At 32.8% G+C, this 57,671-nt stretch carries 59 protein-coding genes (2 of these 59 cut by a window edge); 42 read left to right on the top strand and 17 right to left on the bottom strand.

The features are described 5' to 3' along the window. The 3 genes from DMB65_RS03495 to gcvT all read right to left on the bottom strand — a co-directional run. Positions 1–261: the start of a YebC/PmpR family DNA-binding transcriptional regulator gene (locus DMB65_RS03495; protein WP_007811539.1), read on the bottom strand. Its footprint begins 453 nt before the window's first position; only the first 261 of its 714 coding nucleotides appear in the window; the start codon lies at positions 259–261; the stop codon falls past the left edge of the window. Between the two features lie 383 nt (positions 262–644). Beyond that, positions 645–2,675, bottom strand: coding sequence for a carboxy terminal-processing peptidase (locus DMB65_RS03485; RefSeq protein WP_110305275.1), 2,031 nt, complete (start codon positions 2,673–2,675; stop codon positions 645–647). Between the two features lie 150 nt (positions 2,676–2,825). Further along, complete coding sequence (gene gcvT, locus DMB65_RS03480; protein ID WP_110305274.1) at positions 2,826–3,908, bottom strand: glycine cleavage system aminomethyltransferase GcvT; 1,083 nt, start codon at positions 3,906–3,908, stop codon at positions 2,826–2,828. Positions 3,909–4,147: 239 nt separating this feature from the next. On the opposite strand from gcvT, the gene DMB65_RS03475 reads away from it, so the two are divergent. Beyond that, positions 4,148–4,996 carry an NAD(P)H-hydrate dehydratase gene (locus tag DMB65_RS03475; protein ID WP_110305273.1) on the top strand — a complete coding sequence of 283 codons (849 nt, stop codon included), beginning with the start codon at positions 4,148–4,150 and terminating at the stop codon, positions 4,994–4,996. Here the strand turns inward: DMB65_RS03475 and smpB are convergent. Then, on the bottom strand, positions 4,993–5,448 hold the full coding sequence (gene smpB / locus DMB65_RS03470) for an SsrA-binding protein SmpB (RefSeq protein WP_110305272.1): 456 nt from the start codon (positions 5,446–5,448) through the stop codon (positions 4,993–4,995). The two genes, DMB65_RS03475 and smpB, sit on opposite strands and share 4 nt — an antisense overlap. A 137-nt stretch (positions 5,449–5,585) precedes the next feature. Between smpB and DMB65_RS03465 the strand changes: the two genes are divergently transcribed. Together DMB65_RS03465 and DMB65_RS03460 are read left to right on the top strand one after the other, a co-directional pair. After that, on the top strand, positions 5,586–6,224 hold the full coding sequence (locus tag DMB65_RS03465; RefSeq protein ID WP_110305271.1) for an outer membrane beta-barrel protein: 639 nt from the start codon (positions 5,586–5,588) through the stop codon (positions 6,222–6,224). 96 nt (positions 6,225–6,320) lie between these two features. Next, positions 6,321–6,551: a VF530 family protein gene (locus DMB65_RS03460; protein WP_110305270.1), complete on the top strand. Its 231-nt coding sequence runs from the start codon at positions 6,321–6,323 to the stop codon at positions 6,549–6,551. 3 nt (positions 6,552–6,554) lie between these two features. Here the strand turns inward: DMB65_RS03460 and DMB65_RS03455 are convergent, their stop codons facing one another. From DMB65_RS03455 to DMB65_RS03445, 3 genes are all read right to left on the bottom strand, one after another. Further along, positions 6,555–7,103: a GNAT family N-acetyltransferase gene (locus DMB65_RS03455; protein ID WP_110305269.1), complete on the bottom strand. Its 549-nt coding sequence runs from the start codon at positions 7,101–7,103 to the stop codon at positions 6,555–6,557. A 37-nt stretch (positions 7,104–7,140) separates the two neighbouring features. Continuing rightward, positions 7,141–8,871, bottom strand: a complete 1,731-nt coding sequence (locus tag DMB65_RS03450; RefSeq protein WP_110305268.1) for a sodium:solute symporter — start codon at positions 8,869–8,871, stop codon at positions 7,141–7,143. A 121-nt stretch (positions 8,872–8,992) separates the two neighbouring features. Continuing rightward, on the bottom strand, positions 8,993–11,521 hold the full coding sequence (locus tag DMB65_RS03445) for a PIG-L family deacetylase (protein ID WP_110305267.1): 2,529 nt from the start codon (positions 11,519–11,521) through the stop codon (positions 8,993–8,995). A 243-nt stretch (positions 11,522–11,764) separates the two neighbouring features. Here DMB65_RS03445 and DMB65_RS03440 point away from each other — a divergent pair, with 243 nt between their 5' ends. The 35 genes from DMB65_RS03440 to DMB65_RS03270 all read left to right on the top strand — a co-directional run bounded on the left by DMB65_RS03440 (position 11,765) and on the right by DMB65_RS03270 (position 41,920). Further along, entirely contained in the window at positions 11,765–12,133 is a 369-nt protein-coding gene (locus DMB65_RS03440; RefSeq protein WP_110305266.1) for a transposase family protein, read from the top strand. Positions 12,134–12,281: 148 nt separating this feature from the next. Beyond that, complete coding sequence (locus DMB65_RS03435; RefSeq protein WP_110305265.1) at positions 12,282–12,881, top strand: hypothetical protein; 600 nt, start codon at positions 12,282–12,284, stop codon at positions 12,879–12,881. Positions 12,882–13,057: 176 nt separating this feature from the next. Further along, positions 13,058–13,426 (top strand): hypothetical protein, encoded by a 369-nt coding sequence (locus DMB65_RS03430; protein WP_110305264.1) that lies wholly within the window; start codon positions 13,058–13,060, stop codon positions 13,424–13,426. Positions 13,427–13,879: 453 nt separating this feature from the next. Then, positions 13,880–14,923: a serine hydrolase domain-containing protein gene (locus DMB65_RS03425; protein ID WP_110305263.1), complete on the top strand. Its 1,044-nt coding sequence runs from the start codon at positions 13,880–13,882 to the stop codon at positions 14,921–14,923. Between the two features lie 321 nt (positions 14,924–15,244). Next, a complete protein-coding gene (locus tag DMB65_RS03420) occupies positions 15,245–15,739 on the top strand; it encodes a hypothetical protein (protein ID WP_123955256.1) in 495 nt (164 codons plus the stop codon). A 169-nt stretch (positions 15,740–15,908) separates the two neighbouring features. Further along, positions 15,909–17,003 (top strand): hypothetical protein, encoded by a 1,095-nt coding sequence (locus DMB65_RS03415; RefSeq protein WP_110305261.1) that lies wholly within the window; start codon positions 15,909–15,911, stop codon positions 17,001–17,003. A gap of 317 nt (positions 17,004–17,320) precedes the next feature. After that, positions 17,321–17,620, top strand: coding sequence for a hypothetical protein (locus DMB65_RS03410; protein ID WP_123955254.1), 300 nt, complete (start codon positions 17,321–17,323; stop codon positions 17,618–17,620). Further along, entirely contained in the window at positions 17,595–18,305 is a 711-nt protein-coding gene (locus tag DMB65_RS03405) for a TauD/TfdA family dioxygenase (protein WP_110305259.1), read from the top strand. The genes DMB65_RS03410 and DMB65_RS03405 overlap by 26 nt, the downstream gene beginning before the upstream one ends. A 420-nt stretch (positions 18,306–18,725) precedes the next feature. After that, positions 18,726–19,445, top strand: coding sequence for a phosphodiester glycosidase family protein (locus DMB65_RS03400; RefSeq protein ID WP_230470590.1), 720 nt, complete (start codon positions 18,726–18,728; stop codon positions 19,443–19,445). Positions 19,446–19,595: 150 nt separating this feature from the next. Further along, positions 19,596–20,192 (top strand): hypothetical protein, encoded by a 597-nt coding sequence (locus tag DMB65_RS03395; RefSeq protein ID WP_110305258.1) that lies wholly within the window; start codon positions 19,596–19,598, stop codon positions 20,190–20,192. A gap of 320 nt (positions 20,193–20,512) precedes the next feature. Next, a complete protein-coding gene (locus DMB65_RS03390; RefSeq protein WP_110305257.1) occupies positions 20,513–21,025 on the top strand; it encodes a hypothetical protein in 513 nt (170 codons plus the stop codon). A 382-nt stretch (positions 21,026–21,407) separates the two neighbouring features. Beyond that, positions 21,408–22,331: an aspartyl protease family protein gene (locus DMB65_RS03385; RefSeq protein WP_110305256.1), complete on the top strand. Its 924-nt coding sequence runs from the start codon at positions 21,408–21,410 to the stop codon at positions 22,329–22,331. A gap of 169 nt (positions 22,332–22,500) precedes the next feature. After that, on the top strand, positions 22,501–22,971 hold the full coding sequence (locus DMB65_RS03380; protein ID WP_110305255.1) for a hypothetical protein: 471 nt from the start codon (positions 22,501–22,503) through the stop codon (positions 22,969–22,971). A 261-nt stretch (positions 22,972–23,232) separates the two neighbouring features. Continuing rightward, positions 23,233–23,706 carry a hypothetical protein gene (locus tag DMB65_RS03375; protein WP_110305254.1) on the top strand — a complete coding sequence of 158 codons (474 nt, stop codon included), beginning with the start codon at positions 23,233–23,235 and terminating at the stop codon, positions 23,704–23,706. A 359-nt stretch (positions 23,707–24,065) separates the two neighbouring features. Next, on the top strand, positions 24,066–24,650 hold the full coding sequence (locus DMB65_RS03370; protein ID WP_110305253.1) for a Crp/Fnr family transcriptional regulator: 585 nt from the start codon (positions 24,066–24,068) through the stop codon (positions 24,648–24,650). 114 nt (positions 24,651–24,764) lie between these two features. Beyond that, a complete protein-coding gene (locus DMB65_RS03365; RefSeq protein WP_110305252.1) occupies positions 24,765–25,172 on the top strand; it encodes a DoxX family protein in 408 nt (135 codons plus the stop codon). A gap of 50 nt (positions 25,173–25,222) precedes the next feature. Next, positions 25,223–26,149, top strand: coding sequence for a VOC family protein (locus DMB65_RS03360; RefSeq protein WP_165834847.1), 927 nt, complete (start codon positions 25,223–25,225; stop codon positions 26,147–26,149). Between the two features lie 3 nt (positions 26,150–26,152). Continuing rightward, positions 26,153–26,464, top strand: a complete 312-nt coding sequence (locus DMB65_RS03355) for a 4Fe-4S dicluster domain-containing protein (RefSeq protein ID WP_110305250.1) — start codon at positions 26,153–26,155, stop codon at positions 26,462–26,464. A 40-nt stretch (positions 26,465–26,504) separates the two neighbouring features. Next, positions 26,505–26,942 carry a MoaF-related domain-containing protein gene (locus tag DMB65_RS03350; RefSeq protein ID WP_230470589.1) on the top strand — a complete coding sequence of 146 codons (438 nt, stop codon included), beginning with the start codon at positions 26,505–26,507 and terminating at the stop codon, positions 26,940–26,942. A 356-nt stretch (positions 26,943–27,298) separates the two neighbouring features. Then, a complete protein-coding gene (locus tag DMB65_RS03345) occupies positions 27,299–28,000 on the top strand; it encodes a VIT1/CCC1 transporter family protein (RefSeq protein ID WP_110305414.1) in 702 nt (233 codons plus the stop codon). Positions 28,001–28,018: 18 nt separating this feature from the next. Continuing rightward, positions 28,019–28,471, top strand: a complete 453-nt coding sequence (locus DMB65_RS03340) for a hypothetical protein (RefSeq protein WP_110305249.1) — start codon at positions 28,019–28,021, stop codon at positions 28,469–28,471. Positions 28,472–28,747: 276 nt separating this feature from the next. Further along, positions 28,748–29,311, top strand: coding sequence for a Crp/Fnr family transcriptional regulator (locus DMB65_RS03335; protein WP_110305248.1), 564 nt, complete (start codon positions 28,748–28,750; stop codon positions 29,309–29,311). Between the two features lie 84 nt (positions 29,312–29,395). After that, positions 29,396–29,851, top strand: a complete 456-nt coding sequence (locus DMB65_RS03330; protein ID WP_110305247.1) for a hypothetical protein — start codon at positions 29,396–29,398, stop codon at positions 29,849–29,851. 6 nt (positions 29,852–29,857) lie between these two features. Next, positions 29,858–30,550, top strand: a complete 693-nt coding sequence (locus DMB65_RS03325) for a DUF4386 domain-containing protein (protein WP_110305246.1) — start codon at positions 29,858–29,860, stop codon at positions 30,548–30,550. Between the two features lie 245 nt (positions 30,551–30,795). After that, positions 30,796–31,140 (top strand): hypothetical protein, encoded by a 345-nt coding sequence (locus DMB65_RS03320; RefSeq protein WP_196239567.1) that lies wholly within the window; start codon positions 30,796–30,798, stop codon positions 31,138–31,140. After that, the gene (locus DMB65_RS03315) at positions 31,130–32,242 is read left to right on the top strand and encodes a YncE family protein (RefSeq protein WP_110305245.1); all 1,113 of its coding nucleotides are present in this window, start codon (positions 31,130–31,132) and stop codon (positions 32,240–32,242) included. Before DMB65_RS03320 ends, DMB65_RS03315 begins: the two co-directional genes overlap by 11 nt. Positions 32,243–32,490: 248 nt before the next feature. Further along, positions 32,491–34,179, top strand: a complete 1,689-nt coding sequence (locus DMB65_RS03310; protein ID WP_110305244.1) for a leucine-rich repeat domain-containing protein — start codon at positions 32,491–32,493, stop codon at positions 34,177–34,179. A 191-nt stretch (positions 34,180–34,370) separates the two neighbouring features. Next, positions 34,371–35,525 (top strand): hypothetical protein, encoded by a 1,155-nt coding sequence (locus tag DMB65_RS03305; protein WP_110305243.1) that lies wholly within the window; start codon positions 34,371–34,373, stop codon positions 35,523–35,525. Between the two features lie 32 nt (positions 35,526–35,557). Next, positions 35,558–36,478, top strand: coding sequence for a hypothetical protein (locus DMB65_RS03300; RefSeq protein ID WP_110305242.1), 921 nt, complete (start codon positions 35,558–35,560; stop codon positions 36,476–36,478). Positions 36,479–36,567: 89 nt separating this feature from the next. Continuing rightward, positions 36,568–37,509: a proline dehydrogenase family protein gene (locus DMB65_RS03295; RefSeq protein ID WP_110305241.1), complete on the top strand. Its 942-nt coding sequence runs from the start codon at positions 36,568–36,570 to the stop codon at positions 37,507–37,509. Positions 37,510–37,579: 70 nt separating this feature from the next. Next, positions 37,580–37,816 carry a DUF3303 domain-containing protein gene (locus DMB65_RS03290; protein WP_110305240.1) on the top strand — a complete coding sequence of 79 codons (237 nt, stop codon included), beginning with the start codon at positions 37,580–37,582 and terminating at the stop codon, positions 37,814–37,816. A 342-nt stretch (positions 37,817–38,158) separates the two neighbouring features. Next, positions 38,159–39,727, top strand: a complete 1,569-nt coding sequence (locus DMB65_RS03285; RefSeq protein ID WP_110305239.1) for an SIR2 family protein — start codon at positions 38,159–38,161, stop codon at positions 39,725–39,727. Positions 39,728–39,949: 222 nt separating this feature from the next. Next, on the top strand, positions 39,950–40,357 hold the full coding sequence (locus DMB65_RS03280) for a cupin domain-containing protein (protein ID WP_110305238.1): 408 nt from the start codon (positions 39,950–39,952) through the stop codon (positions 40,355–40,357). Between the two features lie 195 nt (positions 40,358–40,552). Then, complete coding sequence (locus DMB65_RS03275) at positions 40,553–41,047, top strand: DUF7000 family protein (RefSeq protein ID WP_110305237.1); 495 nt, start codon at positions 40,553–40,555, stop codon at positions 41,045–41,047. Positions 41,048–41,146: 99 nt separating this feature from the next. Next, positions 41,147–41,920 carry a response regulator transcription factor gene (locus tag DMB65_RS03270; protein WP_110305236.1) on the top strand — a complete coding sequence of 258 codons (774 nt, stop codon included), beginning with the start codon at positions 41,147–41,149 and terminating at the stop codon, positions 41,918–41,920. A gap of 295 nt (positions 41,921–42,215) precedes the next feature. Here the strand turns inward: DMB65_RS03270 and arsB are convergent, their stop codons facing one another. The 7 genes from arsB to DMB65_RS03235 all read right to left on the bottom strand — a co-directional run bounded on the left by arsB (position 42,216) and on the right by DMB65_RS03235 (position 46,965). Then, a complete protein-coding gene (gene arsB / locus DMB65_RS03265; protein WP_110305235.1) occupies positions 42,216–43,277 on the bottom strand; it encodes an ACR3 family arsenite efflux transporter in 1,062 nt (353 codons plus the stop codon). 1 nt (position 43,278) lies between these two features. Then, complete coding sequence (locus tag DMB65_RS03260) at positions 43,279–43,908, bottom strand: arsenate-mycothiol transferase ArsC (protein WP_110305234.1); 630 nt, start codon at positions 43,906–43,908, stop codon at positions 43,279–43,281. Positions 43,909–43,927: 19 nt separating this feature from the next. Beyond that, complete coding sequence (locus DMB65_RS03255; protein ID WP_110305233.1) at positions 43,928–44,401, bottom strand: DUF6428 family protein; 474 nt, start codon at positions 44,399–44,401, stop codon at positions 43,928–43,930. Positions 44,402–44,461: 60 nt separating this feature from the next. Beyond that, positions 44,462–45,031 carry a hypothetical protein gene (locus tag DMB65_RS03250; RefSeq protein ID WP_110305232.1) on the bottom strand — a complete coding sequence of 190 codons (570 nt, stop codon included), beginning with the start codon at positions 45,029–45,031 and terminating at the stop codon, positions 44,462–44,464. Position 45,032: 1 nt separating this feature from the next. After that, on the bottom strand, positions 45,033–45,359 hold the full coding sequence (locus DMB65_RS03245) for an ArsR/SmtB family transcription factor (protein WP_110305231.1): 327 nt from the start codon (positions 45,357–45,359) through the stop codon (positions 45,033–45,035). An 89-nt stretch (positions 45,360–45,448) separates the two neighbouring features. Continuing rightward, positions 45,449–46,099, bottom strand: a complete 651-nt coding sequence (locus DMB65_RS03240) for an endonuclease III domain-containing protein (RefSeq protein WP_110305230.1) — start codon at positions 46,097–46,099, stop codon at positions 45,449–45,451. 2 nt (positions 46,100–46,101) lie between these two features. Then, entirely contained in the window at positions 46,102–46,965 is an 864-nt protein-coding gene (locus tag DMB65_RS03235; protein ID WP_110305229.1) for an alpha/beta fold hydrolase, read from the bottom strand. A gap of 131 nt (positions 46,966–47,096) precedes the next feature. On the opposite strand from DMB65_RS03235, the gene DMB65_RS03230 reads away from it, so the two are divergent. From DMB65_RS03230 to DMB65_RS03215, 4 genes are all read left to right on the top strand, one after another. Continuing rightward, a complete protein-coding gene (locus DMB65_RS03230) occupies positions 47,097–48,506 on the top strand; it encodes a glycogen synthase (RefSeq protein ID WP_110305228.1) in 1,410 nt (469 codons plus the stop codon). A 9-nt stretch (positions 48,507–48,515) separates the two neighbouring features. After that, positions 48,516–49,796 (top strand): glucose-1-phosphate adenylyltransferase, encoded by a 1,281-nt coding sequence (locus DMB65_RS03225; RefSeq protein ID WP_110305227.1) that lies wholly within the window; start codon positions 48,516–48,518, stop codon positions 49,794–49,796. 240 nt (positions 49,797–50,036) lie between these two features. Beyond that, the gene (glgB, locus tag DMB65_RS03220; protein ID WP_110305226.1) at positions 50,037–51,941 is read left to right on the top strand and encodes a 1,4-alpha-glucan branching protein GlgB; all 1,905 of its coding nucleotides are present in this window, start codon (positions 50,037–50,039) and stop codon (positions 51,939–51,941) included. Between the two features lie 199 nt (positions 51,942–52,140). Further along, positions 52,141–54,540, top strand: coding sequence for a glycoside hydrolase family 31 protein (locus DMB65_RS03215; RefSeq protein WP_110305225.1), 2,400 nt, complete (start codon positions 52,141–52,143; stop codon positions 54,538–54,540). A gap of 61 nt (positions 54,541–54,601) precedes the next feature. On the opposite strand, the gene DMB65_RS03210 is transcribed toward DMB65_RS03215, so the two are convergent. The 3 genes in view from DMB65_RS03210 to DMB65_RS03200 are tightly spaced (at most 7 nt apart) and all read right to left on the bottom strand, a layout consistent with a single transcriptional unit that may run on beyond the window. Then, a complete protein-coding gene (locus DMB65_RS03210) occupies positions 54,602–56,383 on the bottom strand; it encodes a prolyl oligopeptidase family serine peptidase (RefSeq protein ID WP_110305224.1) in 1,782 nt (593 codons plus the stop codon). Beyond that, on the bottom strand, positions 56,383–57,507 hold the full coding sequence (locus DMB65_RS03205) for a glycoside hydrolase family 88/105 protein (RefSeq protein ID WP_110305223.1): 1,125 nt from the start codon (positions 57,505–57,507) through the stop codon (positions 56,383–56,385). The genes DMB65_RS03210 and DMB65_RS03205 overlap by 1 nt, the downstream gene beginning before the upstream one ends. Before the next feature lie 7 nt (positions 57,508–57,514). Beyond that, positions 57,515–57,671, bottom strand: partial view of a glycosyl hydrolase gene (locus tag DMB65_RS03200; RefSeq protein ID WP_110305222.1) — the end only. 2,657 nt of this gene lie beyond the right edge of the window; the window shows 157 of its 2,814 coding nt (coding positions 2,658–2,814); its start codon lies off the right edge, out of view; it ends in the stop codon at positions 57,515–57,517.

Below are 57,671 nucleotides of genomic sequence, written 5' to 3'. Positions count from 1 at the left end.
ATATCCTTCAAACAAAATTTCTTTATAGTTGGCAGTATCCTTATTGCTGGCATTTTTTATAGCGCGTTCCACATTATCCTTAGGCATGTTGGCCGCTTTTGCATTTTGTATAACCGCTCTTAATCTCGAATTGGCGTCTGGGTTTGGTCCGCCTTCTTTAACAGCCATAACGATATCTTTACCAATTCTGGTAAATGTTTTGGCCATTGCTGACCAACGTTTCATTTTTCTTCCTTTTCTAAATTCGAACGCTCTTCCCATTTCTAATTTTTAGTTTTGTGATGCAAAAATACAGTTATTCCTTATTTTTCCAAAATCAAATTATATTCTTTTTAAAATTATGTTTTTTTGTGTAAAGGAGAAAATAAAAAAAGTTTAAAAAAAATTGGGTCAATATTTTTCGAATGATAGCAAAAACTCAAAAATGACTCTTTTTAGCCACGATTGTAAAGAAAATCCTTGCAAGCCGGTGGTTCGGTTTTTAAGATCATTGGCTTATTTTTTTCATCGGAGTTGGGTAAACGTCGTTAAAAAGATAAAGCCAGAAGCAATGCAGATAAGAATGCCAAATGTTTCTGCTTCAAAAACAAATTTGCAGAACCAGATTTTGAGTTTTCTGTATGGATTTTGCCGTAATTCTGAATTTATTTTGCAGCATTAAATTCATTAATAATATTTACGGCTTCGTTTAAGTAAGGATTATTTTTGAGATTAGTAATTTGATACTGGTTTATTGTCTTTTCAGCGGGATATACGCCAAGTAAAAATTGATTTACAGTGGAGTTATAAACATCTAATGAATTGTTTTGATCACTAAAAGTATTAATTTCTTTCCATAATTTCTCCCTAATGGTTTTTTGTTCAAAAATTGAATTTAATGTAATTGCAACTTCAGATTTTGGAACATTAATCATGTCGTTTATCTTTGCATTGATTTCTTTTATTTGTTTAAAATAGAAATTGTTAGCCATTCTTGCTGTACTATTTTTGGCAATTTTGTCAATTAGGTTTCTTTTTACATATCGTCTGTATTTTAACAAGGGAGTAATACTGTCATTTTTGATTGCTGTTGGAAAATCACTTTCTTTTTGATAAATGTTCTCATAAAATTCAGGAAGAACAACATCAGGTCTAACACCAGTATTTTGATGGCTTTTTCCTGTAACCCTGTAAAATTTATTAATACTGATTTTTAAAAAATCGGTAGTTGTATTTTCATCAAGTGAGACTATAGTCTGCATGGTAGCCTTTCCTAAGGTATTGCTGCCTAATAACAAAGCACGGTTGTAATCTTGCAAAATAGATGCAAAAAATTCACTCGCAGAAGCCGTGTTGCTGTTTATTAAAATTACGACAGGACCTTTGTAGATCAGGCCTTTATACGGATCATTTATTACGGTTCTGTTTTGTTCTTTATCTATAACTACAGAAAGTGGTCCGTAATCAATAAACATGCCTGATAGTCTTATAGCTTCCTCCATAGAACCACCACCGTTATTAATCAGGTCGATTACAAGACCTTTGATGTTGTCTTTTTCCAGTTTTATCATTTCTCTGGCAACATCATCGGCACAGCCTTTACGGTTATTTTGGTCAAGGTCAGCATAAAAACTAGGGATTTTGATATAACCAATTTTACTTTCTTTGCTTATAATGAAACTGTAGACTGAATTATCTTCGTCCTTCATTATTTGCTTTTCGATATAGACTTCAAAGTTTTTACCGGAATTTCGTTTTAAGGTGAGTGTGATTTTTTTATTAGATTCCGATAAAATCATGGTCGAAACTGATTCTAACGAAGCACACGAAACATGTAAGGTCTCTTTCTGGTTTGAAATTGAAACAATCTGATCTCCTTTTTTAATCTGTCCGGACTGAAAGGCAGGGCCATTTGGATCTACTTCTTCAATAATAATTTCATTTTTTTCATTTAATTTTAAACTCACTCCTAAAGAAAAATGTTCTTTGGATAGTGACGCGACAAAACTGGATTTTGAGTCATCACTAAAATAAGCAGTATGCGGATCAAAATAGGTACAAAAAAAGTTGTAAAGATTTTCCTGTTGTGTGTCTTTTCGCTCTAAGAGCGTATTGATTCTGCAAATTTCATTTGATAAAACAACAGCCCTGGATTGTAATTCTATCGATTTAAAGTTTAATTCGATAGAATCCAGGTTGTTACCCGTTTCAGCAATATCATCTAAAATTTGATAGCGAAGTTTTTTAAGCCAGACTTTTTCTAAATTCTCCTTTTTTAAATAAAATGTAAATGCCTTTTTGTAGAATCGGATGGTGTCTTTTTTACTGTAATCAATTGGTCCGGACTGAATTTTTTCTAAAATAGTTTTAGTCCGCAAAAGGGCAGTTGTATATTTAGTAGTAATATCAGATAAAAAACTGCAATCCCCTTTAAGGATTAGATTATCTAAATTTAAGCGATAAAGTTTAGACATTTCTTCATACTCCGATTTGAAAAAAATGTTTCTCGAAGGATCTAATTCATCCATTAAATTGTCAAAAACGTACACAGATAAGCTGTCGTCTACCGGTTTTGGTTTAATGTGCTCATTTTGAATCAGGCGGTTTATTTTGGCGAGTATCATGCACGTCTGATCGCTATTTTGAGAAAATAGAAGGTTCGTAATTAACATAAATCCCAATAATACTCTTTTCATATTCAATAAATCTAAAAATAAATTTACGCTTATTTTTTTATTAATTGTTATTTCTTCTCTATAATATTCTTACATTTAGATCGTTTCTTTCGGGTATAAAAAAATGCATTACAATCAGGTAATGCATTTATAACTATTTTGTAAAATTTTTTATTTCTTGTAAAAAGGCAACTTAACTACTTTAGCAGGAACATCATTCTTTCTGATTCTGATGAAGATATCACTATCAATAGCACTATTATTTACGGTTACATATCCCAGACCAATACCCTTATTCATGGATGGTGACATCGTTCCGGATGTAACAATACCAATCACAGCTCCTGATGCGTTAACAATTTCGTAATCGTGTCTGGGTACCGCACGCTCCTGCATTTCAAAAGCAACTAATTTTTTAGAAATACCTTGTTCTTTTTGGTTTTTCAGGTTTTCAGAATTTGTAAACTCTTTATTGAATTTTGTAATCCATCCTAAACCAGCTTCAAGAGGAGAAGTGGTATCGTTAATATCGTTTCCGTACAAACAAAACCCCATTTCTAAACGCAGAGTATCACGAGCTGCAAGACCAATTGGTTTTATTCCGAAAGCTGTACCAGCTTCAAAAACTTTGTTCCAGATTTGCTCAACGTCACTGTTCTTGCAATAAATTTCAAATCCGCCAGAGCCTGTATAACCGGTAGCAGAAATAATTACGTGTTCAATTCCTGCAAAATCAGCTACTTCAAAATGATAGTAGGCTATTGCAGACAAATCTATCGAAGACAATGACTGCATAGCTTCAACCGCTTTTGGTCCCTGAATCGCCAATAAAGAATAATCATCAGAAAGGTTCTTCATTTCAACTCCCAAATCATTGTGCGATGAAATCCAGTTCCAGTCTTTCTCAATATTCGAAGCATTTACAACCAGTAAATATTGCTCTTCTTTCATTTTATAAACAATCAAGTCATCTACGATTCCGCCATCATTATTTGGAAGACAAGAATATTGTGCTCTTCCAATTGTCAAAGCCGAGGCATCATTTGAAGTCACTTTCTGAATCAATGCCAATGCATTAGGGCCTGTTAATAAAAATTCTCCCATATGCGAAACGTCAAAAACCCCCACACTGTTACGAACGGTCTCGTGTTCAGCATTTACTCCTTCATATGTAATTGGCATGTTATAACCTGCAAAAGGCAGCATTTTTGCTCCTAAACCTTCATGGATGTGCGTAAGCGCAGTATTTTTCATTGTATGGATTTATAAAATTGAGCCGCAAATTTATTCAAAAAATATCGAAAATAAGTATTCTAAATTATAAATTTCGCAATGATTAGGAGCTATTTCCTGTTATTCGCTATATCTTTTTGTCCCGTTAAAAAAACAGGACAAAAAGGATGCCGCTGCTACCAGGGCTATGGTAGTTGGTTTCAAAAGATGTATTAAGGTTTTTAATTTTTTATGTAACTTTAGTAGATAAAAGCATTCAGATGAAGACTCCATATTTAATCACAAAAGAAGAAGTTTTAAAGTTTTATAAACCTGTAAATCCATTATCACATAAAGGGCTTCAGGGACATGCCGTGATTATTGCCGGGAGTTACGGCAAAATAGGGGCAGCAGTTCTGGCATCAAAATCCTGTATCAAATCAGGTTGTGGGCTTGTAACGACTTTTATACCAAAATGCGGTTATCAAATCCTGCAGATTTCAATTCCGGAAGTTATGGTTTTTACTGATGACAATACAAATTTCTTAACCAACATTCATCTGCCGTTAATCCCACAAGCAATCGGCATTGGACCGGGAATAGGGAAGGAGCTGCTAACACAAAAGGCTTTATTTGAATTTTTGAAAATCAATAAAATACCTTTAGTTCTTGATGCTGATGCTTTAAATATTTTGTCGGAAAACAAATCCTGGCTGCAATTACTATCTGAAAAAACAATTCTGACACCACATCCAAAAGAACTGGAACGTTTAATAGGCAAATGGGATTCTGAAGTGCAAAAGTTTCAAAATGCAATTGCTTTCTCAGAACGATACCAAGTGATCATCATTATGAAAGGTGCCCCTACTTTTATCATTAATCAAACTGCAGTTTATCAAAATACAACCGGAAATGCTGCGTTGGCAACTGCAGGAAGCGGTGATGCACTTACGGGAATTATTACTAGTTTGCTGGCGCAGGGGTATGAACCTCTGCAAGCTGCACAATTAGGTGTTTTTATTCATGGACTAACAGCAGATATTGCATTACCACAAACCGGATATCAGTCTTTTATAGCATCAGATATTATTGAAAATCTCGGAAAAGCTTTTTTAAATCTTGAAACTTAATTATAAGCTTTTTTGATACGGTCTAAGTCACGTTTTGTGTCCTGTTCTTTTAGTGATTCCCGTTTGTCATAATTTTTCTTTCCTTTACAAAGACCAATTTGAAGTTTTGCTAAGCCCTTTTCATTGGTAAATAACTTTAGAGGAACTATCGTAAGTCCTTTTGCCTGAACACTTTTTTGAAGGTTTTTTAATTCCTTTCTGTTCAAAAGCAATTTTCTTTCACTTCTTGATTTGTGATTAAATTGATTGCCAAAGGAGTATTCTTCAATATAGGTGTTAATCGCAAAAAGCTCATTGTTACTGAATTCACAAAAACTTTCAGTAATATTTGCTTTACCTAATCGAATAGATTTTATCTCTGTTCCTGCCAAAACAATTCCGGCAGTGTAGGTATCAATTATTTCATAATCAAACCTGGCTCTTTTATTAAGTATATTGACTGTTTTTAACATGATGCAAAAATAAGTAAAATTGTAAAACTTTGACGTCGGTAAATATAATTAAAGATTTTTTTTAATATATGATTTTAATCATTCCCGTCACAAAAGCTTCCTCATAATTTTGCCATGTAATTAATAAATATAATAACATGAAAAAAATTGTAACATTAGCGGGTATTTTATTATTGGGTCTAACAGTTAAAGCTCAGGAAGCAAGTCAGGGACTAAAAGGGACATGGTTTGCAACTTCGCAATTTGGCTATCAGCAAACTAAAACTGCAGATGAAAAAAATACAAGTTTATCTGTACTGCCAATTGTGGGAACATTTGTAAGTCCATCGGTTGCTGTAGGTGCAGGAATTGGATATATCAATATTAAATCAGAGTCTGATGCAGGAACGGAAGCAAAAACGGATCTGATTGTTGTTCAGCCTTTAGTGAGAAAATATTGGAATATCGCCAGCTCATTGTATTTCTTCGGGCAGGCAGCTTTACCGGTTATCACAGGAAAGGAAAAAGAAAGCGATTTAAAAGTAAATCAGTTTGGTTTATCTGTATCAGGAGGTTTTGATTATTTTATAACCAAAAATTTCTCAGTTGAATTTTCTTATGACCTGGCAAATTTCACAACGACTACTATTGAACCTAAAAATGGAGAAAAAACAACCGTTACAAATTTTGGATTGGCTCACGTTGCAAACGTTGACCCATTTTACAATACTGCCCTTGCAGGAAGTAATCCAAATTTGACATCACCGCTTTCTTTCGGATTTAAGTTCTTATTCTAAAAATTAGTGAATTGTTTTAGGTCAATTCGTTAATTTTGCATAAAAGACCGTATTTTTTAAGATACGGTCTTTTTATTATTTATTTAAAATATAAAGATGGAAAACAAATCTAAAGATCCGCTACACGGAATTACACTTCAAAAAATTGTTGAAACCCTTGCTGATTATTATGGTTTTGATACTTTAGGGGAATTAATTCCCATTAAATGCTTTACTGATAATCCCAGTGTAAAATCCAGTCTTACTTTTTTAAGAAAAACAGCTTGGGCCAGAATAAAAGTAGAAGAATTGTATGTTAAGTCACGTTCTAAATTTTCTGAAAAATAAAAATTATCGGTTCAATAAGGAATAAATTACTTTATCCAGAAACTTACCTTCATAAAATCCGGACTCTTTTAAATGAGCTTCTTTGATAAAACCACATTTTTGTAGCACTTTTTCAGAAGCAAAATTTTCCGGATCAATAACAGCTTCAATTGAGTGTAGTTTCAAATCATTAAAACCATAAGCAATTAAATGTTTAACTGCCTCAGTAATAATTCCTTTTCCATTAAATTCAGGAAGTAGCATGTAGCCAATTTCTGCACGATAGTTTTCGGGTTGCATTCTGTAATATCCAATAATACCCAATAGTTTTGGATTTCCTTTTAAAGTAATTCCCCAATTGATTCCGGTATTTGTCACGATTTTGTCTTCAATCATGGCAATATGCCCGAGTGCATCTTCAGTAGTTTTAACTAACGGTCTTGGAATATATTTCATTGTTTCCGGATTAGACCGCAATTCAAAAACCTCATTTACATCATCGTCCGTAATTCGTCTTAAAAGCAAACGTTCCGTTTCAATAACCGGAAAAGGGGTAAAATTAAAATTCAGCATCTTTAATAACTATTGTTAAGATAAAATATAAATCAAACTATAATTCATTCAATTGCTCATTATTTCTTTTGAAAAAAGCAATTTGCATCAACAGTGATAATACGATAGTCAGGATGGCACCAATAAAATTCAGCCATAAGTACCCTAATTTTTCCTGACCACTCGGATAAATATAAATCATAAAGTAATAAATGATAAAAATGGTCAACTGACTAATAATCGCACTGTAAAACATTGGCTTAGCCTGAACTCTTCCGAGATAAAACCCTACCAGAAAAATCCCCAAAACGGTTCCGTAAAATATAGAACCAATAATGTTTACCAACTGAATTAAATTCTCAAATAAAGTTCCTACACAGGCAAAGAGTATGGCAACAATTCCCCAAAAAAGCGTGAAAAATTTGGTAGCGTTCAGATAGTGCTTTTCAGATTTCTCTTCTTTGATATTTCGTTTATAGATATCAATTGCCGTCGTTGATGCCAGCGCATTTAATCCCGAAGCTGTTGAGGACATGGCAGCCGAAATAATTACAGCCAGTAATAATCCAATAAGTCCTTTTGGTAAATAATGTAAAATAAAATGAAAGAACACATAATCCTTATCATTGGTTTCGCTATTGCTGTCAGCTTTAGAAATGATTTCTTTCGCCCGATCGCGCAAATCTTTTTCCTTATTGGATAAAGTGACTAACTCTTTTCGAAGAATAGGATTGTCATAATCCTCGTTCAATTGCTCGATATACAACAGATTGATTACCTTTTTATCTTCAGAAAGTTTATTCAGTTTAAGTTCTAAAGCATGATATTCATCTTTGTAAGCCGATTTTTCAATGACAATTTTATTATTCGGATTAAAATTTAAAGGAACGGGATTGAACTGAAAAAAAACAAAAACCATCACCCCGGTCAGCAGTATAAAAAACTGCATCGGGACTTTTAAAAGTCCGTTCATAATCAGTCCCATTTGACTCTCTTTAACGGATTTACCTGACAAATAGCGGCCCACTTGTGACTGATCTGTACCAAAATAGGCCAGCATGAGGAAAAAACCACCGGTAATTCCGCTCCAGAATGTATATTTTTCTTCAGGATCAAAAGAGAAATCCACAATATTCATTTTGTCATTGGCACCGGCAATGTGCATGGCACTTGAAAAAGTCATGTCCTGTGGCAAATAATGCAGAATCAGGAAAAAAGTAATAAACATTCCGGACATAATCACGAACATTTGCTGCTTTTGAGTGACATTCACTGCCTTTGTTCCTCCCGAAAAAGTGTAAATTATAACCAGCAGACCAATTATAATGTTCATTAAAGTTAAATTCCAGCCCAACAAAGCTGATAATATAATTGCCGGGGCATAAATCGTTAAACCAGTTCCTAATCCTCTTTGAACCAAAAACAGGATAGCGGCCAATGAACGTGTTTTTACATCAAATCGTTTTTCGAGAAACTCATAAGCTGTAAATACCTTATTTTTATGGTATAACGGGATAAAAGTCAGGCAAATGACAATCATGGCAATGGGCAATCCGAAGTAAAATTGCACAAAACCCATTCCGTCATGATAAGCCTGTCCCGGAGTAGACAGAAAAGTAATGGCGCTGGCCTGTGTTGCCATAACCGAAAGCCCTACAGTATACCAGGGAGTTTCATTATTTCCTAAAATAAAGTCTTCAACATTTTTACTTCCTTTTGTTTTCCAGGATCCATATCCTACAATAAACAAAAGAGTAACAATCAGTACGACCCAGTCAAATAGCTGCATAATTTATGAGTATAATTGCATAATTAGAAAAAAAATAATAATGTAAACGGCGTTAGCAACTAGTACATAGGTGTAGCTTTTTTTCCATTTTTTTTCTTTTTTAGCTTCCATCTTTGTTGATTTAATTTTTTAATTCCTGTTTCGGAGCTTCAATAGGCTGTTTTAACGAGATAATATTCGAAAGTAATCGATATGCTCCTGAAACCCCTTCCGGAAGTTCTCTGAAAAAACTTAAACCGGTATAAATATAATAGCCTTTACCATAAGGAGCCACCAATAAAGCTCCTTTTTTATCTGATTCTCCTTTATCATGCGATCCTATAATTGGCGTAAAAGAAGCATCGTACTGATTTGGATAATAAAGACCTTGTTCCTGAGTCCAGCCCTCAAAATCTTTTGTAGTGATTTTGTTTGGTGTGTTTAAAACAGGATGATTTGGTGCTAGAAAAGTGATTTTGGCATTTTCGTCTGTAACACGATCATTTGAAAGTGTAAGCGGATAAGGCGCAATTTTATCCGTTATCAGTTTTCCATTTGTATTGTATTGTACAATCATGGTTTTACCGTTTTTTACAAAATCAAAAAGAATAGACTGCTTGTTAGACAACGCATTCACGGTATTGTAGGCACGAATTCCGGTAATAACCACATCAAAACGATCCAGTTTTTCAGGCGTAATTTCTTCGGGAGTCAAAAGGGTTACTTTATAGCCCATTTGAGATAAACTTTCCGGAATTTCATCGCCGGCACCCATAATATAACCAATAGCATCTCCTGTGGTTTTCAGGTCGATACGGATGCATTTTGATTCGGCTGATTTTAAAACCAGTTGTTTTGTAATATGATCAAAGTCAATGATCGTCTGGTCTTTGTCAAATTGCTGATTGTCAATTGTAGCAATACTTTTTGCAAAAACTTCTTCAAAGTTAGACGCAGGCGTAACTTCAAAATAGAACGTTTGCTCCATTCCTTTCTTATCCAGTGAAAACGGAATTTCTGTTGGTGAAACGATCCAGTTTTTTGGCAGATCCAATTGTAAATTTCCTTTAATTCTGTCTTTTCCTGCACGGACTTTTACAGGAACCAGTTTACTTTTGGCATCTTTAAAAAGCAGCACTTTCTCAAGGATCGAAGTCGTAACCTCCGGTACAATATCCAGAAAGTTGTACATTTCGCCTTTTACGCCATCATTGTATTTATAGACCACAGTGCGCTCAAACGGAATTTGAACACCGTTAATTTTTACGGTAAAAACAACTTTTACGTCCCTGATAACATCCGGAACGCCTATGTTTTCCTGATTCGAAACCGTATACATTCCAACACTTGCTTTTTCTTTTAGCCAGTACGGTGCTGTATATTCTAACGACTCAGGAAGCTGTATTTCGAGTTTGAATCGTTGCCCGTTGTTGTTTTTTAAGAAAAGATTATGTTTAATCGTGGTTCTGTTATCTGGTTGCGAAGTTACGCCTGTTAGCTGCATATCAATAGGACACCTGTTGATGGCTTCAATATTTAAGGTAATAGTGCTTCCGGGTGTGGTTTCCTGTTCCTCGGCAACGGCTTCCAGATATAATCCGGCACAGGATGCGATTATGTTTTTTAAGGCATCCGATTTTAAATCTTTCCAATGAGTATCTTCCAAATCGTCAATCATCGAGTACACTTGTACCAAATCCGGGATACTGGCTGACGGATTGCTGAAATTGTAGCTGGCAATAATTTTAGAAATCAGTTCGCCAATAGGTTTTCCGTTTTTAACACGGTTCCAGGAAGTATCAATTCCGTCAAATAAATCATCACGGTTTTTGGACTTTTCGCCATTTATCAGTTCCAGGTATTCAGTTTCGTTACCCCGGCTGCCAGTGCTTCCAAAACCCTGTGACTGATGGCAGCTGCGGCTCAAAGCCGCAATTTCCTGATTTGATTTGCCCATTCCGGGATAATAAACACCCGTTTGCAAAGTGGTAAATTTAGACTTATCCGCTGCATCAAATTTTTCCTGGCTACCGTAAAACCACCACGACGTATTAAAAAACTGTCGTTTTACCTGCCACGGACTCACATATTCTAATTGTTCGGGATATATTTTGGCATTATTTGCCAAGTTAAAACTCTCCACGCTCAACATTGCCGAAGCGGTGTGATGGCCGTGGGTCGTTCCCGGTGAGCGGTGGTCAAAACGGTTGATGATTACATCCGGCTGAAATTTCCTGATAGTCCAGACCACATCTGCAAGTACTTTGTCCTTGTCCCAGATTTTTAAAGTTTCATCGGGGTTTTTAGAGAAACCAAAATCATTCGCACGCGAAAAAAACTGTTCCCCGCCATCAATTTTTCTGGCTTCAATTAACTCCTGAGTTCTGATGACACCCAATAATTCACGCAATTGCGGGCCAATTAAATTTTGTCCGCCATCACCCCGGGTTAAGGACAAATAACCCGTTCTGGCGTTTACTTCATTCGATAAATACGAAATCAGACGTGTGTTTTCATCATCAGGATGCGCTGCAATATACAGCACAGATCCTAAAAAGTTTAATTTTTGAATTTGATTATAGATAGCAACAGCATTTGGTTTTTGTGGCTGTTGTGCAAAAGAAATTTGAATACTAATAAAAAAAAGTAAAAATAACTGAGTTTTTCGCATAGCGTGGTTCGTATTTTTAAAAGTTCCAAAAATAGTAATTATATCTTTGTAGAGTATTTAAATGAAATGTTAATGTTCAATTTCTTTCTCATTTTGAATAAATACCTATTATAATTAGAGTTCTACCATTAATTGAATGGGTTTTGTATTTTTAACAATAAAAGATGACAGAAGATTTTTTTGATAAGCTATTTAATTTTGGTCCGGAATGGAAAGTTGAAAAAATTGATTTCAACGAAGATAATGAGGTTGATATATTTGAAATGGAATTTAGATGATTATAAAAAGACATATACAGCAACTTATGAATTTGTTCACGATTATAGAGATCACCGTAGATGGCGACACCTAGACATCATGCAGTTTAAAACCTATATCAATGCTAAAATTCCCCGAATAAAAACCAAAGATGGTAAGATTGAAAGTATTAAAGTTCCATGGGCTTCCGAAGGAAATACACATACTTTTCTTTTTGAAATATTGATAATCGATAGGTTATTAGCGACTAAAAACCAATCTAAAACGGCGGGTATGTTGCGATGTGGCTTTAATGTTGTCAATAGAATCATACATGCCGCAAGTCTTCAGACTTTGCCAGCGGAATATCCATAAATTGAATTAATTTAGCGTGATTTATGAACATGAAGAGCCGTTTGAAGGCAGACTATCACGTACGGTTTCGTGAGAATGTAGGGTGAAATTCCCTTGCGATACTCGATTGGCAGACAGTTGCGGAAACTAAAATAAACCAAATTATTTAATGGAAAATTTCGAAAAATTATTAGAAGTTTTTAAGGAAAAATGTGATTCAAGTGTTTTTGAGCCATTAATATCAGAACAATCATTAGAATTCTTTAAGAAAATAGTCAACAGAATTCAGAACAATTATATCAATGAAAATGAAATAAGTTACAGAGAAAATACTAATTTATTAATTATCCTTTTTCAACAATATCCAGCTTCAAATGAAAATGTTGAATTATTTTTAGCAGATTCATTAATAAAAAACTTTCGAACGCTTATAAATCGAATCTTCAATAATAAAATTGAAGAAAATGGATTTCTAGAATCACCACTTGCTAAAAATTTAATAATTTTCATAGACATTTTTTTTCATAATCCATATTTTTCAAAGATCATAAATGATTTTGAAAAAGAGTTTTTTTTAAATGATTTAGTAAGTTTAACAAAAATAAAATACAATCCTGAAAAAGATTTTGATATTCAATTATCAATTCAAAATTCAGTTTCTGTTTTTTTCTATTTTCCAGAAAGTATGATTCAAAAAAATAAAATATTTTATAAAAATCACTTTGATGAAAGTGTAGTTTCTGAATTTGAAGAATTAGATGCTGAATAAATAAACCGTCTGCTAACAGCTACAACTGATTTCAGGTAATTTGCTTAACGGGAAGTTGGTTTTGTATTGGGCATGATTTTGTAAATCCGAAGAATGGGCTTAATTTAGTCCCAAACCCTTAGTCCCAAGACGTCGTTATAGCTAATTTTAAGAAACGAGAGACCAAAAATACAATAATGTGGAGCAACAGATATAATTACTATAACATTCAATGTAACGAGAACTTTAGTCAGAAACTTGACAAATCAGTTGTGATTCAGTGTCTATTAGAAACAGAATTCTTTAAGCAGACAAATCACCAATCGTTTACAAACACTGACAAATTCCCTTGGGTTGACATCATATTGGTAGAAACTTATAATGGAGATTATTCATCTTCTGCTAACGTAAATCAATTCGTAACTTTGGTTGCAATTGTTTGCTCAAAAGGACAAAATATAGACCAACAAATATATATTGATACATTTAAGCAAATTGCTAATAAACTGAATTGGAAACTATATTTGGAAGAAGACGATGACGGAAATGAAAACATTGAACTATAATAAAAACTGTGCCTAATAAACCGCTACGCAAAGCCTTTTTCAGACTTTGCGTAATTTAAAATCGTTTTCCAATCCATAAAAGTGTCAAAAGTTTCCTGACTTTTAGCGGGATTGCATTGGTAAGAAATACGTTTAAAGAGTTGTAAAAAAGCTAAAGTATTAACAAAGGTGTTGAATTCATAAGCCATTCACGGAAAAATCAGGAGACTTTTATTAGATTTACGGTTTTTAAGTACATTTAAAAAAAACGCAAAGTCTTCAGACTTTGCCAGCGGAATATCCATAAATTGAATTAATTTAGCGTGATTTATGAACATGAAGAGCCGTTTGAAGGGAGACTATCACGTACGGTTTCGTGAGAATGTAGGGTGAAATTCCCTTGCGTGACTCGATTGTTGGCAATTATGACAACCCCACCGTAAACAAGAGAACAAAAAAATCAAGACAATTTTAATGAAACAAAAAATTAGACTTTTAACCATTTTCATAACAACTCTTTTAGTAAGTTGTAATAGTTACGCACAAGAAAAAGACGATTATTCTGCTAAAATTGACAGTTTAATCAAAACGACAAATCCAAGAAGTTTCAGCGGAGTTATTTTGATTACTCAAAAAGGAAAAACAAAATATAAGAATGCCTTTGGATATTCAAATATCGAAAAGAAAACGCCTTTAACAACCAAAGACAATTTTATAATTATGTCAAACAGTAAACAAATTACCGCTGTTTTGACTTTGAAAGAAGTTGAAAATGGAAAAATTGATTTGCAAAGCCCAGTTAGAAAATATTTGCCAGATTTACCAAAAAGTTGGGCAGACACCGTGACAGTTCACCATTTATTGAACTTTTCTGCTGGAATAACTGATATTGACAAACCCTTGATTTTCAAGCCAGGTTCTGACTTCAAGTATGGTAATACAACTTATATTATGCTTGGAAAAATAATTGAAAAAGTTACAGGCAGAAAATATAATGATGTGGCAAACGACTTGTTTAAAAAACTGAAAATGAAAACCACCTATTGCTTTGAACAAGGCAAAACTCAAAATCGAGTTAAAGGCTATCAAAATACAAACAATAATTTAAAACTTGAAGAAACACCTATTGAAAATAACGATAAAGTTTCTGCTGCTGGGATTATCTCAAATGTAACTGACCTAAATATTTGGGACAAGTTATTGCACAACGGAAAAATTTTAAAACCAGAAACTTATAAGTTGATGACAACTTATAGTATTACTGCACAACATAACGCTTTTGGAAAAGAAAAAATAGGCTACGGTTATGGTATAAGAGTAAGCGACAAAACACCAATCAAATATTTGGGACACACAGGTGGTGGTTCAGGTTTTGTATCATTCAAAGTTTATTTTCCCGAGACAGACGTGGACGTAGTTGTTTTAGAAAATCAATCTAACGAAAATATAGATTTGTTTTACGAGTTTGAAATTAAAATTAGAGAAATCATAATGAATAGTAACTTGATGAAAAAATAACTGCCACCAACAGCTAAGGGATTCGTTGCGTGCGAAGGACGAACAATGAAGCCCGTGTTGAACGGAATCGCTGAGATTCCGTAATTATGGGGTTTTCGATAAATGAGTTATAAGAATTTCAAGAGGCTATCGCGCCTCCCGCTAAAGATATGAGTCTGAAAAGACTTTGCCAGCGGGGCATGATTTATGAACATGAAGAGCCGTATGAAGGGAGACTTTCACGTACGGTTCCGTGAGAACGTAGGGGTGAAATTCCCTTGTGTGACTCGATTATGGGCTAGTTGTGCCGAAATGACGCAGTTGAAATATATTCAAATCAATATGGAAAAATTTAAAAGATATTATAAAAACATACCACTTATTGTCTTGCTGATAATCTTTATCTACGGATTTCTATGTAGAATATTGAAATTATATTTCTTCTGGGAAAGTAAAAACATTTTAATTTTTACTTTTTTGACATTTGTTATTGCTTTGGCTATTAAAGAGCTTTATTATAAACGTACCTTAATTAGATTCCTAAAAGTTATATTATTTTCGTTTTTTCTATTTTTAATAATAAGAGACTATTACATTGACGAGAGAATCATTACTACTGTCAAATCCTATGTATTAAATAATAAGAAAATACAAGATGAAGTAGGAAATATTAAAGAGATTACAATGATTCAACAAGTAAGACCTAGGGATGGAGATGTTCAAATCGAAATGATAGTTAAAGGTGACAAGAAGTATAAAGACATAACTGCTATCCTGTATTATAAAGATGGAACTGAGAAAAAAAATGAAAATCTAATTGTTTGGAGACATCAATAACAAAACTTATTTCCAAATAAAGGAAGTTCGATTTACTAGTAGAAATTTGAAAAGTTTTGCGTGAAAATCATAATTTCGACAAAAACAGCCAGCTCATAACATAGATGCTACAACTGATTTGGGCAGTTTGTTTTGTATTTTGGGATGATTAATGATAACCTAAAAAGAAATGGAAGAAAAATTAAAAATTTACGAAAAGACAATTAAAAGGATACATAGTTTTAATTGGACACCAAAATATAAAGAAGAAGTTAGAACTTCTTTAAACAAAACTGTTTTTATTCCAATTGCAGAAAAAACATTTCAAAAATTAGATTGGGATATTGTTTTCAAAGATGAAAACAAAATTGAAGCCAAACGAAGAGAAAAAATATTTGGAGTTGATAAATGGACTGAAATAATTACTGCTAATTATAATTTTGGCAATTTAGAAGTAAAAAGTGAATCTTTAGGTAACGAAATGTGGGATAATGGTAGAAACTCTAAAAGAGTGAAATTATTTATTCACGCTCTAAAAGAAACCGAAAATGAGTATGACAGAAATGCTTTAAATGAACTTGAAAAGGAAACCGAAGAGAAAAATAATTGGGATGATTATGTAATTCCTGAAACTTTACCAAAACCGAAAGAATCTAAAAAACCAAGTTTTTTAATTCCAATCATTGGAGGAATAATTATTTCTCTAATTCTTGGGTTTGTAATAGCAGAAGTTTCAATTCACGGAATATATTTTATTGGTTTATTTGAGTTTGTAGTTGGATTAGTAATTACTTTTGCTTTAAAAAAATTAATAAAATCCTCGAATTTCACTGACTTTAAAAAATTACATTCTTTATTAATTGCAATGATAATTATTACATATTTATCAAATCAATATTTTCAATATGAAATTATTTTGAGTGAAAACAATTATGACAGAATTGGTTTTTTTGAATTTATGAAAATTAGATTTTCGGAAGGATTAACAATCAAAACATTGAATACAGGTTGGATTGGATTAGTGATAAGTTGGATTCTACAATTGGGTTTAACATATGCTATTGGCTATTTAAGATTAGTATCAACTATTACTTCTTACCAATTGGAAAGAATTCCAACAGAAGTTTTAGATTTTTCTTATTATCATTTTCTAAAAGGAAAATCTGAAAATGAAGTTAGAATTGAACTTACCAATAAGGGGTGGTCAGAAGTTGAAAATCAAAATGAAGTTTTTGAAGCCATCCAAGCAATTTACGGGCAAATAGAATTAGGTAGAATCAAATAAAAATACGGGTGCCAACGCCAACATCTACAACTGATTTTAGGTAATTTGCTTAACGGGAAGTTGGTTTTGTATTTGGCAAATCCGGAGAATGGGCTTAATTTAGTCCCAAACCCTTTGTAGGAGCAGAATGTTAGGCGAAATTCCCCCTATACACCTGCCCGGACTCCGTAAGCTAACAGTGCGAAAGTGGAAAAATGGAAGGAAATAATAAGAAAAAATATATTTTATAAATATTTGATTTACAAAACATAAAAAAAAGTTGTTTAGAATTTTAGAACAACAAAACTAAATAGATGAATATTGAATTTTTAACAGAGTTGAATTACGACAATCAAGAACCGCCACAAACCATAATCATAGATATTGACGAAAACTCATCCATTGGAGAACTTTTGTCTAAAATTCATGAAATAACAAAAATACCTACATATTCAGAACTTAATTGGGATGGTAATATAGAAAAGATTTCATGCAGATATTATTTTAAATCAGGAACTGAATATGAAGAATATCAAATGATTCGGGATTTAGATCAAAAAATCTGTGATTTTCCAAAAAATGGTGTTAACGGAGAATTAAGCTTATTCATAGATGGAAGTGTCGGACTTGTTAATTAGTTACAAATTTGATCAAAATTTAAGCTATCCCGAAATAGTCAATAATTTACAAAAAGGAGATACTTTGGTTATTATAGAGGATTTTCCTCTATCTGATAATGATTTTCAATCATTTATCAATCGTATTGGAGTTTCAATTAAAGAAAACAGAAATAATAACGGAGAAAGTATTTTTGATGTAAAAATATTCAAACAAAATAACTTTTTCACCTCTATAGCAAATTCAAATTTAGCTTTTCCTTTACATACAGATTGTGCTGATTTAGATTCAATTCCAAACTGCATTGGTCTCTTATGTATAGAACCTGCCAGCGAAAGTCAAGGCACAAATAATTTTATGTTCTTGAACAATCTCATAAAACAATTATCTAAAAATGAAATAAAAGAACTGCAAAATAAAAAATGGAAATTTAGGAATCATTGGAGAAGTATTTTAACTTCAGTTAATAAAAGTTATAAAATCTGCTATGATAGAGTAACAATGGAATCTTTTTCAAAGATGAACAAAACTGAAATAGAGGAATTAAATAACCTTGATAAGCTTTTTAAAAGTGTCTCATTCAAAATTAAATTAAAAAAAGGGGATTTAATTCTGTTTAGAAATGATTTAATGTTACATGGTCGAGACGAAATTGATATAAATTCGAATAGACTTATTAAAAGAATAAGATTTAATGTGAATTAAAAAAACTTCGACTAATAGCCAGGCTTCGTTGGACTCTAAGAGCCAACACCCAAGCCTTTAGCGAACTGACGAAGTAATGAAACTCATGTTGAACGAAACCGCTGAGACTCTGTCACTATGAAGTTATCGTAAAACAATCAGTAGGTTTTTCTGAGGATTTGGATATCTCTTTTTTTGTGAATTAATTCAAAAAATCGAGTACATCACCGAGTGTATGGGCACGTACGAACTGTTTTTTTCATGTTTATACAACTGATTTTAAAGCCTTTTGCAGCTCATTTTTTTTGGCTGCGTACCAAATATTTTACACCGAAAGTTATTTTTTTGCAGTTTAAATCGACTATATTTATCCTAAAAACAACAAAAAACGGAGGTTTTGAGAGAAACTGATGTTATCTGTAATCTTTTAAGAACTAAACGTTGAATAGAAAATCTAAAATATTTACAATACTAATTTTACTAACCGTAGTAATATTTATTTCAGCAACACAGGTCACTAAACAAGATAAAAGATTTGTAAGTTATATTGTAGACACTAAAAAACAAGATTTAAAATTATATTGGAAAGATAATAATAGTCAAAATTTCAAAAGTCTTGAAAATTTAAAAGTTTGGCTTGAAAAGAAAAATAAGACGTTGGTATTTGCAATGAACGCTGGTATGTATAAGAAAGACTATTCACCACAAGGGTTATATATTGAAAACAAAAAAAGTTTATCTGTTATTGATACTTCAAATGGAAACGGGAATTTTTACCTTAAGCCTAATGGTATATTCTATATTACAAATAAAAACATCCCAAACATTTGTATTACAGAAAAATTCAAAAACTATAATATAAAATATGCTACTCAATCGGGGCCAATGCTCTTAATAAATGGAGAGATACATTCAGGCTTTAAAGAAAATTCTACAAACTTAAACATAAGAAATGGAGTTGGAATTCTTGAAACTGGTAAAGTTGTTTTCGCTATGTCAAAAGAAGAAATCAATTTCTATGATTTTGCAAACTATTTCAAAACTCTTGGCTGTAAAAATGCGCTATATCTTGATGGTTTTGTTTCTCGTACATATTTACCCAGTCAGGATTGGATACAAATAGATGGGAACTTTGGAGTTATCATTGGCGTTACGAAATAAAAAAGGCTCCAGCTAACACACCAAACTACTTTTTACCGAAAGTTATTTTTTTGTAGTTTAAATCAACTATATTTACGTTCAAAATAATAAAAATGGAGGTTTTGAGAGAAACTGATGTTAACTGTTAGGCTAAAAAAATCGCGGTTGAAAATGAAAATACCAAACAGAAGAAGATTAATTGATTCAAAAAAAATATTTACAATATCATTAATTAGTATTGTAATTACAATCTTAAGTGTTTGGTTTTATGGAATTGGAAAACACAAAACAGTTATAGAAAACTCTTTGATTTCAACCTCAATTCTTTCAATCGCTTTTTTTCTTTTTATTACAATTAGTTTATATAACGGAACTAAACTTAAAGATAGTTTAGGAAAATTAACGGATAATTTTGACTCTAAAAAACTGAACTTTTTAAAAGAGATGAATGCTGACGGTGGTTTCGGACATTCTATGCCAGAAATTGGAGAAGGATTTGGTGGAATAATAATAAGTATAATTTTGTGGATTTTAGCTACGATTATTATTAGCTATCTGTTTTTTGCACTTGGAACAATAATTTGGTTATCAATATTAGTGTTCTTGGGAATGTTATATTGGATTTTTTTCAGAGCATTGAGATTGATATTTAAAAAGTCTTCAGGATGTAGTGGGAATATTGAAAGGAGCATATTTTACGGATTTACATACACAATCTTATATAATTTTTGGATTTACGGAATAATTTTATTGACCAAAATTTACTAAAAATAAGAATAAGTCCATCCGCTAAAAGCTACAACGGATTTGTGCAATTGGCTTAATCAAAAGTTGGTTTTGTACTTGGGATGATTTGGCAAATCCGGAGAATGGGCTTAATTTAGTCCCAAACCCGCTGATTACAAGAATATCAGGCTATGAAAAAACTAAGTCAAAAAGAGAAACTATTTGGATACCTTTCGGAGAAAAAATTTCATAATGCCGATTTTAAGAGTATCATTTTTAGTTTTTTCACAGACAACCGTTAGTCATTAGTTTACAGTAACAGTGGAGATCTCAAGTCAAATATATTAAATCTAAAATAATCAGTGAAAGAAAAATATTCAGAAATAACGTTAAAAATATTGATTTTAATTCCAATTATATTTATCCTATTTGCGATCGATCAATTTTTAATCCCACAAAAACAAATCAATGATCAAATCACAGAATATAGCAAAATTATAATAAGCAGACGAGGTAAATTTAGTACTAGTAATTCTAAAGAATTTCTTGGATATAAATATTATACTAAAAAAGGATATGAATTTTCTCTGAGTAAAACTTATATAGAAGAAAATGAAATCATTATTAGTGAAAGTTATATTTTTCAGAATATTAGCAATATAAAAACAATTAATAAAGAATATTCAGAAGAGTTGATGTCAGGATTAAATGGAGCTTGTTTATACATTGCAATAGGATTATGTGCAACATCAATTATTAGTATACTATTGCTTAAATTCAATTCTTCTTTATCTGAAAATGGTTTTCAAAATATTTTTTTATCTAATGCTTTTTTGACAATAATATTTTTTTATTTACTGCTAATTTATAATTAATTGATATGTTTTAACATGGTAGGGAAATTATTTTAACTATCTTTTTTAGTGTTTTGCATCACTTTTGTGGTAAGTGTCTTTTTCGGTCTACTGATATAAAAGGTTTTTAATGCGTTTTACTAAGTAGTAATTATCTAAAAGCAGTTGAAAACACTTTGATTTAGTTTTTACAACTAAATAGAGACTAGTTGCAAATTAGATCGACACTTGAACCAGATTGATCCAAATGAGTTCAAACTGCACTTGTAAGTACTGCTAATATTTTATAGTGTTTATACAACTCATTTTTTGGGATGCTTACCAGATTACTTTGCACCGAAAGTTATTTTTTTGCAGTTTAAATCAACTATATTTACCCTAAAAATAATGAAAAACGGAGGTTTTGAGAGAAACTGATGTTGGCATAAATATTAAAGAAACAGAGACTATGCAGCAAAAAATAATACTGATTTTATCTATTCTATTTTTAACACAAACGAATTGTTTCTCTCAAAATAGAAAACAAATTGCAAAAAGTGGTTTTGTAAACGAAAAAGATTATTTAGTTGAAATACCATTTAGTTATATTGGAAAACATATTTTTATTGAAGTACTTATTTCTGATAAAAAATATAATTTTCTTTTTGACACAGGTTATGAAATAAGTGCTATTGACCAAGACATCTCAAAAGAGATAAGCTATACATTAAAAAAAGAAATTGAGTTATCAGGAAGTTCTGTTTCTACTCAAAAAGTTCGCTTAATTGAATTATCCAATATTTCAATTTCAAATGTGAGTTTTGAAAAAACTTACGGAATGCTTCAAGATTTATCTTTGATCAAACCAAATTATGAAACTATAAAAATAAGTGGAATAATAGGAAATAATTTAATGCGAAAAGCAAATTGGCAAATTGATTACAAAAAAAGTGTAATTCGTATTAGCGACAAAACGAATAAATTTGATATTCCAAAAACATCACAAATAGTTACAATGAAGAATCAAAATTGGGGACTTGGTTATATAGATACACAAATAAACACTAAAACATATAAATTTATTTTTGATTTGGGTTCCAGTGGAAAATTTACGGCAAACACTTCGTTTATTGAAAATTTGGATCAAAAAAAGGCTACTAACCCAGAAGAGTTAAAACAAAAGTTTCCTATTGATAAAATTAAAATTGGAGAAATCGAACTGTACAATCAATCATTGTCGTTAGAAAAAGGTGTTGCCTCTTTGATTGGAAATGCTTTTTTTGAAGATTATCTATTAACAATAGATTGGAAAAAAAATATTTTACATTTAACGCCTTATAACAACTAGATTATAAAAAAAACACTTCTGTTACAGACACTACAAGTAATTTAGGTATTATAATTAATTTGAAGTTGGTTTTGCATTTGGTATAATTTACTTCCTCTATTGTGGCAAATCCGAATAATTGGATTAATTTAGTCCAAAACTGCGTGTATTACAAAAACATTACCAATTCATGAAAAAAACTGCATTAATAGCCATAATTCTATTATTTCGCTGTCTAATTTTATCAGGGCAGATAAATAAATTGCCGATTCCTACAAAGTCATTTATTGAGAGAACCATATACTCAGGCGATTTCGAAGAGAAATATTTTACAAAATATCTTGGAAAGAAATCCGAACACATCTTAAAAAGATTTAATGACTCAAAAGATGTTTGCGCAAAAGAATATCAATTTAAAACGGGAATTAAATTGAAAAAAAATTCATGTTCTGAGGCTGGTACTGAAGCAGAAATTATATTTCCAAATTATTCAAAAAACGATGTTATTAAATTCATTGAATGGTTTTTTAAAAATGATTATAGCAAGTGGAATAAATCGAAAACGAATTATCAACCAAAAGAAGATGGTGATGCAGGTTGTTATCTTGAAATTAAAGAGTTGAAAGATAAAATAATCCTAAGTTACTCATGTGGGTGCTAATGTTAACTGTTGCTAATCGAGTAGACGACTCCACCCCAAATAGAATAGAGTGCGCCTCTCAAATATTTATATTCACGAAAACCAATAAAAACCTGAGTACACCACCGAGTGTATGGGGCACGTACGCACTGGCATTTTTTTTCGTGTTTATACAACTATATTTGCTCAAAAATAACAATAAACATAGGTTTTAAGACAAACTGACGTTGGTGGCTATATTTGTAACACCTTAAATGAAAATTTAACCTAACAAGATAAAAAATGGACAAAAGGCGATATTTACTTATTCGTGGTTGGAGCTATAACATAGCGATTTTTGCACTTTTAATAATTTTTGCATTTCAAGAGATTGACCAATTCGGACTTGTTTTTGGACTTGCTTTGCTTTTGTTATTATCATACAAATCTTACTTGTGTTTTAGAGAACTAAAAATCACAAGAGAAGAAGATAGAGTTTTCGCACCTTCTACAGATGCTTCAACAACTGAAAAAATATCATATTACAAAAAAATCCTTTTAATTGGAATACCTGCATTTTTTATCTTATCAGTTTGGACATACATAGACTTGAAAAGTTTGGAAAAGGGAACAGTTGAATATATGAGTGTTTGGGCACCGATTTTTTTCCTTTATAATTTAGGTGGATTCTGGACTGCTGTTTTGGCTACTCCCTTACTTGGATGCACGACGCTTATTCTTCTTTTAAAAAAAATTAATGACTTAAAAAAGGCTTGATAACTTTAATGTTTTTTGCTATGAAAAACTTAAAAATACAGCCACCAATAGAGTAGACAGTTCCGCCCCAAAAGGAAAAGAGTAAGGCTCTCAAATATTTATATTCACGAAAACCAATAAAAACCTGAGTACACCACCGACTGTGTGGGGCACGTACGCACTGGCATTGTTTTTTCGTGTTTATACAACTCATTTTATAGGCTTTTACCGCTCTGTTTTAGGTCAGCGTACCAGACTACTTTTCACAGGAAGTTATTTTTTTACAGTTTAAATCAATTATATTTACGCTCAAAACGATAAATACGGCGGTTTTGAGACAAACTGACATTAGTGGCAACTTTAACAGCAGGCATTCAAAAATGATAGACATACTGATACAACATATAAACAGTAAAATTAACAACAAACTAACTGAAAGCGACATTAGTTTACTTTCGGAAGTTTTTCATACAAAGAAGTTGCGTAAACATCAATACTTAATTCAAAGTGGAGAGGTATGCAAAATTGCAGCATTTGTTGTAAAAGGTGCTTTAAAAAAGTATACAATAGACAATTCTGGGAAAGAAAATATTTTGGAACTCTATATCGAAAATTGGTGGGCTGGTGATAAGGAAAGTTTTATGATAGGCACGCCAACACCTTATTATATTGACGCATACGAGGACTCCGAATTGTTAGTAATTACAAAAGACGATTTTGTGAATATACTTAGTAAACTTTCTTTTTATTCTGAATTAAATCAATCATTGACAGAAAGACAATCTTTTCAATTGATGAAGCGACTGCATTCTTCTCAAACATTTACGGCTGAGCAAAAGTTAGATGAGTTGCAAAACACCTATCCTGAATTTTTTCAGCGGTTTCCAAAACATATCATTGCCTCTTATTTAGGGATGACCAAAGAGACAATTAGTCGCATTCGTAGCAACTCTTCAAAGAAATAACGTTCTTATCTAAAAAATGTTGATCTAAATCAACGTTTTTTTTTGATTTACATCATCTTTCTGAAAGAATTCGTATTAGGATCTTTGCATTATCAATTTTAAAAAAATAGCAAAATGACAAATTCGACTTCACCAAAGTGGCTAAACATTACATTATGGGTAGCGCAAGCACTAATTTCATTAACATTAATTTGGGGCGCATATGCAAAATTACTTCTACCGATTGAAGAAACTGCAAAAATGTTGCCTTGGGCAAAAGACAACCCTGATCTATTGAAATTCACAGGTCTTATCGATTTATTAGGTGGATTAGGCATTATTTTGCCAACAGCATTTAGAATGCAACCCCGCTTAACTATTTTTGCTGCTTATGGTACAATTGCATTAATGATTTTAGCTTCAATTTTTCATATTTCAAGAGGTGAAGCATCATTGATTGGGATGAATATTTTCTTCTTGATTTTAGCAGCTTTCGTAGCTTGGGGCAGAACAAAAAAAGCACCAATTTTACCCAAAAACTAACATTTATTTTATAAATGAAAAGAAAACAATTCATTAAAAACATTATTGGAATGTCAATAGTAGCATCAACCAAAGGTTTTCCATTTGATACACAAATGGAAAACCTTTTTACAAACGATACCGTTGATTTCGCCTCATTTGGTGCGGTTCATTTAAATAATACCAAACTAGAAAAATCTATCTCTTTCTGGACTACTATTGCTGGCTTAAAACTAAGAAATACTACTGAAAACACAGCGGAATTGGGTACAGAAGATAAAACACTAATTGTGGTGCATCAAAAAGCGAACAAACCATTTATGAACGGTTATAGCGGTTTGTACCACGTAGCAATACATGCCCCAAACAAAAAAGAATTTTCAAGAATGGTACAACGGCTGATTAATAACAATTATCAGTTTTCACCAACAGACCATACAATGTCAAAATCCGTTTATTTGGCTGATCCTGACGGAATAACCATTGAATTTACCTTAGAAACCCCAGAAAGATACAAACGTATTTTAACAGAAAATGGCTTATGGGTAGAAGATACAAACGGAAAACTGCATAGTCCGTCTGATGTATTAGACCTCGATTTGGTTCTAAGCGAATTAGACAATAAAAATGTAGAAGGTATTGTTCATCAGGACACTAAAATAGGGCATTTTCATTTTTATGTTTCCAACCTTGAAACTACTAATGAATTTTACAAACAATTAGGTTTTTCGCAATTCAACCATATACCACAATTTAATTATGCAGATGTAGGGATGGAAAGTAACTTCAAACATCGTATTGCAATGAATACCTGGCATGGAAAAAATAAACCAACAGCATCAAAAGAAAATGCAGGGTTATACTATTTCAATCTAGTATTTCAGTCAAAAGAAAAATTGGAAAGTGTAATTACAAAATTTCCGAATGCTAAAAAAGAAAATGACAGCTTTTGGTTAAATGACCCGACAGGAAATTTAATTTGTTTAAAATCGGTATAGAAAATGGTAAAAAAAGAATTAAATAATCATTGTAAAGAGGAAGCAGGAAAGGTATACCCAGTAGTAAATTTTAATAGTTGTGGCGGAAAAAAAGACTGTGTTGTAGTATGTCCCTATAATGTTTTTGAAATGCACCCCATTACTAAAGAAGATAAAGAAAAACTTAATTTAAAAGGACAAATCAAAACGTTTTTCTTTAAACAAAAAGCTTACGTTATCAATCCAGATCAATGTCATTCTTGTGGGCTTTGTGTTCAGGCTTGCCCCGAAAAAGCAATAAAATTGACAAAACATATAAACGCTAACAATAAATAAATAACCTTTAGCACCCTAGTAAAAACTTAGAAAATATAGAATGAAAACATTATTTTATTTTATCGCTATTTCATTGATAATTACTTCATGTAATAATTCAAAGCAAGAAACCAATTTGCAAACTCAGAACACCGAAAGACTAACTGAATTACAACAATTATTAGTTGGAAAAAAGGGGAAAATTACATTTCCTGAAATGATAGCAGAGGTAAACTATTTAAATGACAGTACTTTACACTGGAAAACAACTAGCAAAGAAGGAATAGTTGTTGAGGGGTATGAAAAAATGTATTACAAAAAACTTACAGACAACTTACACTTTCTAAATTGGATAGAAAAGGACGGTTGGACGGTAAGTCAAATCATAGATACAAAAGCAGGAACGGTTAAAGCATTTTGGAGTTTTGCAGACGAAAAAAGTCAACGGGGCAAAAGGACTTCAATGTTTGTTGATGGAAAATTTGAATTTATAAACTAAAAAATGCCACCCACACAACAGCCAGAGTTTTGTGTAGGGTCGCAGAGCCAAAAAAGGAACTCGTGTTGAGTTAGATTACTTTATTCTGCTTCTTTACAGGTTTTTCGAGACTGGCTCATAAGAATTTCAAGAGGCGGCTTCAATGAAACGATCGGGATTGTTAAGAATAATTTTGTTTTTTTTAAACGGCTTATTTTCAGATATTAGTGTGGAATTTTGATGATATCGAGTATGTTTAAATATGACGAAAAATCGTGTTATGACATATGGTTTTGTTATATTTGTTTAAAATGCAACAGATTTTTTTTCAAAGGCTGACGAAAGTAATTTTAAAAGACAGACTTAACAATCATAAAATGATAACAATTGACAATTATTTAGACAGCCACTATATTCATCGAAGTAATTGGCTCAGAGCTGCCGTTTTAGGAGCAAATGATGGTATTATTTCTATTTCAAGCCTTGCAATTGGTGTGGCAACAGCAAGCATAACAAGAGATCCTATTCTATTAGCGACTATTGCTGGCCTTGTAGCAGGTGCATTATCTATGGCAGCCGGTGAATATGTTTCAGTTAGTTCTCAAACAGACATTGAAGAAGCAGATATTGAAAGAGAAAAGTTAGAACTTCAAACAATGCCCGAAGCAGAATTAAAAATACTTGCAGAGATTTATGAAAAACGTGGGCTTAAAAAAGAAACAGCTTTACAGGTTGCAAAAGAATTAACAGAAGCAGACGCTTTGGGAACACATATTCGAGATGAATTAGGGATTAATGAAATTAGTCAGGCAAACCCTATACAGGCTGCTTTTGCCTCAGGTACAGCATTTACAGTGGGTGGATTGCTGCCACTTTTGGTGACGCTTTTTGCACCTGTTTCAAGTATGGAATATTTCTTATATGGTTTTACAATTTTATCACTTATTATCCTTGGAGCAATTTCTGCAAGAACAGGTGGTTCAAGTATAAGTAAAGCAATTGTAAGAATTGTAATTTGGGGAACAATTGCTATGGGTTTATCTGCCTTGGTTGGATATATTTTTGGTGTTAATATATAATCTTTAAGCTTAAATAATATGAACGCAGCACATTTTCATCTGGTGGTAAATCATTTACCCATCATTTTCCCGATAGTGGGGGTTATCATTATGATTACAGGTTTGGTTTTTAAATCAGATGCAGTAAAACGAACGGCTTTCTTAATTTTCATTATAGGTTCTCTGACCTCTATTGCAGCTATGACAAGCGGGGAAGGTGCTGAGGAAGTGGTTGAAAACAGTAGCGGAGTTGCAGAAAATTATATTGAAAGACACGAAGAGTCGGCAGAACTATTCTCAATTATGAGTCATATCTTAGGCGGAATTTCATTGTTTGGACTTTGGGCAGGCATTAAACAAAAAACATTTGCAAACATTACGAATGTTTTAATATTGGTTTTTGCATTTGTAGTTATCTATTTCGGTAAAGAGACAGGAACAACAGGCGGTGAAATAAGGCATACCGAAATCAGAACAAACAATAACGGGTAATCAGAATTTAAAGAGGCTATTTCGTCTCTTTTTTTGTGTTGCAAGTTTAAAGGGGGCAATCGCTTTTCAACATAAGCCGTCTTACCCTTAAATTAAACTTCGAAGTACATTTGAGATTATCGTAAAGATAGATTTAGGTTATTGATTTGACTTAATTTGAAAATAGTTTTGTATTTGGAAATTTAGCGATAACCGAAAAATAAATCTTATTTTAGTCCCAAACCTGTAATAGTATCCCAACATTATAGGTCATTTTAGAGTGACACAAAATAGTATATGGAAAAATTAAAAATGTATTTTCAGAGCGTTGGTTTTGACACTATAGCAACTGATAAAATCACCGGTTGCTTCCAGCCAAAATTATTTGACAAAGGCGACTGTTTTGTGGAAGAAGGCAAAACTTCTTTGCAAATGGGTTTTATTGAAACGGGGCTGTTTCAATACTTTTCTGTCACCGAACAAGGCGAAGAAAGAACCACCTATATTTCTTTACCAAATACGTTTGTTACTTCACTTTTAACTTATCTGACCGAATCGCCAGCAAGAGAAAGTATAAGAGCTTTGACACCTGCAAAACTTTGGCTTATTGACAAATCAGATGTAGTGGCATTGCAAAATCAAATTCCAAAATTTAAAGACTTTTACATCCAACTTATGGAATGGCAAATATGCTGTATTGATAAATCAAAGTTTGATCTTATTATATTGACGGCTGAACAGCGTTATGAAAAATTACTCAAAGAAGAACCTGAATTATTACAACAAGTACCCTTACAATATATTGCGTCAATATTGGGGATCACACCAAGGCATTTAAGCCGATTACGAAATAAAATTTAACAGCAAATCACTTTTAGACATTTGTCCTGTTGGTTGGTTCAAGTTTGAATGACCTTTGCAACGTAATCAAAAACAATTTACGTTATGCAAAAAAACCTTCTTTTACCTTCAATACTTTTTCTAACAAGTATGGCCTTCGCTCAAGGCAAATTCCCTAAGCATCAAATTAGTATTAATGGTTTTAGAAATCCATCCATTGGATTGGAATACCAACAAAACCATTTATCTGTTCACGGAGGGTATTATGTAACCAATTTTACAAGCGGCGTTACAACCGAATTTTTAAAAACAGGTGTAACCTATTGGTTTTTACCTGTTGGTCATAACGAAATACCCTCTTCATTTTATGCCGGGGCTTCTTACTTGCGTGGATTAACAAGGGATTATAACGACAAAGATGCCTTTGCGGTTGAAACAGGCTTTCGTTGGTATGTCTGGAAAGGGCTCAATCTCCGTCTGGGTGTCATTGCCCTTACCGCACAAGGCGAAGACCTAAAAATAAATCCTACACCAAGTATTAGTTATTCATTCCAATTCTAATGAGCTATGAAAACTGAAAAGACAATTGGTATTTTATTCATTGTTGGTGCAATAGGCGTACTGGTCCCCTACACATTTTTGACCATAATTTTTGATTATCCCAATATTCTTCGACAAGAAACAGGGATCATTTTGACAAAATTTCACGGAGGTGGCAATCGGTTAGTATGGACTTGGTGGGCTTTTGCTATTTTGGGATTACCACTTTTAGAAGCTGTTGTTTTAATTGGACAAAAATTAGAACCGAAATTTTATTTTATCCGTTGGGCAACTACTCTGGGCGTTATTGGTCTATTCGTGCAAATGATTGGCTTATTGCGCTGGACTTTTGTAGTGCCTGTTTTAGCCAACAATTTTGTAACAGGAAACGAAATGACAAAAGAAGCCAGCAAAGTCGTTTTTCAAGTTGTTCATCAATACGGTGGTGTCGTTTTAGGGGAACATATCGGGCAATTATTTACCATTGCCTGGACAATAATGATGACATCGGCTTTTGCTCAAATCCAGCTTTTTCCTAAATGGACAATTTGGCTGGGGTATATTGCATCAATTATTTATCTACTTGCACAAACAGAACTTTTTGCAACAGTGATACCTACTATTGCAGTAGCAGGCATGGCAGGTTTTTTGGGTAGTACACTTTGGATTGTTTGGCTAATTGTGATTGGTGTTACAATTAGAAAACTGAAACTTGACTAACCAAAGCGGTAGTCTTTACATAAAAAAGACTTCTAAGACTCTATAAGACATTGGTTTTTAAGCTATTGTTTAAAATTATCAAAGGCTCTACTAAAAAGCTTTCTGTTTTATAAGCTAAATATGTGAAATAAAAAATCACTATATATAATGATTTTTTTAGTATTCAAGATTTGTAGTTTTGAAAAGACAATATTCATTGTTTATGGTAACAGCAGAAAAAAGGAACCATAATTAAAAACGACTCAGTGTCTGAAGATTTAGCAACCGGAAACCAGCTTTTTTTTATTCCTTATGATAAGGTTACTGCCTCAGTTTCTTATTCCAGAAATAGAATAACACCTTGTCATCAATTTTTATATAATGGTTTTGTTTACACCAGAGCTGATAATAAACCAGATGAAATCGTAAATGATTATACCGTTTCCAATCAAGGAATCGATTATGATTTTAAGCTCTTAGATTCTTTTAAACTGGACTTTCAGGTTTTAAATGTTTTCAATGAAAATTATGAAAGCCCAAAAAACAGACCTATATCAGGTCGAAATTTCAATATGTATTTAATTTTAAAATTTCAATATTATGAAAATTAGCAATTTACTTTTAATAGCGTTTGGTATTTCGTTATTTATCTCGTGTTCAAATGAAGTTGAAAATGACGTTAAAAATGAAGTTGATAACAAAAAAAACACCGCAAATGGAGATTATTCCAATGGATTTTTCATCCTAAATGAAGGAGGTGCAGGTCAGGGAACAGTATCATTCTCTAGTAATGATTTTGGGGTTTTTACAAAAGATGCCTATACTGCAGAAAATGGAAGTGATTTGCTTGGAAAGGATGCTACAAGTATCTTTTTTAACGGCGACAATGCTTATATTATTGCCGGAGCATCAGATGTTATAACTGTTGTTAATAGATATACATTTAAATTAATAGCTAAAATTGACACAGGTCTTAAACAACCTAGATATGGAGTAGTAAAAGATGGTAAGGCTTATGTGATCAATTCTAATAAATATGTTGGCTGGGGAGGCGCTTGGGATAATGATGATACAGATGATTATATTGCTGTTATTGATTTAGCCACAAATAAATATGAATCTAAAATTGATTTGAATGCATCAGCAGACAGAATTATTGAAAAGGATGGTAAATTATATATGACGGAGTTTATAAACAATAATGACAATTTAAATTTATTGTTATTTGTTGTAGATATTGCCACAAAATCTTTAGAAACGCCAATAGTAATTACATCCGAAGCATATACTGATGCACTTTCTATGGAGGAAAAAGATGGAATTATATATATTTTAACAAACAATTATTTCCAAAAAAGCAAAAACAAAATAGTAAAAGTAAAAATAGCAGACAATACTATTTCTAGAATCACATTCCCTGAAGCTTTAAGCGAAGCTAGCTTTATGGATATTTATGACGATAAAATTTACTACACTGTAAAAAATTCGGTTTACGCCATAAATACTAATGTGACACAGGCAACAACTACACCAATTCTAACAGCTCCTACAGAGGCTTTTTATGGATTTGCTGTTAATAATAATCGTATTTATTTGGCAGATGGTGGAGATTATAAGTTAGACAGTAAAGCTTATGTGTATAATTTAACTGGAACTTTGCAAAAAGTATTAACTGTAGGTGTGCGACCAAATGGGTTTTACTTCAATAATTAATACATGGATAGGATAATACGTTGTTGATTCAGTAGTTGTGATATTCTGCTGAATGAATTAACGTATTAACCCGACAAAACGAATGGCAGAAAGTGCCGGGAAAATCTAAAAACTAAACCTTTACAATAGAAGGTACAAGAAAAATAATTCAAGTTAAAAAAGTTAACTATGAAAAGTAAAAAATCACTATTCATAATGATTTTTTTAGGATATAAGACTTGTAATTTAAAAAAAATAACATCCATTTTATGAAAAAAAAAGCCCCCTTTAAGTTATTAAGTTTACTAGTAATACTAATGACTACTTTAGCTAGTGCACAAACCTTTACAGTCAACAACTTAAAATATACTATATTATCTGGATCAACTGCAAGTATAAGCGGATACGATTCTAAGCCAACAGGGATTTTAAATATTCCCAGTACTATTACTAATGCGGGTATTCAGTATACTGTTACAAGTATTGGTGCTAATGCTTTTATAGATTGTTCGGGACTAACTTCTTTAAGTATTCCAAATTCGGTTACAAATATTGACGATTTTGCTTTTATTAGATGTACAGGATTAACGTCTCTGAGTATTCCAAATTCGGTTACAAGTATTAGTGCTGGCGCTTTTGCTAATTGCACAGGATTAATGTCTCTAAGTATTCCAAATTCGGTTACAAGTATTAGTGGTAATGCTTTCATTAATTGTTCGGGACTAACTTCTTTAAGTATTCCAAATTCGGTTATAAGTATTGGCGATTTTGCTTTTTCTAAATGCACAGGATTAACGTCTGTAAGTATTCCAAATTCGGTTACAAGTATTGGTCATAATGCTTTTATAGATTGTTCAGGATTAACGTCTGTAAGTATTCCAAATTCGGTTACATTTATTGGCGATTATGCTTTTTCTAAATGTAAAGGATTAACCTCTTTAAATATCCCTAATTCTCTTACAAGTATTGAGGCTGGCACTTTTTCTAATTGTACAGGATTAACGTCTGTAAGTATTCCAAATTCGGTTACAAGTATTGGTAATGGGGCTTTTATTGATTGTCCGGGACTAACTGCTTTAAGTATTCCAAATTCGGTTACAAGTATTGGTGATGGCGCTTTTGCTTCTTGTCGAGGATTAACGTCTTTGAGTATTCCAAATTCGGTTACAAGTATGGGTCATAATGCTTTTCAAAACTGTACAGCATTGAAGTCTGTAAATATTTCAAATTCTCTTACAAAAATTGGTATTTTTACTTTTGGTTATTGTTCAAAGTTAACGTCTGTAAGTATTCCGAATTCGGTTACAAGTATTGGTAATAATGCTTTTGCTTATTGTTCAGGGTTAACGTCTGTAAGTATTCCAAATTCGGTTACAAGTATTGGTCATGATAGTTTTTCTAATTGCACAGGATTAACGTCTGTAAGTATTCCAGATTCGGTTACGAGTATTGGTTATTTTGCTTTTACAGATTGTACTGGCCTGACGTCTTTAAGTATTCCAAATTCGGTTACAAGTATTAGTCCTTATGCTTTTAAAAACTGTACAGCATTGAAGTCAGTAAATGTTGGCTGGGCAAGTCCTTTAATTATAGATAACTTAGTTTTTTTAAATATTAATTTAAAAAATGTTGCGTTAAATGTTTCTTCTCCGGGTAACGTTGATGACTATAAAAAAGCCTATATATGGGAAGATTTTTCTTCTTTTAATCCCGTTTTAAGTACAAAGTCTTATTTATTAGACAAGAGCATACTAGTATTTCCCAATCCAACTAAAGATTTTATCTCTGTTTCTGGTTTATCACAAACAGTAAGCTATAATATATTTAGTATTTCGGGAGCTAAAGTGTCTAATGGCACTGTTTCTAATAATGAAAAAATAGATGTTCAAAGCCTGAATAATGGAGTGTATTTTATGGAATTAGAAGAAGGTCATACGACTAAATTTATAAAAAAATAACTTAGTTTATATGTTGCAGAAGTTTTGTCTTTTAAATTGATAACCAGTGATTTGTATTTGTTTCAGCTTGTAATGTATATGATTTTGATGATAATAATCAAATTCAAAATATCACCTCTTATTGTATTCAAAAAGTTAAAAAACACTAACCGAAAAAAAGAACAACGAACAGTAAATTAATATCTAATAAAATGATAAAAACAAGAACAATAACTGCTCTAATCCTTCTGACAATTACTGCAATCTTTATAGGCTGTAGCAAAGATGATAGTGTCAATCCGAATCCGAATCAAAATTCAATTAATCTTGAAGATGCTAAACTGAATAACTTCCGATTATTTGGCATTACGCCCGTTTCAATCAATATTACACAACCCAGTATTGTAAATAATAAAGAAACGGTATTTGGGAAGATTGATATTGTTGTACCCAACACTGTTTCTTTGAACGGAATTGCTTCTTCCATTACATCAAATGAATTAAACCTAAGCAAATTTGCTATTCTACCAGGTAACAGTACAATGCTGAATTATGAAACACAAAATCACGTACATACTATTGTAAATGTGTTGGATAATTCGCAAGAATTATTACATTACACAGTAAATATTAAAAAAGAAGTAACACCAACACCATCTACATTAACAGTCGTTGATTTTAAATTTGAAAAAAGTAAAAATCCGCAATTGCCTAATGATGTAACTATTGAAAGACGTTTTAACGATGCGAATAGTAGCCAAGCCATTTATCTATTTGTACCTAAAGGGACTAATTTTTCAAGTTTAGTACCAACTGCCACATTTGATGCAGAAGAAGTATTCTATACCCAAGACTCTTCCATCCCGCTCTCAGATGTGAATACTCCATATCCAATTGTACCAACCAGTTTTGATTTTGCTTACCCAAAAAGTTTTATAATTGTTTTAAGAGACAATGTAAATAACAGGTTAAAATGGGTTGATGTATTTGTTGATGTGAAAGACCCCGTAGAATTTGCAAATGCAGCTATTACAACTAATATAACTGCCTCAAGTTCTTCTACATTTATTGCAGGAATTACCACTTGGAAAAATGTGGGAAACCATAAATTAAACCTTCAATCAGGGACTACCTATGAAAATTTAATACCAAATACAACCTCAAACCTTATCACTTCGAATATGTTTTTTATTGGAAATAGTCTACCTAATCAAAGTGATAACGTAAGTGTTCGAGTTATAGGTAATTTACCAGTTGGCACATACAAAACTACAGCTGTTTTTTATACAAAATTTACTGGACACGATGCGATAAACGATTTAGTTAAACCTGCTAAAATGAATATTACTGCGAACATTACAAATTAAACTAAAACAACAATAAAACAAATAGTACAACTATGAAAAAGACTGCATTAACATTACTTTCTTTGTTTTTCTTATTATTCAGTTGCAATACAACTGACGACTCAGATTTACCAAAGCTTGAGGAACCAAAGCCTGAGGAACCAAAGAGTTATATTAAAACCATTGACTTTTCTTCTTCAGTAAGTTCTCCTGCTACAATTAATGACCTTGATGTTGAGAATGGATATCTTTATTTTATTCATAAAATCGGTATTTACAGAATTAACCTTAACTCAGATGCAAACACAGCAGAGTTTATAATTGAAGATGATGAACACTGGCCTAATACACTAAAAGTAATTGGCAACAATTTATATTATCAAGGTCTTTATGGTTGGACTATTTCTGACGATATCAAACAAGTCGATTTGAACTCTATTTCTAAAGGAGTAAAAGCTACCTATCCTATCAGAGGAACTTCTAGATCACAATTGTGTAAAAATTCAGGTAAATTATATTATACATCAAGCATTGATGCCTATTCGGCTCTTAATAATTTTTACGAATTTAATCCATCAACTACCCATCAATTAATCGCCACAGGTGACTACATTGTACCTGAAAATTTGAGAATGGTAGGTCAATTCTTGTATTTTTCATCTTTTGATGAGATTCGAAAATTTGATTTAAATAAGCCATCAGAAGAATCTTCACTTGTTTACACAGTTCCTAAGCAAGAAAAAGAAAGTAAAATTAGAGGATTTGATATCAAGGATAATATTATTTACTATACACTAGAATCCAGTAATAAGCTCTATTCTAAAGACTTAAAAATTGTAAACCAAGAGCCAAAAGTTTTGGGAATCAATAATAATAAAGATGGCGTGGGATATGGGAAATTAATTTTGTCTGACAAAAAGTTGTATGTTGAAAAATTGACAGACTCACAATTAGATGTTTATGGGATTAAATGATTAACAGGTAAGAACTGCCTTTGCGAGTGCGACTAAAAGTATCGAGAAAATGGCGAATTTTTAAAAAAATATAATCTCAATTACTAGACATGGATAAATTAAAAATTGATGCGAGTAAAGCGCTAAAAAACGCTGCATTAAATGAAACCGCAAAACACTATTTACTTCAAAATCCAATTTTGTTTAAATTACTTTTAAAAGGAGCAAAAAGATACATTGGAGGCGAAAACTTAGAGGAAACTATCCGAACTGTTAAAAAATCAAATTCTGAACAATTTCAAACTTCTATAGAATTTATGGGAGAAAGTGTTCACTCCATCAACGAATCCAAAGAAGTAACACAAGAATTTATAAAAATAATTGATACAATAAAAAAAGAGAAACTGAATGCAATAGTTTCATTAGATTTATCCCATATTGGATTAGAAATCGACAAGCAATTAGCACTTGACAATTTTAAAGTATTAGCTGATGCTACTAAAAACAGCACTATAGAACTAATCATTAGTGCAGAAGGAGTAGAAAGAACCGATAAAATTCTAGATATTTTTTGTGAGATTTCGCCAATTTATCCAAATATAGGAATCACAATTCAGGCATATTTACATAGAACTTTAGATGATTTAGAACGAATTTTAAGAGAAACCCAAGGGAAAATTAGAGTTGTAAAAGGTGCTTTTGCTACACCAGAAGGGCATTCATTGAGTCGAGGAGAAAATTTAGACAAGCAATACATTAATATTGTTGAAAAGCTTTTATTAGAAAAACGCAAATGTTCTATTGCTACACATCACGACAAGATTCAAAATAGTGTAAAGCAATTAATAGATAAATACAATATCCCAAAAACAAATTATGAATTTGAAATGCTTTATGGAATACAGGAAGATCTATTAAAAGGGCTTCAACAAGAAGGTCATCCGTGTCGACAGTATATTGTTTATGGAAAAGAATGGTACCTATACTTGTGTAATCGTATTGCTGAAAATCCAGATAATTTATTTCAATTCATTATCGATATTATGGAGTAATTAACCGTTATTACAAAAGTATAAAAACAACGAACCGCTAATCGCCGTTTGGCAACCCTTTTAAAAAAATATGAAAAAATATATGGTTGTTGAAAAGTTCAAACCGAATTGTTTCGAAAAGAATAATGAATTATGGAATAGAAAAGGCAGAATGCTTCCCGAAGGGCTTTACTATTTAAATTCCTGGGTCAATAAGGAGCAAAATATTTGTTTTCAGCTTATGGAAACCAATAATCCAGAACTCTTTGATTTATGGATTAATCATTGGAAAGAATATACCGATTTTGAAGTTTTCCCGATTGACTGAGTTAAATAAAAAGCAATGCAGCAACAATTGAAGTCACAAAAGCAACAACAAACACTGATTTTCAATCATTGAAAAATATAAACTAAATTATACACAGATTTCGCAATCGAATAATTCCATCTAAATATTTTAAAACTTGTTACTAAAACACCATTTTACGGTTTTCCGTAAGTAGGGTGTTTTTTTATTTAGTATATTGGCTAAAACAAACGAAAAGCGAAGTAAATTCCTTTTCTGTATTAATTTAATTGAAGAACACACATTGCGCAAAATAGGTTAGAGTGGCCTAAATTTGGGTGTTGTAGGCAATATTTAACAACCATCCGTTAAAAAAGAACAAATATGAGTTTTGAAACAGAGTTTGAATCACATTTAAAAAAATTTAATACTGCGCCATTTATGTTTATTGGCTCTGGACTTTCTTCTCGTTATATTAACACTGAAGGTTGGGGAACACTTTTGTCTAAAGTATGCTCGGAATTGAAATTAAAATCAAACTTTCATTATTATAATTCAAAATCATCAAACGATTTAACCACTGTAGCAAGTTTAATGGCAAATGATTTATTTGAAGATTGGTGGAAAGATGATAGATTTATTGATAGTAGAGCTTCATTTGAACAGCACGTTAAAGACCCGGAAAGTCCATTAAAGTACGAAATATGCCAATATTTATCAAAAAATGAAGGCATCATAAATGCTGAAATGGAAAAAGAATATCGTCTTTTAAAAAAAATAAATGTAGAAGGAATTATCACCACTAATTGGGACTTGTTACTGGAAAAAACATTTCCTGAATTCAACACATTTATTGGACAAGATAAATTAATTTTCAATAATTCTATAGACATAGGAGAAATTTACAAAATTCATGGATGCGTTTCCAGCCCAAATAGTTTAGTTGTTACCAGTAAAGACTATGAACAATTTCATTTGAAAAATCCCTATTTAGCTGCAAAACTGCTTACCATTTTTATGGAACATCCAATTATATTTTTAGGATATAATATAGGCGACACTAATATTCATTCAATCCTTAATTCAATAATTAAAATTTTAGATAAGCAAACTATAGAAAAGCTAAAAGACCGACTAATTTTTTGCGAAAGAGATGAGTCAGTAACTGAAACAACAATAAATGATGGAAATTATTTAATTAATGAACTTAATCTTCCTATTAAAAGAATTAGATATAAAAGTTTAGAAGATGTATATAAAATTTTAGCCAACAATAATAGAAAGTTACCGATAAAAATTTTACGACATATGAAACATATGGTTTATGATTTTGTGAAAAATACAAAATCTAAAAGTAAAGTGTATTTGGCAGATGAAACGAATATTGGGTTATTAGATATAGAAAAAGTTCAATTTGTTTATGGTTTTGGAATTAAAGAAAATCTTTCCTCATTAGGTATTAAAGGTGTGAGTTCACGAGATTTACTATTGGATGTCATAAATCAAGATTTACAAATAGATCATGGTGCTTTATGTAAGGCTGCATTACCCACGATTCAAGGAAAATATCTACCTTATTTTAAATATTTAAGATTAGCTAATTTATTAGATGAAAATGGTAATATTCCTATTAACGACGAAACAAATGAATTATCACCAGCCTTAATCGATAAAATTAATGCTATTAAAATAGAGGATTTTCATCCTGTAAGTCAATACTTGTCAAAAAAGGAAAGTATAAATCAAAAATATAATTCTGTAAACAATTTAATCGCTGGGGAAACAGAAGAACATGCAATGATTTATATCCCAATGCTTGATATTGAAAATATAAATTCAGATGAGCTGTTAAATTATTTAAAAAATAAAAATCTGAAAACAGAGGATTTAAAAACACAAGTTCGAAAATTAATTTGTTTATATGATTTCTTAAAATATAGAAAACAAATATAATACTGCCTACAACAAGCACAGGCGTTTGGCAAGATTGCGAATTTTGTAATAAATTCACGTTTACGTTTTGCAAGAAATGTTATCTTTAACAGACCTGAGGCTCAAAGCCGAATGGATGAAATAAAGTAATTAGTTCCTAAGTTTACAACCTCGCTAGGCACTAGAATGTTAGCGTTCATTGTAGAGCAACACCACAAAAAACGAAAGTAGTAATATTGAATTATGGAGCATAAACATAAAGAAACGGACACACTTTTTCTTAAAGCAGGAGAAGGAAGAGTTTACAACTGTGGGACGATGACCGCAGTTTTCAAGGCAGACGAGAACGAAACCGCAAACAAATATAGCATTTCAGAGTGGTGGCTTGAACCAAACTCAGACGGGTCAGGTGCTCACCAACACGAAGACAATGATGAAGTTTTTTACGGCATTGAAGGCACTACATCCATACTTGTTGGCGATAAATGGGTTGACATTGAGCAAGGAACTTTTTTAAGAATACCTGCCAAAACTGTTCACGATTTTGCAAACAGAACAAATGAGATATGCGGGTTTCTTAACTTTTTTATTCCTGGTGGCTTTGAGAGAAATATGCCTTCTATTGTAAAATGGTTTGAAGACAATAAATAATAAAAAAACATTGACAGAAAACAACGAACTGCTAAAAAGGGTCCCTGTCGCACAACTAAAAAAAGACTAAATCTAACTTGCAATCCATTTTTTTAAACAACTTGAATATTGAAAATCAACACATTAAACCTTGTATAATTTGATAAATCAAAATTATTAGAAGGGAATTTTACTAGTAAAACAAAATTATTAAAAGTGAAAGACTTCAATCATTACGTTGACAAATACAAAGAGCAACTCAATAAAGGAGATATTCAAGAAGCCTACGTTGGACTTGTTAAATATGTAACAAGACTTGGGACAACATTATCCAAAAATCTTTCTGAGCAATATTCATTCGGAAGCCTTTTTCAAGGGTATATGGACTATACCTACTTCTATTACACCAACGATTTTTTGAAACAACGCAAGTTAAAAATGGGACTGGTATTAAACCATTCAAAAATGCAGTTCGAAATTTGGCTTTTAGGGCACACCATTCCGCTTCAAGAAAAGTATTGGGAGTATTTTAAATCGACAAAGTGGAATAAACACAGAATGACAAGACCTCAATACGCTATACTTGAAACTACTTTAATTGAAAAACCAGACTTTAACGACTTGGATAAACTAACAAGGCAAATTGAAGAAAAATTAGTGCTTGTGACCAATGAGATTTTACAAGACATAAAGAAAAGTAAACTGAATTAATGAGGACACAAAACAAACCAGCACCTAACAACAGTGCTTGTTGCACAATTAAAAAACCAAAATAGCATGTTATACTAAATTGAAAACCTAAAACGAACAATGACAGACCATCAAGATATTCAACAAATTTATTTTACACTGCTACAGGCTACAACATTTGACGAAAAAAGTTTAGATTATGCTATTGTCGACAAACATATTCATAATGCTATCCTATTATCCAAAATTGGTAATTCCGGTGTGAGTATTTTTGACTTGAACAGAAAAGAACATTTGTTCTATTCTTTAAACTTTGCGGAACTTCTGGGCTACAATTTAGAAACTATAAAGACGCATGGACAGGATTTTCTAGATGATAAAATTCATCCAAATGACAAACTTACACTTTTTAAAAACGGAATTACGGCTCTTAAATTGTTTAATAATTTTTCTACAGATGAGAAAAAAAATTATAAGCTCATCAACGAGTATAGAGTATTAAATATTCAAAATGAATATGTTAGACTAATTGAGCAGCATCAAGCTTTAGAATTAGATCCTTTCGGAAATGTATGGCTATCTATTAGTATAGTAGACTTTTCGCCAAACCAAGAAAACTTTGATGGTGTAAAAAGTCAATTATTGAATTTTAGAACAGCTAAGAGCATTCCGCTAAATGATGCGAATGCTAAACCGCAAATTGAGCTTACCACAAGAGAAAAGGAAATCCTGCAATTAGTAAAACAAGGCTTATTAAGTAAAGAAATCTCTGAAATACTTTCGATAAGCATTCATACTGTAAACACACACAGGCAAAGATTTTTAGCAAAATTAGAGGCAAACAACTCGATGGAAGCTGTGATTTTTGCAACCAAACTTGGCTTATTGGAATAATACTGATAAATCAGTATTGTGCAACGAAACAACAAAATAGAGCTTTACATCGTTAAAAAAACGTTGTAAAGATGTATAAAATACTTGTTTTCTTTTTTTGTTTATGCTGTTGCAGAATAAATAAAGAAGCGGCCTTAATATGTATGGACTTTTTTAAATGATAAGAACAACAACGGATGTTTCCTAATTTGTGTTATATCTTTTTTTGGATAAAGAAACCAGAAAAAAGGATGCCGTTTCACTTAGGATTACGGCATCTGATTTATGAACAGGATTATTGAAAAAGTGTACGTTTTTAAGAAAAATATTTTTTTCTAAACCAAAAAGCCACATTTACCAGTGCAATCAAAGCCGGTACTTCCACCAAAGGACCAATGACACCGGTAAAAGCTTGTCCGCTATTGATTCCGAAAACTCCAATAGCAACCGCAATTGCTAATTCAAAATTGTTTCCTGTGGCGGTAAAAGCAATCGCAGTACTTTTTGAATAATCAGCACCAAAATATTTTCCGATAAAAAAACTGATGACAAACATGACCACAAAGTAAATTATCAAAGGAATTGCAATCCGAACCACATCCATCGGAATTTGAACGATTAATTCACCTTTGAGACTAAACATGATTACGATCGTAAACAGTAAAGCAATTAAGGTAAGCGGGGAGATCATAGCAACATATTTATTCTGAAACCATTCTTCTCCTTTCAGTTTTATCAAACTATAACGGCTTATGATGCCAAGTGCAAACGGAATTCCTAAATAAATTCCAACGCTTTCTGCAATTTGCCCAATGCTTATATGTACCTCAAAACCGTTATAGCCAAAATAGGGTGGCAGGATAGTGATGAAAAGATAAGCATAAACGCTATAAAGTAAAATCTGAAAAATACTATTCAAAGCGATTAATCCTGCCGCATATTCACGGTTTCCGTCTGCAAGGTCATTCCAGACCACCACCATGGCAATACAGCGGGCCAGCCCAATCAGGATCAAACCAATCATATATTCCGGGTAGCCTTTTAAAAATAGAATTGCCAGTACAAACATTAATACTGGACCAACAATCCAATTTAAAAATAAAGAAGCTCCTAAAACTTTTAGGTTTTTAAAAACAGTACCCATCTTTTCGTAACGCACTTTTGCCAAAGGCGGATACATCATTAGGATGAGTCCAATTGCCAGCGGGATATTGGTAGTTCCGTTAGAAAAAGAATTAATAAAACTGCTGCTTGACGGCATAAAATAACCGATAGCAATACCTAAAAGCATGGCAAGAAAAATCCATAAGGTTAGAAACCGGTCCAGAAATCCCAGTTTTTTCCTTTCTGATGCAGGTGAACAATGATTTAAAGCCATATTATTTTTTTATTTGTGAAAAAACATAAAATAGTTCACTAGCAATTTGTAAACTGCGTTCGTGATATTTCTCGGTTTGCTGCGGGGTGTTATCAAAAGCTTTTGGATCGTCAAACATAATCGGAATCCTTTTTTCGGCTCCTGCAATAAACGGACAGCCATTATCAGCCTGTGAACAGGTCATGATTGCAGCAAAATTGCTTTCAGGATTAAAATTGGCATCATATTTTTTAGAAAAACAGATAACAGGAGATTGATTTTTAGCAAATTTTACGGCATAAACCGGATTCGTATCCTCAGAAAGTTTTTGAATCTTAAATCCGCTATTTTGTAAAGTTTCGGCAACTTTCGGAAACATAGCTGTAGCTTCGGTGCCGCCAGAATAGCAGTAAACGTTTTTTATTCCGTAATAATGAGCGGCAGTTTGTGCCCAAATTTGCGACAGATGGCTTCTTCTGGAATTGTGGGTACAAATAAAATTGAGCCGTATTTCTTTCTGACTTTCAACTTTCAACTGAATAAAATTGATAAGCGGTTGTAGAATAGTTTTGCGTCCTGATGGAATTTCTTCATTATGAAATAATTGAACAATCTTTTCAATATCAGTAAATAATGGTTGTTTATTTAACATATCAATTTAAGAGTAAGGTTTAACAGCATTTACCACCTGGAGTGCATGAATTAGCGTTATCAGCAGGTAATTGTGATAATTTTATTTTTGGTTTTTCAGATGGAATTCCGCATTGATCCTGGGCAAGACAGGCCGTTTGTTTGTTTAGCAGTAAAAAGTCTTTTCCGTTGAATCCTAAATCGTATTTTCCAATGGTGCTGTCCTGATATTCGACCTCGATTTCAAAATCTCCAATGCCTAAGACTTTTTCAGAAAGTGCTATAATATGATTGAGTTTGTTTGGTTTTAAGCGATGTTCAAAATCATTAGCATCCCAAAGCTGAAAGTTTACAACTGTTTCTTTGCGTACGGTTCCGCCACAATCGATGAAGTTTTTGGTAATGAAACCCACTTCGGTAACATGAAAATGTTCTGGCACGAAGTTTCCGTTTGGTAACTGAAAATTTACTGTTTCTACAGTTTCTAAAATGGTTTTAATTTCTGAAAGTTTCATAATCTTTTTTATTTAATTGTTTATTGCAATATTGCGATTTTGTTGCAAAAAAAAAGTTTTTTAACAACACTTAAGTTGGATTTTTCTAAAGTAAAAATTGAATCCAGGTATATAAACTAAAACATGTAGTAAGCCTATTAAAATTGAACCAGGTAAGATATTTAGAGCAATTATTTTAAAAAGACTATAACTTTCAAATTCCTGAAAATTATTTTGCAAGCTCATCATGCCTTCTTTTGTAAGATTGATTTTAAGGACTAAAAATACAGCAAGACCGGCAAAATGAAAACCATTTACCAAAAGATGTATAATATACTCCCAGCGAGGTAGACCACCCATAAATTTCCGACTGTCTTTTTCTACATATGCATCGATGGTCATTATAAAAATGTCAAGAAAAATAAATAGCACGCCTATAAAAAATAGTTTGTTATTTTCGATGCTAATGAACAATGTATAAAGAATACCTGAAAATAAAAAGGCTCTTATAGTATGTATGAGATGTTCAAATTTACTCTCTTTATTTTCATGCAAACGATATTTATAAAGATGTAAATACACTCCATCAAACAACGCTAATGCTGAATATAAGAGTAATAATATTGTACAGATAACAAAAGCAGTTTCCATATTAACAGCATTTTTGATTTGTAACAGTCAGGATAATTTTAGAAAAGTATTCCTTTAAGGTATCAAATGTTTTTTCGTCGATACAATAACAAATCGAATTTCCTTCAATGTTTCCTTTGATGAGTCCTGCGTTTTTTAGTTCTTTCAAATGTTGGGAAACAGTGGGTTGAGCCAGAGGCAGTTCGTTTACTATGTCGCCACAGATGCAAGTATTTACTTTTAGCAAATATTCGATTATAGCAATTCGGGCAGGATGTCCCAATGCTTTTGCGATGGTAGCTATTTGGTTTTGCTTATCTGTAAAATGTTCTGTTTTAGTTGCACCCATTTTTTAATCTTTATATTGCAATATTACGATATTAAATTCAAAAAGCAAAATAAAGGAATCATAATTTTTTATGTAAAGATACAGGTTAATCAAATTCCTTTTCTAAGATGTAAATAATAATAACAAATACGATTCAAAGGACATTCTTCGCATTTGGGCTGTGGCCGGCAGATTTCCCTTCCCAGGAAAGAAATTGCCATGCCAGTTTCAGACCAGATTTTTTGGGGTAAAACTTCCATCAATTGTTTTTCGACTTTGTTGCCATCTTTGCTTTCCTTTGCAATTCCGAGTCTGGGAGCGACACGTATTACATGTAAATCGGTAATAATTCCTTCGGCTGGCTGGTGTGCTTCTCTTAAAATAACATTGGCCGATTTTCTTCCCAAACCTTTTAATGCGGTCAGTCCATTCAGGGTTAACGGGATGTTTTGATCATTTTGAATCGTTTTGGCAATTTCTAAAAGCCAGTTTGTTTTCGTTGCATGATTACGAACCTTGCTGACATAAGGCATAAAAGTTTCAGCATCAGCTTTTGATAAACTTTTTAAAGTTGGAAATTTAGTAAAGAGAGCAGGAGCGATTTTGTTGATATTGGCGTCAGAATCCTGAGCCGATAATACAACCATCACCAGTAACTGATATGTATTTTCATAATCAAGAGGATGTTTTTTACCTTTATATTTCTTTAAAATAGGCTTTAAATCATTCGCCCAGTCTTTTGTTTCTTCAAATAAATCCATTTTTAGCTAATTATGAATTCAGTTATTTTTTTGATTACCTCATGATTTCCTAAAATTTTGCGGTGTCCTAAACCTTCAGTTAGGTATAAACTGCCTTTTTGAAGGTTATCATGAATATGAATTCCGGCCTTGACAGGTACTTCAGGATCATTTTTGTCATGAATTACCAAAACAGGAATTTCTACTTCTCTTGCCGCTCTGTATGCCGAAAAATCATCCATTTTTACCTGGTATTTTTTTTCAAAATAATCACGTAAACGAACACTAATTTCAGGTTTTAATCTCAATTTAGAAACAAATTCAGCCAAAATATCCTGTACAATATCGCCGCTCCCAATCACAACTGCTTTTTTAACCCTCAAACCATTTTTAAGTGCATTCAAAACAGACATTCCGCCCAGCGAATGCCCAATAGCAATTTCAAAAGGCCCGTACTGTTTTTCAATTTCTAAAACAGACTCAATAAATTCAGACATAATACTTGATTTTCCTGCTGATTTTCCGTGGGCAGGTGCGTCAAAGCTTACAATTGAATACTGGCTTTCTATAAGTGAATCGGCAATTTTAAATAATTGTGTTCCTCGTCCTGACCAGCCGTGAACCAGTAAGATTTTTTTATTGCTTTTTCCATACTCATAAACCATAATATCCTTATCAATTGCCGGAATACGAATCGTTTTACAGATGCTTTCAGAATCCATTTTTAATTCTCTTTTCGGAATTTTATGTTTTATAGGCGTCGTAAAAAGTTTCGCTGTATATAAAGTAACCAGTTTACGGGAAATAAGTGCACATAATTTAACAGAAAAGATAATAAATAATGGGATTTTTAGGGATTTTGTAGGATTTGGTGTTTTTTTTGGCATAATGATAATTTTTATTCTGAAGTTAAAATTAACATATTTTTTCCTAAATTTAAAAAACATAAAAGTACCAAAAATAATAGAATTTACATACTAATTGGGGTTAGTGCCAACTTAATAAATAATAATCTTAAATGAAAATAGTTCATATTAGTGCAGAATGTTACCCAATGGCAAAAGTAGGCGGTTTGGCCGATGTTGTTGGGGCATTACCAAAATATCAAAAAAATGCAGGTAATGAAGTCAGGGTAGTAGTTCCCTGTTATGATACCAAATTTAAAGCCGAGAATGTCTTTGAAACGGTATATGCCGGCAATGTTGTATTAGGAAATTTTGAGTTTCCATTTAATGTATTAAAAGAAGCTACAGATAAATTAGGATATGAATTATACCTGATTGAAATAAAACAGCTGTTTGACAGGCCAAATGTATACGGTTATGAAGATGATATTGAACGCTTTTTATCTTTTCAAATCGCCACTTTAGACTGGATTTTAGCAGAAAATACAATTCCGGATGTCATCAACTGTCACGACCATCACGCAGGATTAATTCCGTTTATGCTTCAATTCTGTTATAAATATGAAGCTTTAAGTGGTATAAGGACTGTAATTACGATCCATAATGGATTGTATCAGGGATGGTTTAGTCATGATAAAATGCATTATATTCCGGAGTTTGATGTGCGCCATGCCGGATTTCTGGAGTGGGATAACGCTCTGAATTCATTAGCTGTTGGGATAAAATGTGCCGATGCTGTCACCACAGTTTCACCGAGTTATCTGGATGAAATTAATGTTTCGGCAAACGGACTGGAATCATTATTCAATAAAGTCCGAAGTAAATCAAAAGGAATTTTAAACGGAATAGATATCGAACTTTGGAATCCATCAACAGATAAAATGCTGGAAGAACATTATGATATCGATAACTTTGATTTTGGAAAACAAAAAAACAAAGAAAAATTATGTGAGCGATTCGATTTAGATCCAGCAAAACCTTTATTTAGTTTTATCGGAAGATTATTCGATGAAAAAGGAGGCGATCTTTTGCCACAGGCTTCGGTGTTGTCTTTGTCTGAGAATTTCGAAAATATTAATATTCTGATTTTAGGATCAGGAAATCCTGATATTGAAGAACAATTACTACAATTAAGAGACGATTACAAAGGGAATTACAATGTTTTTATTGGTTATAATGAAGAACTGGCGCATTTGATTTATGCCGGATCAGATTTTATTTTAATGCCTTCAAGAGTAGAGCCCTGTGGGTTAAACCAGATGTATGCGCTACGCTATGGAACAGTTCCGATAGTGAGAAGAACAGGAGGTTTGCGTGATACGGTAATTGATTTTGGCGATAACGGAAACGGAATTTGCCACGACCAGTCATCGGTTGGAGATGTTTGTTACTCGATTAACCGTGCGGTAAAATTATATGATGAAAAAGATCATTTTAAAGAAATAATAAAAAGAGGAATGGCTACTGATCATTCCTGGGAAAGTGTTTGTCAAGAATATATCGAAATATATAACCAAAATTAATTAAAAAAAATGAAAGTTAACAAAAAGGGAGTCGTTGCTATTATTTTAGGAGGTGGTCAGGGATCACGTCTATATCCATTAACAGAAACCAGATCGAAACCGGCCGTTCCGATTGGTGGAAAATACAGATTAGTAGATATTCCAATATCCAACTGTATCAATTCGGATATTTTTAAAATATTTGTTTTGACCCAGTTTAACTCGGCTTCATTGAATGCCCATATTAAAAACACTTTTAATTTCAGTATTTTCAGTCAGTCATTTGTAGATATTTTAGCAGCTGAACAAACACCTGACAACCCAACTTGGTTTCAGGGTACAGCAGATGCTGTCCGCCAGTGTATGTCGCATTTCCTAAAACATGATTTTGAATACGCTCTTATTCTTTCAGGTGATCAGTTGTACCAAATGGATTTTAACGAAATGCTGGATGCTCACATTAAGGCAGATGCTGCAATTTCTATCGCTACTTTACCCGTAAATGCTAAAGATGCCCCTGAATTTGGAATCCTGAAAACGAATCATGAAAATTATATCGAAGCTTTTATTGAAAAGCCAAACGCATCACTTTTACCAGAATGGGAATCGGAAGTAAGCGAACAGATGTATGCACAGGGCAAAAAATATCTGGCTTCTATGGGAATTTATATTTTCAACCGTCAATTATTAGAAGATTTGATGGCAAATCCGGATACCAAGGATTTTGGAAAAGAAATTATTCCGCAAGCTGTAGGCAAACATAAAATTTTGAGTTATCAATATGAAGGATATTGGACAGATATTGGAAATATTGAATCCTTTTTTGAAGCAAATATTGGTTTAACAGCTGATATACCTGAATTTAATTTGTTTGATAACGACAACAAAATTTTCACACGTCCAAGGTTATTACCGCCTTCAAAATTCAGAAACTCAAATATCAATCAATCTTTAATTTCAGAGGGCTGTATCATCAATGCGAAGGAAATAAAAAACACAGTTGTAGGCATTCGTTCCAGAATTGGAAACGGCACAGTGATTCAGCATTCATATGTCATGGGTAACGATTTTTATCAGGATATTGATGAGATGAATAGGGATAAGCTGAACAATAAAATCCATATTGGAATAGGAGAGAACTGTTTTATCAAAAATGCTTTAGTAGATAAAAATGTACGCATCGGTAACAACGTCCACATCAACGGAGGCAGTCATCTGGAAAATTTTACAAGCGAATTGTACACCATTAAAGACGGTATTGTTGTTGTCAAAAAAGGTGCGGTGCTGCCAGATAATTTCCGAATTGATTAAAGTTTTAGTCCTTGGTAATTAGTTCTTTCTGATTAAGAATTTGATGGAGGGATTAATAATGTTATTGAAGTCTTTTTTACAAGAAAATGGCATTAACTTAGACTACTTACCACGATTAAAATCTGTTACTAATAACTAATTATTATATATTTAAGATTAAAAACAAATTAATGACTAAATTGCTAAGCACTTACTAAAATTACTAAGCATTAATCACTAGACACAAATCACTAAAAATATATGTCCAACGTTATTACGCATTCTCTTTTTACCGATTTTGATATCGATTTATTCAAGGCAGGAAAACACTTCAAATTATACGAAAAACTAGGGGCACACTTGGTAGAAGTTAATGGCATCAAAGGTGTTTATTTTGCAGTTTGGGCTCCAACTGCACAATCTGTTTCGGTTGTAGGTGATTTTAATTACTGGACTCAGGGTGAACATTTGCTTCAGGTACGTTGGGATTCTTCCGGTATTTGGGAAGGTTTTATTCCAAATTTAGACAAAGGAGCTCTTTATAAGTATAAAATTCAGTCTAATATTGACGGAATCGTAACTGAAAAAGCAGATCCTTTTTCTTTGTACTGCGAAAAACCGCCTCATACAGCTTCAGTAGTCTGGGATCTGGATTATAAATGGAAAGATGATAACTGGATGCAGTCTCGTCAGGAACATAATGCTTTGGATAAACCTTATTCGGTTTACGAAGTACATTTGGGTTCCTGGAAACGGGGAGATCATAACCGGTTTTTAACCTATTTGGAACTCGCAGATGACTTAGTGGCCTATGTCAGGGAAACAGGATTCACACACGTTGAATTTATGCCTGTTATGGAGTATCCTTATGATCCTTCATGGGGTTATCAGTTGGTTGGTTATTTTGCGCCTACTTCCCGTTTTGGCAAACCGCAGGATTTTATGGTTTTGGTAGATAAATTACATCAGGCAGGAATTGGGGTAATTTTAGATTGGGTGCCATCACATTTTCCAGATGATGCACATGGACTTGGTTTTTTTGACGGTTCACATTTATACGAACATCCGGATCGCAGAAAAGGGTATCACCCAGACTGGAAAAGCCTTGTTTTTAATTACGGACGCAATGAAGTACGTGCTTTTTTAATCAGTAACGCTGTTTTTTGGCTCCAGCATTATCATGTTGATGGTTTACGTGTTGATGCCGTAGCTTCGATGTTGTATTTGGATTATTCCAGAAACGATGGTGAGTGGGAACCAAATATATATGGTGGAAGAGAGAATCTGGAGACGATTAGTTTTCTTAAAGAATTTAACGAAGTAATCTATGCTAATTTTCAAGGTGTTCAGACTATTGCAGAGGAAAGTACCTCTTTTCCAATGGTTTCAAGACCAACTTTTACAGGCGGTTTGGGCTTTGGAATGAAATGGATGATGGGATGGATGCACGACACTTTAAAATACTTTCAGAAAGAAACTGTCTACAGAAAATACCATCAGAATGATTTGACTTTTTCGATGACTTATGCTTTTACCGAAAATTTTATGCTGCCTTTTTCTCATGACGAAGTGGTTTACGGAAAACAATCGATTATCTATAAAATGCCGGGTGATGAATGGCAGAAATTTGCCAATTTAAGATTGCTTTACGGTTATATGTTTACCCATCCCGGAACCAAATTATTGTTTATGGGATCTGAATTTGGACAAACAGCCGAATGGAATTTCGAGAACAGCCTCGACTGGCACTTATTGCAATATGATTATCATTCAGGAATAAAAAAGATCATTACCGACTTAAATCATTTATATAAAACACAGCCTGCGTTATACGAAAAACAATTTAGCGGGGAAGGTTTTGAGTGGATCAACTATTCGGATCATCAAAATGCAGTTATATCGTATATCCGAAAAGGAAATAATACTCAGGAAGATTTGATTGTTGTTTGTAATCTTACTCCGGTTGTACGTGAAAAGTATAGAATTGGAATTCCTCAGAAAGGAAAATTAAAAGAAATTTTCAACTCTGATGCAACTCTTTACAGCGGAAGTGGTGTAGGCAATCCTGGAATTTTAAAAATAGAATCTTCACCTTATGATGGACGATATTTTTCTGTCGAATTGACGTTGCCTCCTTTAAGTGTAACGGTTTATTCTTTAGTATAAATGAGTAGTCTTTTTTTGTACTGTGATTTTTATGTTTTTTCAGGTCATAAATTACCGAATTAATTTTTTTTAGACGGGTAAATTATCACTCAGTCATAAAAAACGTTTTCGTTAATAAAGCTTTTATTCATAGAGGATTAATAAGTTTTTTTGTAAGTTTGAAACTAAAGGCAGCATCATTAATTAATTCATTCAGCATATGATTATAAATACCGCATTAGAATACAAAGGCAATTTATTTCCGTCAAAAGTCGTTTCGTATGAGCATGAAGGCGATTCCATTTCTTTTAATACAGACAATAATGTAATTTTAAAAGTTACTGTTCTCAGGGACAGTTTAATTCGGTTTCGTTTTACCACAAAAGGTTATTTTAGCAATGATTTTTCGTATGCAATTGATAAAAGTCAACTGCATGGCTATAATTTTTTGACAGTTACAGAAGAGGAAAATCATTTTGAAATTAGAACCAGCAAAGTAAAATGTAAGATCAAAAAAGAAGATCTTCGTTTATCGATTTACGATTTAAATGATGTTTTGATTCTGGAAGACGAACTTGGTTTTCATTGGGAAGAAAGCTATGAATATGGTGGAAATATTGTAAAAATGAGTAAATCATCCAAAGATGGTGAATGTTTTTATGGTCTTGGTGACAAAGCCACCCAATTGAATCTAAAGGGAAAAAGAGTTGAGAATTTTGCTACCGATCAATACGCCTATCAAAAAGACCAGGAACCTTTATACAAGGTAGTTCCGTTTTATATTGGTCTTCATAACAAACAATCTTACGGTATTTTTTTTGATAATACATTTCGTACTTTTTTTGACTTTTGTCATGAAAGAAGAAACGTTACAAGTTTCTGGAGTGAGGGTGGCGAAATGAATTATTATTTCGTTTACGGCCCTCAAATGCAGGATGTGGTTACAACTTATACCGATTTGACTGGTAAACCTGAATTGCCGCCACTTTGGGTTTTGGGATATCACCAATGCAAATGGAGTTATTATCCGGAGAGCAAGGTAAAAGAGATTACCTCTAAATTCAGGGAACTTAAAATTCCATGTGATGCGATTTATCTGGACATCGATTATATGGAGGGTTTCCGATGTTTTACGTGGAATAAAAATTATTTTCCGGATCCAAAGAAAATGGTTGCCGAATTAGCCGATGATGGATTCAAAACGATTGTAATTATAGATCCCGGGATCAAAATCGACAAGGATTATTGGGTTTATAAAGAAGGATTAGAGAAAGATTATTTCTGTAAAAGAGCCGATGGTCCTTATATGAAAGGTAAAGTCTGGCCGGGAGAATGTAATTTTCCGGATTATACAAATCCTGTGGTCCGCGAATGGTGGGCAGGACTGTTTAAAGAATTAATTTCGGACATTGGTGTAAAAGGTGTTTGGAACGACATGAATGAACCGGCTGTGATGGAAGTACCAAATAAAACTTTCCCAATGGATGTTCGTCATGTTTATGACGGTAACCCTTGTAGTCATAGAAAAGCACATAATATTTACGGAACACAAATGGCAAGGGCGACTTATCATGGCGTAAAACGATTTGCTTATCCAAAGCGTCCCTTTGTCATCACCAGATCAGCTTATTCAGGGGCACAGCGTTATACTTCATCCTGGACAGGTGATAACGTAGCGACCTGGGAGCATTTATGGATTGCGAATATTCAGGTGCAGCGAATGAGTATTTCCGGAATGGGCTTTACAGGCTCTGATATTGGAGGATTTGCCGAACAGCCAACAGGTGAATTATATGCACGTTGGATCCAGCTAGGTGTTTTTCATCCTTTTTGCAGGACGCATTCCTCCGGAGATCATGGAAATCAGGAACCCTGGGCATTTGACGAAGAAGTGGTTAATATTACCCGAAAATTTGTAAATCTTCGTTATCAGTTATTGCCTTATTTATATACGATGTTCTGGCAGTATATTGAAGAAGGAATTCCAATGTTGAAGCCTTTGGTATATTACGATCAGGATGATACACAAACCCATTACCGCAATGACGAATTCATTTTTGGGAATCATATATTGGTTTGTCCAATACTGGAACCAAATGCTGTTGGAAGACGAATGTATATTCCGAGAGGGGAGTGGTACAACTATTGGACGAATGAATTTGCAACAGGAGGGCGAGAAGTATGGGTTGATTCAAAATTTGATGAAATTCCGGTTTTTGTAAAAGCAGGATCTATTATTCCTAAATATCCTGTACAGCAATATGTCGGAGAGTTAGAATTTGATGAATTGATGCTTGATTATTATTTCAAAGCCGGAAAAGAGAAATCAGAAGTCTATGAAGATGCGCAGGATGGTTATGATTACAAAAAAGGCCGTTTCAGCTTTTTATCTTTCCGTACTATCGGAAAAGAAAAAGAAGTAATCATACAATTACACAAAGAAGGAAAGTATGTAACTCCTTATAGTAAATACAAAATTAACTTTATCGGATTGCCTTTTAAAGTAACAGAAATTGAAATTGATAATGAAAAAATTGAATTCAATGCTGCTGATTTTGAAGAAAATCATTTTTTAGTTGTTGAAAAGGAATTTAGTGAACTGCATATTAGCGGTGAGTAAAGTAAATGTATTTGTCATTCAGAAAAACAGCGAAACTATTTTTTTAAATTTCGCTGTTTTTTTATTCTTTCTTTAAAGCCTCAATTTCAGAAGCTGAAACTTTAATCACAGTACCGTGCCTTGTTCCATTAGGAAAACTAACCTGCTCAGAAATGTCTTCCCAGCCTTTAGCAGTTTGTTTCACGGCTCCATATTTTTTCTGGGTATATTTATCAAAATAAACGACCCATTCGTTATTGATTTGAATAGCAGTTGGTCCTTCTGCCCAGTAATTTCCTGTGATAGGTTCACTGGCTTTTGTGTATGGACCTAGTAGTTTTTTGCTGGTGGCAATTTTTAAATTTTTCTGAACCGGTACTTTGGTTTCGTCTTTTAGATACATCGTAAAGCCATCATTGGTCTTTACAATCGAAGCGTCGATGACATTGAAACCCGGTTCGTATAATAATTTAGTTTTGGAGAATTTTTTAAAATCTTTGGTCGTGGTATAATAAATCCTGTGATTATATCCTTTTTCTTCTTCTGATTTGGTTTCTAAAAATTTGCCGTCAATGGTTGAAGCCCAATAGATCATATATGTTTTAGATTTTTCATCATACGTAATTTCCGGAGCCCAGGTATTTCTGGCTTTTTCTTCATGTGCCATCACTGGAATAAATTCCTGCTTTGACCAGTGAATCAAGTCTTTTGAAGAAGCGTAACCAATGCCTTTATCCGTCCAGCTTACTGTCCAAACCATGTGATATAAACCATTGCCACCCTTAATTACGCAGGGATCTCTCATCAATTTGTCTTTTCCAACTTCAGGAGTTAAAAACGATGCATCATTTTTTAAAGTATTCCATTTGTAACCATCTTCGCTGTAAGCCAAATGTAGCCCATCTTCGCCATTACCTTTAAAATAGGTAAATACATAACCGTCAGATTTTAAAGTATAGTCGTTAATAGTAAGCCATTTTTCAAAGGTTTTTGGCCAGGCTGCATTGGTCCCTTTTACGCCAAGACCAAAGCCATGGCCTCCGTCTTCATACAAATGCATTTCTGCAGAAACTTTTTCTTTTTTTAAAGCCAGATAATAATTAATACTATTTTCTACCGGAACCGCTTTGTCATCAGTAGCGTGAACTAAAAATGTTTTTGGTGTTGAAGCTGTTATTTGTTTTTCATTCGAATATTTTTCGACTATTTCAACCGGAGCATTTTTGCCTAATAAATTATCTTTTGAACCCTGATGTGTAACTCCTTCCTGCATGGATATTACAGGATAAATTAAAACTGAAAAGTTTGGTTTTGCACTTATAGTATCAATAGGAGTATATACTTTGTCATTATAGTGTGTTGATAATGTAGCGGCTAAGTGTCCGCCAGCTGAAAATCCCATAATTCCAATTTTATTCGGGTTTAGTTTCCACTTTGCGGCATTTCTTCTGAGCATACGTATGGCTTCCTGTGCATCCTGTAATGGAGCAACAGTTTTATTTTTCATAATCTCATCACTCGGTAATCTGTATTTTAAAACAAAAGCATTTATACCTAAATGATTAAGCCATTCGGCTATTTTATAGCCTTCTTTGTTGATAGCCAGCATTCCATAAGCGCCTCCAGGACAAATGATAACAGCTGTTCCGTTTGATTTTTCTGGTTCTGCAAAATATGGAGTAAGGGTAGGTAGTGTTACTTTTCGTACATCTTCGGCGACACCATTTTTGGTTATTATTTTTTCAGTATATTCTTTAGGTTCAATGGCGTCAGGAACTTTATCCCATAACGGAATTTCCTTTTTTTGGGAAAAAGCAGCAAGGCTTATTCCTATAGAGACAAAAAATAACAGTTTTTTTTTCATTATTTCATTTTATAAATTTCTGAACCGGCTAATAAAAAGCATCCTAATCCGTAATCTTCAAAATCAGGAATTTTGTCATAAGATAATGGCTGACCGTCTTTTGGCTCTTTTCCGGTTGACTGCAAATAGCCCAAAAAGCCATTTTCATGTAAACTTTCTTTTATTATCGCGTTCCATGCCTTTTCAACGACTGGAAGATACGTTTCTTTTTTCAAAATCCCGCTATTGATCCCGTATGCCATTCCGTAAACGAATAAAGCAGTACCCGAAGTTTCTTTTTCACCAAAATTTGTTGAATCGTGTAAACTCACATTCCAGAATCCGTCAGGTCTCTGAATTGGTATTAAAGCAGCAGCCATCGTTTTTAGGTCTTTTACATACTGATCTCTGTGTGGCGCATTTTGAGGGATGATAGTCAGGACTTTTGCCAAAGCACCAATTACCCATCCATTGCCACGGCTCCAGTAGCAATCTTCGCCATTTGGCTCTTTGTAGGGAGGATCAAAATCGGCATCACGCCACCACAAACCATCTTTTGGATTGAAAAGTCCGTTGTCACCCTGTTTGTTTCTCGAATACATATACATTTGGTACATTTTTTCGAAATAACGATTGTCTTTTTCTAAAACACCCATTTTTGCAAAAACCGGCATTCCCATCTGAATAGCATCAATCCATGACCAGTCATCTAATTGAGGGGTATTCAGTAACATATTGATGTTTGCTTTCGTGTTTTTTAATTTTTTAGCATCCGGTTCTAAATTATACAAATCAATATAGGTTTGAGCTGCACAATAATTGTCGGCATTACGGGTAACATTTCCGCCATTAAATCCCCATTTGTGGAATTCTGACCAGTCGTAAGCATAATTGTAATAGACTTCTTTAGGAAAAATTTCATGCAAAGCCATTAATCCTTCATAATAAACCCCACGTGTCCAGATATTGCTTGGACGTTCTTTATTGGTAATAATGGTTTTACCAGTTTCCGGCCATTTTTGCATAAAATAATCATTGGCTAAAATCATTTGTTTTAACACTAGTTTTTTATCAAATGGCTGTTGGGCGTTTATGCTATTTGTAAATAAAGAGCCTATAACACAGATTAAAAGTAGCTTTTTCATTTTAGTATTATTGATCAGTTAATTTTTTTGTTTTTAAAGGTGTTATTGTGATTGGGCCTAATAATCCCGATGGCATTGGAGTCCATTTTGTGGCATCAAATTTTTTATAGTCTTTATCTACCATATTGATTTCGTAGAAAATCTTCCATTCTTCGCCTTTTAAT

Origin of the sequence: Flavobacterium cheongpyeongense (genome assembly GCF_003202435.1) — a bacterium.
Taxonomy (GTDB): domain Bacteria; phylum Bacteroidota; class Bacteroidia; order Flavobacteriales; family Flavobacteriaceae; genus Flavobacterium; species Flavobacterium cheongpyeongense.
Note: the sequence above shows the minus strand (reverse complement) of the source record. Positions and strands in the feature narration are given on the sequence as shown.

What these genes read in the sequence shown, in the direction of transcription:
- DMB65_RS03255 (WP_110305233.1), bottom strand. Translation starts at nt 44,401, where the DNA reads ATGAAACTTTCAGAAATTAAAACCATTTTAGAAACTGTAGAAACAGTA.
- DMB65_RS03475 (WP_110305273.1), top strand. Translation starts at nt 4,148, where the DNA reads ATGAAGACTCCATATTTAATCACAAAAGAAGAAGTTTTAAAGTTTTAT.
- DMB65_RS03250 (WP_110305232.1), bottom strand. Translation starts at nt 45,031, where the DNA reads ATGGAAACTGCTTTTGTTATCTGTACAATATTATTACTCTTATATTCA.
- DMB65_RS03430 (WP_110305264.1), top strand. Translation starts at nt 13,058, where the DNA reads ATGTGGAGCAACAGATATAATTACTATAACATTCAATGTAACGAGAAC.
- DMB65_RS03460 (WP_110305270.1), top strand. Translation starts at nt 6,321, where the DNA reads ATGGAAAACAAATCTAAAGATCCGCTACACGGAATTACACTTCAAAAA.
- DMB65_RS03230 (WP_110305228.1), top strand. Translation starts at nt 47,097, where the DNA reads ATGAAAATAGTTCATATTAGTGCAGAATGTTACCCAATGGCAAAAGTA.
- DMB65_RS03305 (WP_110305243.1), top strand. Translation starts at nt 34,371, where the DNA reads ATGATAAAAACAAGAACAATAACTGCTCTAATCCTTCTGACAATTACT.
- DMB65_RS03345 (WP_110305414.1), top strand. Translation starts at nt 27,299, where the DNA reads ATGATAACAATTGACAATTATTTAGACAGCCACTATATTCATCGAAGT.
- DMB65_RS03290 (WP_110305240.1), top strand. Translation starts at nt 37,580, where the DNA reads ATGAAAAAATATATGGTTGTTGAAAAGTTCAAACCGAATTGTTTCGAA.
- DMB65_RS03280 (WP_110305238.1), top strand. Translation starts at nt 39,950, where the DNA reads ATGGAGCATAAACATAAAGAAACGGACACACTTTTTCTTAAAGCAGGA.
- DMB65_RS03235 (WP_110305229.1), bottom strand. Translation starts at nt 46,965, where the DNA reads ATGCCAAAAAAAACACCAAATCCTACAAAATCCCTAAAAATCCCATTA.
- DMB65_RS03450 (WP_110305268.1), bottom strand. Translation starts at nt 8,871, where the DNA reads ATGCAGCTATTTGACTGGGTCGTACTGATTGTTACTCTTTTGTTTATT.
- DMB65_RS03355 (WP_110305250.1), top strand. Translation starts at nt 26,153, where the DNA reads ATGGTAAAAAAAGAATTAAATAATCATTGTAAAGAGGAAGCAGGAAAG.
- DMB65_RS03205 (WP_110305223.1), bottom strand. Translation starts at nt 57,507, where the DNA reads ATGAAAAAGCTACTTTTAATCTGTGTTATAGGCTCTTTATTTACAAAT.
- DMB65_RS03375 (WP_110305254.1), top strand. Translation starts at nt 23,233, where the DNA reads ATGGACAAAAGGCGATATTTACTTATTCGTGGTTGGAGCTATAACATA.
- DMB65_RS03215 (WP_110305225.1), top strand. Translation starts at nt 52,141, where the DNA reads ATGATTATAAATACCGCATTAGAATACAAAGGCAATTTATTTCCGTCA.
- DMB65_RS03420 (WP_123955256.1), top strand. Translation starts at nt 15,245, where the DNA reads ATGGAAAAATTTAAAAGATATTATAAAAACATACCACTTATTGTCTTG.
- DMB65_RS03360 (WP_165834847.1), top strand. Translation starts at nt 25,223, where the DNA reads ATGTCAATAGTAGCATCAACCAAAGGTTTTCCATTTGATACACAAATG.
- DMB65_RS03260 (WP_110305234.1), bottom strand. Translation starts at nt 43,908, where the DNA reads ATGTTAAATAAACAACCATTATTTACTGATATTGAAAAGATTGTTCAA.
- DMB65_RS03370 (WP_110305253.1), top strand. Translation starts at nt 24,066, where the DNA reads ATGATAGACATACTGATACAACATATAAACAGTAAAATTAACAACAAA.
- DMB65_RS03300 (WP_110305242.1), top strand. Translation starts at nt 35,558, where the DNA reads ATGAAAAAGACTGCATTAACATTACTTTCTTTGTTTTTCTTATTATTC.
- DMB65_RS03315 (WP_110305245.1), top strand. Translation starts at nt 31,130, where the DNA reads ATGAAAATTAGCAATTTACTTTTAATAGCGTTTGGTATTTCGTTATTT.
- DMB65_RS03395 (WP_110305258.1), top strand. Translation starts at nt 19,596, where the DNA reads ATGAAAATACCAAACAGAAGAAGATTAATTGATTCAAAAAAAATATTT.
- DMB65_RS03440 (WP_110305266.1), top strand. Translation starts at nt 11,765, where the DNA reads ATGAGGTTGATATATTTGAAATGGAATTTAGATGATTATAAAAAGACA.
- DMB65_RS03335 (WP_110305248.1), top strand. Translation starts at nt 28,748, where the DNA reads ATGGAAAAATTAAAAATGTATTTTCAGAGCGTTGGTTTTGACACTATA.
- DMB65_RS03435 (WP_110305265.1), top strand. Translation starts at nt 12,282, where the DNA reads ATGGAAAATTTCGAAAAATTATTAGAAGTTTTTAAGGAAAAATGTGAT.
- smpB (WP_110305272.1), bottom strand. Translation starts at nt 5,448, where the DNA reads ATGTTAAAAACAGTCAATATACTTAATAAAAGAGCCAGGTTTGATTAT.
- DMB65_RS03225 (WP_110305227.1), top strand. Translation starts at nt 48,516, where the DNA reads ATGAAAGTTAACAAAAAGGGAGTCGTTGCTATTATTTTAGGAGGTGGT.
- DMB65_RS03465 (WP_110305271.1), top strand. Translation starts at nt 5,586, where the DNA reads ATGAAAAAAATTGTAACATTAGCGGGTATTTTATTATTGGGTCTAACA.
- DMB65_RS03310 (WP_110305244.1), top strand. Translation starts at nt 32,491, where the DNA reads ATGAAAAAAAAAGCCCCCTTTAAGTTATTAAGTTTACTAGTAATACTA.
- DMB65_RS03350 (WP_230470589.1), top strand. Translation starts at nt 26,505, where the DNA reads ATGAAAACATTATTTTATTTTATCGCTATTTCATTGATAATTACTTCA.
- DMB65_RS03330 (WP_110305247.1), top strand. Translation starts at nt 29,396, where the DNA reads ATGCAAAAAAACCTTCTTTTACCTTCAATACTTTTTCTAACAAGTATG.
- DMB65_RS03445 (WP_110305267.1), bottom strand. Translation starts at nt 11,521, where the DNA reads ATGCGAAAAACTCAGTTATTTTTACTTTTTTTTATTAGTATTCAAATT.
- DMB65_RS03245 (WP_110305231.1), bottom strand. Translation starts at nt 45,359, where the DNA reads ATGGGTGCAACTAAAACAGAACATTTTACAGATAAGCAAAACCAAATA.
- DMB65_RS03270 (WP_110305236.1), top strand. Translation starts at nt 41,147, where the DNA reads ATGACAGACCATCAAGATATTCAACAAATTTATTTTACACTGCTACAG.
- DMB65_RS03295 (WP_110305241.1), top strand. Translation starts at nt 36,568, where the DNA reads ATGGATAAATTAAAAATTGATGCGAGTAAAGCGCTAAAAAACGCTGCA.
- DMB65_RS03425 (WP_110305263.1), top strand. Translation starts at nt 13,880, where the DNA reads ATGAAACAAAAAATTAGACTTTTAACCATTTTCATAACAACTCTTTTA.
- glgB (WP_110305226.1), top strand. Translation starts at nt 50,037, where the DNA reads ATGTCCAACGTTATTACGCATTCTCTTTTTACCGATTTTGATATCGAT.
- DMB65_RS03365 (WP_110305252.1), top strand. Translation starts at nt 24,765, where the DNA reads ATGACAAATTCGACTTCACCAAAGTGGCTAAACATTACATTATGGGTA.
- DMB65_RS03240 (WP_110305230.1), bottom strand. Translation starts at nt 46,099, where the DNA reads ATGGATTTATTTGAAGAAACAAAAGACTGGGCGAATGATTTAAAGCCT.
- DMB65_RS03210 (WP_110305224.1), bottom strand. Translation starts at nt 56,383, where the DNA reads ATGAAAAAAAAACTGTTATTTTTTGTCTCTATAGGAATAAGCCTTGCT.
- DMB65_RS03380 (WP_110305255.1), top strand. Translation starts at nt 22,501, where the DNA reads ATGAAAAAAACTGCATTAATAGCCATAATTCTATTATTTCGCTGTCTA.
- DMB65_RS03325 (WP_110305246.1), top strand. Translation starts at nt 29,858, where the DNA reads ATGAAAACTGAAAAGACAATTGGTATTTTATTCATTGTTGGTGCAATA.
- DMB65_RS03485 (WP_110305275.1), bottom strand. Translation starts at nt 2,675, where the DNA reads ATGAAAAGAGTATTATTGGGATTTATGTTAATTACGAACCTTCTATTT.
- arsB (WP_110305235.1), bottom strand. Translation starts at nt 43,277, where the DNA reads ATGGCTTTAAATCATTGTTCACCTGCATCAGAAAGGAAAAAACTGGGA.
- DMB65_RS03285 (WP_110305239.1), top strand. Translation starts at nt 38,159, where the DNA reads ATGAGTTTTGAAACAGAGTTTGAATCACATTTAAAAAAATTTAATACT.
- DMB65_RS03415 (WP_110305261.1), top strand. Translation starts at nt 15,909, where the DNA reads ATGGAAGAAAAATTAAAAATTTACGAAAAGACAATTAAAAGGATACAT.
- DMB65_RS03340 (WP_110305249.1), top strand. Translation starts at nt 28,019, where the DNA reads ATGAACGCAGCACATTTTCATCTGGTGGTAAATCATTTACCCATCATT.
- DMB65_RS03405 (WP_110305259.1), top strand. Translation starts at nt 17,595, where the DNA reads ATGGAAGTGTCGGACTTGTTAATTAGTTACAAATTTGATCAAAATTTA.
- DMB65_RS03455 (WP_110305269.1), bottom strand. Translation starts at nt 7,103, where the DNA reads ATGCTGAATTTTAATTTTACCCCTTTTCCGGTTATTGAAACGGAACGT.
- gcvT (WP_110305274.1), bottom strand. Translation starts at nt 3,908, where the DNA reads ATGAAAAATACTGCGCTTACGCACATCCATGAAGGTTTAGGAGCAAAA.